This is a genomic window from Sphingomonas mangrovi, assembly GCF_047975845.1.
Classification (GTDB): Bacteria; Pseudomonadota; Alphaproteobacteria; order Sphingomonadales; family Sphingomonadaceae; genus Sphingomonas.
The window spans coordinates 1-54,236 of sequence record NZ_JBIUCZ010000024.1; the positions used below are offsets into that span (position 1 = coordinate 1).

Genomic DNA, 54,236 nt, shown 5'->3' on the forward strand with positions numbered 1-54,236 from the left:
GAACGGGTCGCGCGCGCCTACAACAACACCCCCAGAAAGTGCCTCGGCTTCCGTACCCCCGCCGAGGCGTTCCAACTGTTGCACTTCGAATGTGAATCCACATCCTGACGTTCGTCAGGATGACGGGTGGGGAAACCAACTCGCCGCCGTTACGCCAGTTCGGCGAGCGCCCTCGCGTCGAAGCCCCGCAAGCCGGCGGCGTCGCCTTCGCGGACCTTCGCCACCCAGTCGGGATCGCTGATGAGCGCGCGGCCGACGGCGATCAGGTCGAACTCGTCGCGTTCCATGCGCTCGACCAGCCGGTCGAGCCCGACGGTGGTCGAGCTTTCGCCGCCGAACGCGCCCAGGAACTCGCCCGACAGGCCGACCGAGCCGACGCTGATCGTCGCCGCGCCGGTGAGCTTCTTGGCCCAGCCGGCGAAGTTGAGCCCCTGCTCGCCGTCCAGCTCGGGGAACTCGGGTTCCCAGAATCGGCGCTGCGAGCAGTGGAGCACGTCGGCGCCGGCATCGACCAGCGGCTGCAGCCAGTCGGCCATCGCCTTCGGCGTCTCCGCGAGCCGTGCGGCATAGTCCTGCTGCTTCCACTGGCTGAGGCGCAGGATCACGGGGAAGTCGGGGCCGACCGCCGCACGCACCGCCTTCACCACCTCGCCGGCGAACCGCGAACGCTCGCGGATCGTCGCGCCGCCCCAGCGATCGGCGCGCTCGTTGGTGCCCGTCCAGAAGAACTGGTCGATCAGGTAGCCGTGCGCGCCGTGGATCTCGGCCGTGTCGAAGCCCAGCCGCTTGGCGTCGGCGGCGGCGCGGGCGAAGGCGGCGATGGTGTCGGCGATCGCTTCGTCGGTCATCGCGTCGCCACGCGGCTGGCCCGGCGCGACGAGGCCGGAGGGGCTTTCGACCGGTGCGTCCGGTTCCCAGCCGTCCGGACCCACCGTGGAGCCGGTGTGCCAGATTTGCGGTGCCATCTTGCCGCCGGCGGCGTGGACGGCGTCGATCACCTGCTGCCACCCGGTGAGCGCCTGCTGGCCGTGGAACAGCGGGATGCCGGCCATGTTGCGTGAGGCGGGGCGGTCGATCACCGTGCCTTCGGACAGGATCAGCCCCACCCCGCCTTCGGCGCGGCGGCGATAATAGGCGGCCTGGGGCTCGCCCGGGATGCCGGCGGGCGCGAAGCCGCGCGTCATCGGCGCCATGACGATGCGATTGGGCAGGTCGAGTGACTTGATGCGGAAGGGGCGGAAGAGGACGTCGGCGGATGCGGGCATTCGGCAGGGCTCCGTTGCGAAGGGAGCCGGGTAGGTATATCTGGGAAACCTGAGATCAATAAGGTACTCCAAAGTGCGCAGGTATATTCGAGGAAACCGCCGGTGATCGCGTGCGACCATTTCCATGCGGACTGCCCAAGCCGGCTGCTGTTCGACCAGATCGCCGACAAATGGTCGATGATGGTGCTCACCACGCTCGACGACGGGCCGCTGCGGTTCAACGCGGTCAAGCGGCGGCTGGAAGGGGTGACGCAGAAGGCGCTGACCCAGTGCCTGCGCCGGCTCGAACGCAACGGGCTGGTGTCGCGCCGGGTGATCCCAGCGTCGCCGGTGGCGGTGGAGTATGAGATCACGCCGCTGGGGCGCACGCTCCAGCCGCCGTTCCGCGCGCTCTATGCCTGGACGATGCGCAATCTGCCCGAGGTCGAGCGCGCCCGCGCCACCTTCGACGCACAGCGCGCCGCCTGAACCGTCCGGCGCGCGCCGCGAGGTAGCGCGCCAGTATCGCAGCGGCTGCATCGATGCTGCACCGAATGTCCATTTGTCCGCGCCCAGATTTCGCCTAGTCTGGCGCAGGGAACAGGGGGACATCATGCAATATCGTTGTGCGTCGGTACTGGCGCTGCTGTTGGCGTCGGCGCCGGCCTGGGCGGGGGACAAGCCGATCTACCAGCCGGCGCCCGACTGGGTGAAGCCGGCGCCGCCGCTCGACACGAGCAAGCTCGACGGCGAATCGCCCGTGCTGCTGCTCGTCGACCAGCAGCATCGGCTGCACGACGGCGAGCGCTGGGCCTACACCGACGGCGCGACGCGCATCGCCTCGGCGCAGATGCTCAACCAGGCGGGAACGGTGCAGCTGCCGTGGCAGCCCGACGACGGCGACCTGATCGTCCACAAGGTCGAGATCCTGCGCGGTGGCGAGCGGATCGACGCGCTGGCGAAGGGCGAGCGCTTCAGCGTGCTGCGGCGCGAGGAACAGCTCGAGCAGCTTCAGCTGACCGGCGTGCTGACCGCGACGATGACGGTCGAGGGTCTGCGCGTCGGCGACGTGCTGCGCGTCGCCTTCTCCACCACCAGCAAGGATACGGCGCTGGCCGGCAACGTGCAGACGGTGGTGCCGCTGGTGAGCGCACCGGTGCGCGTCGGCTTCGCGCGCACCCGGCTGCTGTGGGACGAGGGCACCGCGGTGCAGTGGCGGACACCGAAGGGCACCGCGGCCAAGCCGGTGCGCGCTGGCGGCTTCCAGGAGCTGGAGGTGGCGGTGCCGCTCGCCAAGGCCGAGGAACTGCCCGGCGACGTGCCGCTGCGGTTCCAGCGCACCGAGATGCTGGAGGCGACCAGCTTCGCCGACTGGCAGGCGGTGTCGCGGACGATGGCGCCGCTCTACCGCACCGAGGGCGCGATCCCGCCGGGCAGCCCGCTCGCCGCCGAGGTCGCGAAGATCAAGGCCGCCAACCGGGCGCCGCTCGACCGCACCGCCGCCGCGCTGCGGTTGGTGCAGGACGAGGTCCGCTACCTGTTCAACGGCATGGCCGGCGGCAACTACCACCCGCAGTCGCCCGCCGACACCTGGCAGCGACGCTACGGCGACTGCAAGGCGAAGACGCTGCTGCTGCTGGCGCTGCTCGACGCGCTCGACGTCGACGCGGAGCCGGTCCTCGCCAGCATCGGCATGGGCGATCTGGTCGCCGGCCGCCTGCCGAGCGCGGCGGCGTTCAACCATGTGCTGGTGCGCGCGACCGTCGACGGGCGCACGCTGTGGCTCGACGGAACCGATTCGGGCACGCGTCGGGACGACCTGGGCGATGCGCCGCCCTTCCGCACCGTGCTGCCGGTCCGCGCGGCCGGCGCGACGCTGATGCCGGTGCCGCTGGCGGCGCCGGCGCGGCCGCAGACGTCGGTGACGATCGAGCTGGACCAGAGCGCGGGCTACACGCTTCCCACCGTCTACAAGGCGACCTTCGCCCTGCGCGGCGCGATGGGCCAGGAACTCAACCTCGCCGCATCGCAGGCCGACCGCGAGCAGAAGGACCAGATGGCCGCCGGGATCATCGCGAACACGATCGGCAACGCGACGGTCGTCGATCGCAGCATCCGTTGGGATGCGGCGAGCGGGATCGCCACGGTCGAGGTGTCGGGGATCGCCGACAGCCCGTGGCAGAGCGACGACCGCAAGCTGCGGCTGCCGCTCGACCATGCGATCGGTCCGCTGAGCTTCGATCCCGATCGGTCCCGCACCGGCTGGCAGGGGCTGCCGGCGGCGACCAACGGCCCGGCCTACAACCGGATCGTCACGCGCGTTCGGTTGCCGGGGGGCGGCAGGGACGTCGCGCTGGACGGCGACCAGACGCTGCCGGGGCACTACGCCGGCCTCGCGGTCGATCGCCAGGTGACGCGGGAGGGCGACTGGATCGTCGTGCGCGAAGATCTGCGCGCCGATGGTGCCGAGATCGCCGCGGCCGACATCAACGACCAGCGCGGCCGCGTCGCGAAGGCCAAGACCCGCCTGCTGGCGGCGGTGGCGCCCGAGGTGCGGCCCGCCCCCTGGCAGGAGGTGACCGCGGCGGTGCGCGACAAGCGTCTGGCGCCGCTGGAGGCGGCGTTCGCGAAGAACGTCGCCGACCACGCCGACGATGCCGAGGCGTACGAGCGTCGCGCCCGCTTCCGCCAGTCGCTGTACGACTGGCGCGGCGCGCTGGCGGACGTCGACCGCGCGATCGCGCTGGGCTCGACCGCCGGGCGGCATCTGTGGCGCGCATGGCTGTACCGGCAGACCAACGAGGATGCCAAAGCGCACCTCGATCTGGTCGCGGCGGAGACACTGGAGCCCGGCAGCGTCCCGGTACAACTCGAACTCGCGCGGTACGAGGCGCTGCATGGCGAGGGGGCGGCCGCCGTCGCACGCCTCGACCGACAGGACGGGACGACCGGAGGGGCGCAACGCACCGAGCTTCAGATGACGCGGAGTTATGTGCTGGCAGAAGCGGGGCGCCGGGACGAAGCGATCGCGACGCTCGACGCGGCGATCGCGGCACGTCCGGGGCAGGTGCCGCTACTCAACGAGCGCTGCTGGGTGAAGGGCACGCGCAATGTTGCGCTGGAAGAGGCGTTGCGCGACTGCACCAAGGCGATCGAACTCGCCGATACTCCGTCGATGATCCTCGACAGCCGCGGTGTGGTCTACTTCCGGATGAACCGATTGGACGAAGCCCTCACCGATCTGGATGCGGCTTTGGAGCTTTCCCCCGGACGGCCCGCCTCGCTGTTCATGCGCGGCGTGGTGCGCAAGGCGAAGGGAGATGCTGCAGGGGCGCAGGCGGACTTCGCGGCGGCCAAGCTCCAGTCGCCTCGCATCGTCGAGGAATATGCGCGCTACGGGATCAAGCCCTGAGCGCACCCATCGCATCGATGCGCTGAAAACGAAAACGGGCGGCCCGGAAGCTCCGGACCGCCCGTTTTCCTTGATCGAGACGACGGGCTTACTTGCTGTCGTTCGCCGCGCCCGAGACGGCATCGCCGGCCGACGAGACGTCGCGGCCCGCGCCCTCGATCGTGTTGCAAGCGCTGACCATCAGCGCGCCGGCGACCACCATCAGACCCAGAACCTTACGCATGCGTTGTCTCCAAAGACATCATTGAACCTGTTCCGCATGAATGTCCGGCGCGGACTTTCGTTCCGCGCGCGTCTCGACCGCGAAAAATATCGGCCGGCCGAAGCGAACGGGAAGGTGCAGGAGATGCGAAAAAAAATGTGGGCCCGGACGCGTTACCGGGGGGGGGGGGAGGGTAGACGCGTCCGGGCCCGTGTTCTGGATAGCGAGAGCGGGGGGGCATAAGGTCGCTATCCGAAGAGCAGAACGGCGCACTGGCGGGGAGGTTCCGCGAAAAAGCGCACCCCATCAAATCTTTTTCGCCTCTGCGAAATCCTGGGGGATGCTCGCCGACTCGTGGGCGGCGCGACGGGCGCGATCAGCGGGCCGAGCGGCCGCTGATCGCGATTTCGTAGGCGCCCACCAGCGGATCGTGGTGGAGCGGTGCGCGCAGCTGGCGCGACAGGCCGAGCAGCACGCGCCCGTAGCGGGTGCCGACCAGCTCGCCGAGTTCGGCGCTTTCGACCAGCGCGGGCGAGCTGACGCGGACGGTCACCTGCTCGGCCTCGCCCGCAATCTTGGCGGAGATCCGCACCTGGGTCGACGGATTGACCGACATGGCGAGTTCGATCAACTCGGTCAGCAGGAAGGACACGGCGACGCCGACGTCCTGCGACACAAGCAGCGGCTCGACGTCGATGGTGATGCCGAGGCCCGAGGCATGTTCGGGCGCGGTGGCGCGGATGTTCGACGCCAGCTCGCCGATCACCGCGCGCAGTTCGAGCCCGCGGTTCTCCTCCATCTCGGCGTAGTGGTGGCGGTGGACCACCGCGAGCGCGTCGACGCGGCGCTGGATCGAGGCATAGGCGGCGCTGGCGTCGGCACTCGGCGCGCTGCGCGCGTGGAAGTTGATCAGGCTGGCGATGACCTGGAGGTTGTTCTTGACGCGGTGGTGGACCTCGCGCGTCAGCTTGGTCTGGCGGACCAGCCCCTCGGCAAGGTTCGTCTCGTGCTCGTGGACGGTGCGGGTGATCGCCTGGAAGGTGTCGCCGAGCTCGGCGATCTCCTGCGCCGGGGCGGAGCCCAGATCGATCCTGCCGATGCCTTCGCCCGGCGTGAATGCGGCGACGCTCGCGCGCAGCCGGCGCAGCGGACGGATCAGCAGCCGGTCGACCACGAACCAGCCGATGCCGGCGGCGCTTGCCCACATCAGCAGCGGCAGCAGCATCGCGACGAGCACCGGCGAGGTGATCGGGGCACTGCGCACCGACATGGCGAAGTTGAGGTTATCGACGCCGAGCGGCACCACCAAAGTCTCGTGCCGGTCGAGCGGACCGCGGCGCGGCAGCGCCTGGAGCAGAAGGGTGGCGCCGTCCTCCTGGTTCAGCTGCGCGGCATAGGGCGGGATGAAGCCGCTCGGTCGGGCGATGTCGGCGAGCACCGCGGTGGGAAAGAAGGCATCGGCACGGCTGCCGTTGGGGGCGGCGGGCAGGTGGACCACCAGCCCCTGTTCGGGAAGCAGCGTCACCTGGAGGCGGTCCGGTTCGGGCGGGGTCGGCAGCGTCACCGGCAGCGGCGCACCGCACAGGGTTGCGGCGTCGGAGCCCGCAATCTCGAAGCGAATGCCGGCGGCGGACTGCTGGGCGAAAATACCCTGGACACGCGCGCAGCTGGGCGAATCCTCGTCGTCGCCGTCGATCGCGAGCAGCGCGACGCGCAGCGCGTTGACGTCGCCGACCAGCTCGTTGGCGAGCGCCCGCGACGCCTCGACCCCGGCCACGCGCAGCCGGGCGCGGGTCTCCAGGTCGGCGGTACGGGTCGTCTGCAGCGTCGCGAAGAGCGCGATCAGCGCCAGCGGCAGCAGCGCGATGCTGAGGATCAGAAAGACGCGCGCGCCGGTCGGCAGACGCTGCAGCACCGCCGCAGGCGCGGTCGGCCTGCGGCGTTCGGGTTCATCCTCCGCCACGCAGCTGGCGCTATTGCAGCTTGCTGAGCAGGTCGAGCATCTCGTCGGGGATCTGTTCGCCGGCGGCGTCCTGATAGACCGCCCGCAGCGCGTCGCCCACGTTCTTCTGCTTGCCGTCCTGGGGCTTCTGTCTGTCTGTGGTCGCGGCGCGATCCTGCCGTTCCGCTTCGTTCGAACCCGTCACCAACTGCACACCCTAGCCCCCTAAGTGCGGCACCTCGCCGTGCACTACATGAACAAACCCGGCCACGCCAACCCATCGGATGCGAACAGGGGCGTCAACATCCGCGGCAGGCATGGCACCGGCGTATCACGTGAAACCAAATTCGCCTTCGTTGGTTCCACCCCCGACGCGAATTCGGGGGAGAGCGTCTCTTCCGCCGTCGTGAAAGTGAATTGCAAACGGTGGGGCGGCCCCCCAGAATGGCCGTTCCACCTTGGAGGAGACCTACCCGATCATGTCGCTTGGACAGCAACTGGCGCCGCACCTTCCTTTCCTGCGGCGCTACGGTCGCGCGCTCACGGGCAGCCAGTCGGAAGGCGATCGCTACGTGCGCGCCGCCCTGGAGGCGATCGTGGCGGCACCCGAAGAATTCCCCCGCGACGTGGATCCCCGCCTCGGTCTCTACCGCACCTTCCAGGCGATCTGGTCGTCGACCCAGTCGGAAGCGGACTTCGCCCGCGAGCAGGCGAGCGGCGACCAGGAAGCGATCGCGCGCGCCCGGCTCGCCCGCATCGCGCCGCTGTCGCGCCAGGCGCTGCTGCTGACCGCGATGGAAGGCTTCACCAACGAGGACACGGCCTATCTGATCGATTCCTCCGAGGAGGAGGTCGAGGCACTGGTGACCGAGGCGCTGCGCGAGATCGAGGCGCAGACCCGCTCGCGGGTGATGATCATCGAGGACGAGCCGCTGATCGCGATGGACCTGGAGACGATCGTCCGCGACCTGGGCCACGACGTGACCGGCGTCGCCGTCACCCGCGACGAGGCGGTGGCGCTGGCGATGGAGGATCGGCCGGGCCTGGTGCTCGCCGACATCCAGCTTGCCGACGACAGCTCGGGCATCGATGCGGTCAAGGACATCCTGGCCGAGTTCGACGTGCCGGTGATCTTTATCACCGCCTTCCCCGAGCGACTGCTGACCGGCGAGCGGCCGGAGCCGACCTTCCTCATCACCAAGCCGTTCCAGCGCTCGACGGTGAAGGCGGCGATCAGCCAGGCGCTGTTTTTCGATCAGTCGACGGTACCGAACGGCTGATACGGAGCCAAAACGATCTTCGGGGGTTAAGGCCATATGGTTGACGAGAAGCGCACGCACCTCAACACCGACCGCGCTCGCGCGGGGTCGACCCCCGGGATCACCCGCTACGTCCTCGGCATCTCGCTGCTGCTGATCGTCGTGGTGTACGCCATTATCCTCTGGGCCTGATCGGGCGGCCGGACGATCCGGCCGTCGTCCGCTGGCAATCGGCGGGTACATCCCTTATGTTGGCACCACCGGCGACGCTGCGACTGTGCGGCCGCCCACCGATCGGATTTTCATGACTGCACCGGAAGTTACGGGCGACGAGAACGACGTGGAAGAGACCGGCGCCGTCGAGCACGTCGCGCTGTCCGATCCCGAGTTCAAGAAGCAGCTGGCGCAGGTGATCCCGCACCTGCGCGCGTTCGGCCGCTCGCTCTCCGGCAGCCGCGATCTTGCCGACGATCTGGTGCAGGAAACGTTGCTAAAGGCCTGGGCGGCGCGTCAGCGATTCCAGGCCGGCACCAACATGCGCGCCTGGACCTTCATCATCCTGCGCAACCTCTATCTCTCGCAGATGCGCCGCGCGCGCTTCAAGGGCGAGTGGGACGATCTGGTCGCCGACCGCATCCTCGCGGCGCCGGCGAGCCAGGATCGCCACGTCGAGCTGTCCGACATGCAGCGCGCGCTGCTCCACCTGCCGCAGCCGCAGCGCGAGGCGCTGATCCTGGTGGGAGCGGGCGGCTTCGCCTATGAGGAAGCGGCCGAGATCTGCAACGTGGCGGTCGGCACGATCAAGAGCCGCGTCGCGCGCGGCCGCGTCGCGCTGGAGAACCTGCTGAGCAGCGGCGACCTGCCCGCGCGCGCCTCGCACCCCGGCAACGGCGACCAGACCGCGCTCGAAGCGATCATGGGCGAGGTCAACGAGCTCAGCCGCGACCGCTGAGGGCGGTGGCTTCCGACATTTTGTGACGTGGGGCACTCCGGCGACGGGGTGAAAGCGCCTTTCTTGGACGCCCGTCACCCCAGCGCAAGCTGGGGTCTCGTTCCGCGTACGGCGCGCTTGCGGCTGGAGATGCCAGCTTTCGCTGGCATGACGGTGGTGGCTGGCATGACGGTGGTGGCTGGCATGACGGGGTCGGTTGGCCTGGCCCGGCGGAAGCATATCCGGAAACGTCCGTCACCCCAGCGCAGGCTGGGGTCTCGTTCCGCATACGGCGCGCTAGCGGATGAAGATGCCAGCTTTCGCTGGCATGACGGATGGGGTGGGGTCGGTGTGCTCCGCTCCGCCTGCGGTCGCCTGTAGCGGGGCGCGTACGGCCCTCTGCAGCGGGCGATACCGGCCTTGGCTGGCAAAACGAACAGAACCGCCGCCTCAGTGGCGGCTGCCTACCCGATCCAGAGCGCGCAGATAGCCGCGGAATTCGTCGGGAAGTTGCGCTACGCCGTCGAAGCTCTCGCGCAGGGCGGCGCCGATGCCGTCGCGGTCGCGGGGGCGGCGCACGACGACGCCTCGCGATGCGATCGCGTCGGGCGGGGCGGCAAGGTGCCGGCGAGAAGACGAAGGTGCCATGCGCCGAACAACTCGACATTTCACGATTTGTTGCTTGACGCGGACGCTTTTGTCGTTGCGAACCCGTTCCTTGGCGACACGAGAGCTTCGATGGACCTGAACTCGGCGATCCGACGTGCCCGCGAGCACGCTCCTTTTCTTGCCCGATTGCTCGAGGTGGAGGCGCCGCTGGTCGAGCGCGACTGGCTCGACGATCCGCTGGGGCACGCAGAGGTCGACGATGGGGACATGCCGGTCGCACGGCGGCTGCGGATCGAGCGGCGGCGGGTGGCGCTGCTGGTGGCGCTCGGCGACCTGTCGGGCGCCTACGACCTGCGGCGGGTGACGGGGCTGCTCACCGCCTTTGCCGATCGCGCGATCGACGTCGCGATCCGCGCCGCGATCGAGGAGCGTACGCCGGGCGCGCCGGCACAGGGCTTCGTCGCGATCGCGCTCGGCAAGCAGGGCAGCCGCGAGCTCAACTATTCGTCGGACGTCGACCCGATCCTGCTGTTCGACCGCGCGACGCTGCCGCACCGCGAGCGCGAGACGCCCGACGAGGCGGCGATCAAGATCGCCCGGCGCGCGACCGAGCTGCTCCAGACGCGCGACGGCGACGGCTATGTGCTGCGCGTCGACCTGCGGCTGCGCCCAGCGCCCGAGGCGTCGCCGATCGCGCTGCCGGTGGGGGCGGCGATCAGCTACTACGAATCGCAGGCGCTGCCGTGGGAGCGCGCCGCCTTCATCCGTGCGCGCGCCGCCGCCGGCGACCTGTCGCTCGGCCGGCGCTTCCTGGTGGCGATCCGGCCGTTCGTGTGGCGCCGTGCGCTCGACTACGGTGCGATCGCCGAGATCCGCCAGATTTCCGGCCGGATCCGCGACCATTACGCGCAAGGCCAGGCGTTCGGCCCCGGCTACGACCTCAAGCGTGGGCGCGGCGGCATCCGCGAAGCAGAGTTCTTCGCGCAGGTCCACCAGCTGATCCACGGCGGCCGTGACCGGGCGCTGCGCGCGCCCGCCACGCTCGACGCGCTGGTCGCGCTGGCCGAGGCGGGGTGGATCGCGCCCGAGCAGGCGGCGACGCTGGGGCAAGGCTACACGCTGTTCCGCACCGTCGAGCATCGACTGCAGATGGTCGACGATCGCCAGACCCACAGCCTGCCGACCTCCGCCGAGGCGCTGGATAACGTCGCGCGGCTGCACGGGGTGGCGGACGGCGCGGCGCTGCTCGCGCTGCTGCGGCCGCAGGTGGAGGCGGTGGCGGCGGTCTACGACACGCTGGGCGCCAGCGACCGGCCGGCGGTGCCGGGGGACGGCCAGCTGCTCGAGGCGCGGCTCGGCGAGCTCGGCTTCGATCCGGCGGACCAGGCGGCGCGGCGCATCGCCGACTGGCGCAGCGGCCGCTATCCGGCGCTGCGCAGCCCGGCGGCGCGCACCGCGCTGGAGGCGGCGCTGCCCGAGATGCTGGCGAGTCTCGGCACCGCGGCCGATCCCTATCGCGCGCTGATCCGGCTCGACGCGATGCTCGGCCGGCTGCCGAGCGCGATCAACCTGTTCCGGCTGCTGGAGGCGCAGCCCGCGCTCGCCAAGCTGCTGAGCGCGATCCTGTGCCACGCGCCGACGCTGGCGGAGGCGCTGGCGCGGCGGGCGACGCTGCTCGACGGGCTGATCGACGCGAGTGCGCTGGAGGCGGTCGGCGCGGTGGCCGAACTCGCCGCGGAGATGGCGCCACGCGAGCCGGGTGCGCCGTACGAGGCGGTGCTCGACCATGTCCGCACGGTGGTGGGGGAAAAGCGGTTCGCGCTCGGCGCGCAGATCGTCGCCGGGACCAGCGATCCGCTGGCGGTGGCGGCGGGCTATGGCCGCGTCGCGGAGGCGGCGATCGAGACGCTGGTCGCCGCCACCGTCGCCCAATTCGCGGCGCAGCACGGGCGGGTGCCCGACAGCGAGCTGGTGCTGGTCGCGCTGGGGCGGCTGGGCGGCGGGCTGCTGACCCACGCCTCCGACCTCGACCTCGTCTATCTGTTCACCGGCGACTATCGCGCGGAATCGGACGGGCCCAAGCCGCTGGGTGCGGTGCTCTACTACAACCGGCTGGCGCAGCGGGTGAGCGCGGCGCTGTCGGTGCCGACCGCGTCAGGGCCGCTCTACGACATCGACACGCGGCTGCGGCCGTCGGGCGGGCAGGGGCCGCTGGTGGTCTCGCTCGACGGCTTCGCCCGCTACCAGCGCGAGAGCGCCTGGACCTGGGAGCATATGGCGCTGACGCGGGCGCGGCCGGTGTTCGGATCGCCGGCGGCGCGGGCGCAGGTGGCGGCGATCGTCCGCGCGGTGCTCGACGGCGACCGTCCGGAACGCGACGTCGCCGCCGAGGCACGCGCGATGCGCGCCGAAATGGCGCGGCACAAGCCGGCGCAGGGGCCGCTCGACGTCAAGCTCGCGCCCGGCGGCTTGGTCGACCTGGAGTTCGCGGTGCACGTCGTCCAGCTGGTCCATCGCACCGGCTTCCACCCCGGGCTGGCGGAGGCGGCGGCGGCGCTGGAGACGGCGGGGCTGCTGCCGCCGGGGATCGAGGCGGCGCATGCGCTGCTGACCCGTGCGCTGGTCACCGCCCGGCTGGTCGCGCCCGACGCGCAGCTGCCGCCGCCGGCATCGCGGGCGCTGGTCGCGCGCGCGCTCGGCCAGCCGGACTGGGAGCAGGCGGTTGCGTCGCTCGACGCCGCGCGGCAACGGGTGGCGGAGGCCTGGGCGACGGTAAGCGAGGACACGCGATGAACGAAGGCGATGCGATTCCGGCGGTGACGCTGACGGCGAGTGACGGGACGCGGTTCGATCTGGCGGCGGTGCGGCCGCTGCTGGTCTATTTCTACCCCAAGGCGGACACGGCCGGCTGCACGCGCGAGGCGATCGACTTCGGCGACCTCCAGCCGCAGTTCGAGGCGGCCGGGGTGACGGTGATCGGCGTGTCGAAGGACCCGCCGGCCAAGCTGGAGCGCTTCGCTGCCAAGCACGACCTCCGCGTGCGGCTGGCGAGCGACGATGGTGCTGCGTGCGAGGCGTTCGGCGTGTGGGGCGAAAAGACGCTCTACGGCCGCACATACATGGGCGTGGAGCGCGCGACCTTCCTGTTCGACGCCGAGGGGCGGCTGGTGCGGCAGTGGCGCAAGGTGAAGGTGCCGGGCCATGCCGAGGCGGTGCTCGCAGCCGCGCGCGACCTGCCGACGCCGGCGTGACCAGCATCGCGCAGGCCTGCCGCGCGGTGCTGGAGACCGCCGAGCCGCGCGCCAAGGTGAAGGCGGCGCGGGCGGCGGCGCGCGCCTGGAGACGCGGCGACCTGGCGTTCGCCTTCGACGTAGACATGCCCGACCGGCCTGGCCGACCCGACCGTCCCGAGCTGCTGCCGCCGAACCGCATGCCCAAGCGCGGCAAGGGCGGGTCCGAGCGCGGGCGGCTGGCGCTGCTCCACGCGCTCGCGCACATCGAGTTCGTCGCGATCGACCTGGCGTTCGATGCCGCCGGACGGTTCGGCGGCGAGTTCCCGCGCGGCTTCACTGACGACTGGATCGGGGTGGGTGCGGACGAGGCGATGCACTTCGCGCTGCTCGAACGGCGTCTCCGGCAGCTCGGCAGCGGCTATGGCGCGCTGCCCGCGCACGACGGGCTGTGGGATGCGGCGATCGAGACCGCGCACGACGCGCTCGCGCGGCTGGCGGTGGTGCCGATGGTGCTGGAAGCGCGCGGGCTGGACGTCACCCCGGCCACCGTCGAACGGGCGCGTGCGGCCGGGGACGAGGCCACCGCCCGCATCCTCCACCGCATCTACACCGATGAGATCCGGCATGTTTCCGCCGGCAGCCGATGGTTCGAAAGCCGTTGTAAAATCGAGCGAATCATCCCGGTGCCGCATTGGCAGATGCTCGTCCGGCGGCACTTCCGCGGGGCCGTTAAGCCACCGTTCAACGATTCAGCGCGCGCGAGTGCCGGTCTGACGCGGGATTACTACGCGCCGCTTGCGCAAAGCTGACCGGTAGGATCAACCACCACTCGTCAAGGCGCGGAGGGGCTGCAGCTGAGACATTGATGAGACGCGGCGGGCCGTGAACCGGCCGCGGAAAGCTTGGAACGCCGGACTCTAAATGATCATCAGCACCATCCTCCCGAACAACGCCGGTCTCGCCGAGCGGTTCCGTCGTTTCTTCGCAGCGCGCGACGTCATCGTGCATGACGGCCGGACCCGCCGCCGCATCCGCATCGCTGCACGCACCCAGGCGATCGCCACCGCGGTCGCCGCGCTGACGCTGGGCTTCTCCGGCTACGGCGTCGCCAACGCGGCCGTCGACACCGGGCTGGTCGCCCAGTCGGAGACCGCCGCCACCGTCGACAGCATGCGCCAGCAGGTCCGCACGATGCAGGCCAATGTCGCCGAGCTGCGCCAGGTCGCCGCCGCGCACGCCGCCCGCATCGACCAGCGTCAGGCGCTGATCGCCGCGGTGCTGACCGGCGAGGGCGATCCCGCCCGGCTCGCCGACGCCGCGCTCGCGCCGCTGCCCGAAGGCGGCAAGGCGCTCGCCAGCGTCACCGCGCCGCTGGAGCGCGTCGAGCAGCGTCAGGCACGCCTCGCCGCACAGGCGCAGCGCGTCGCCGCGGCACGGCTGGCCGAGACGGCGGGCGAAGTCCGCAAGCTGGGCCTGCGTCCCGAGAAGCTGGGCATGGGCGGTCCGTTCGAGCCGGTGAGCGCCAGCGAAGCCGCCACCGTCACCGCCGCCTCGACCGAGGCGGACAGCCAGTTCCGCAACCTGTTCATGACCTGGAAGAAGCTCGACACGCTCGAGCAGGCGGCGATCGCGATCCCGTCGCTCCAGCCGGTCGACAACATCAAGCTGTCGAGCAACTTCGGCGTCCGTTCCGACCCGTTCCGCGGCACCGCCGCGATGCACGCCGGCATCGACCTTCCCGGGCCGCTCGGCACGCCGGTCTACGCCACCGCCGACGGCATCGTCGGCCGCGCCCAGCGCGCCGGCGGCTACGGCAACCTGATCGAGCTCAACCACGGTAAGGGCATCCAGACCCGCTACGGCCACCTGTCGAAGATCCTGGTGAGCCAGAACACCCGCGTCCGTCGCGGCCAGCTGATCGGCCTGATGGGCTCGACCGGCCGCTCGACCGGCAGCCACCTCCACTACGAGGTGCGGATCAACGGCGCCGCGGTGAACCCGGTTCCCTATCTGCAGGCGGGCGACCAGCTGCTCGCGGCGCAGGATCGCGCCGCCCGCAACCGCCAGCTGGGCGTCGGTGGCCCGGCCGAATGATTTCCTGACCATCGGAACGGAGAGGAGAGGGGCCACGGCGACCGCATGGTTGCCGATGGCCCCCGCACCGCTTATCTCCGCCGCATGGCCAGCACCCTGTCTTCCGAAGTCGGCTTGACCCCCTCCGCCGCGGCGCGCGTCGCCGCGATCGCGGAACGCCAGGGCAAGCCCGCGATTCTGCGTCTCTCGGTCGAGGGCGGCGGCTGTTCGGGCTTCCAGTATCGCTTCGGACTGGCGGAGGCCGCCGAGGGCGACGACAGCGTCACCGAGACCGACGGCGTCCGGCTGGTGGTCGATTCGATGAGCCTTGATCTCGTCCGCGGCGCGCAGGTCGACTTCGTCGAATCGCTGGGCGGCGCAGCGTTCAAGGTCGAGAACCCCAATGCCGCGTCGGGCTGCGGCTGCGGCACCAGCTTCTCGATCTGACGGCCCAAGCGTGCGCATCGTCAGCTACAACGTCAACGGCATCAAGGCGCGGCTGCCGCGCCTGCTGGAGTATCTCGCCGAGGAGACGCCCGACGTCGTCTGCCTCCAGGAACTCAAGTCGAGCGACGAAACCTTCCCCGAGGCCGAGATCCGCGGGGCCGGCTATGGCGCGATCTGGCACGGACAGAAGGGGTTCAACGGCGTGGCGGTGCTCGCCAAAGGCGCCGACCCGATCGAGCGCCAGCGCGGCCTGGCTGGCGAGCCGGAGGACGAGCACAGCCGCTATCTGGAGGCGGAGGTCGACGGGGTGGTGATCGCATCGATCTACCTGCCCAACGGCAATCCGCAGCCCGGCCCCAAGTTCGACTACAAGCTGCGCTGGATCGAGCGGCTGTCCGCGCGGGCGCGCGCGCTGCTCGCCGAGGAGCGGGCGGTGGTGCTGGCGGGGGACTACAACGTCATCCCAAACGACGACGACGTCTTCTCGGTCCGCGCGATGGCGAGCGATGCGCTGGTGCAGCCGGAGTCGCGGCAGGGCTATCGCGCGCTGCTCGCGCAGGGCTGGACCGACGCGCTGCGCACCCGCTTTCCCAGGGGCGGGGTGTGGACCTTCTGGGACTATCAGGCGGGCGCGTGGCAGCGCGATGCGGGGTTCCGCATCGACCATCTGCTGCTGAGCCCGATCGCCGCCGATCGCCTGCAGGACGCCGGCGTCGACAAGGACTATCGCGGCCGCGAGAAGGCGAGCGACCACGCGCCGACCTGGGTGCGGCTGCGGTGAGCCGCCTCGCCTGCGTGGCGCTGGCCGCCGCGCTGCTGAGCCCCGCCGTCGCGCACGCGCGCGACTATTGCCCGACCCGTCCGGGGCTGGGCGAGAGCCCGTGCGTGCTGGACGCCGGCAAGGGCGCGGTCGAGACCGCGCTCGTCGACTGGGAGCACGACCGCAGCGCCGAGGCGCGCACCGACACGCTGCTGATCGCCGACACGCTGCTGCGCTACGGCGTCAGCGAGCGCGCCGAACTCCAGATCGCGTGGCAGCCCTATGGCCGCGAGGTCGCCCGCGACCGGCTGCTGGGTGAGACCGAGCGGCGCGACCGGGTCGGCGACCTGTCGATCGGCACCCGCGTCAACCTCGCCAACCCGGACGGGTCGGGCTTTTCCTGGGCGGTGCAGCCGTCGGTGACGCTGCCCGTCGGGCGGCAGCCGATCGGCGGGGGCAGCTCGGGCGCGAGCCTGATCGTGCCGGTCGCCTACGAACTCAGCGACGCGCTGAGCCTGGAACTCACGCCCGAAGTCGCCGCCGAGGCCGACGAGGACGGGCAGGGGCGCCATCTGGTCTACGGCAACATCGTCGGGCTCGAACTCGCGCTCGGCGAGACGCTCAAGACGACGCTGGAGGGGGAGGTGCGGCGCGACGACGATCCGGTCGAGCACGCCACCTATGCGCGGGCCGCGCTCGCGTTCGGCTGGATGGCGAACGACGATACGCAGCTCGACGTCGGCAGCGCCGTCGGCCTCAACCACGACACGCCCGACCTGCGGCTCTATGCCGGCGTCTCGCGGCGGTTTTAGGGTGTATCGACATTCATCGTTGAAGTCCTGAACTTCCCCCTTCATCCGTTCGCCTCGAGGTGCCGTCGAGCTTGTCGAGACGGCGTATCGAGAGGTCGGTCGTTGGGGCTCTCTCGATACGGGCTCTCGACAAGCTCGATCCCTACTCGAGACGAACGGGAAATGGGTGAATGTCGATCCGATCTAGGGGGCGGCGGCATCCGCGACCGGCGCCGAACCCGGGCGTTGCCGGCGCGAGGGGGCGCGACATAGCGTTTTCCTGAGGAAGGGATGCGATGACCGGGCTCACACCGACCGTCCTCGACGTCTACCAGCGGCACGGGGAAGCGTGGGCTGCGCTGCGGGCGGACGAACTGGTCGAGCGCGCATGGCTCGACCGGTTCTGCGCGCTGCTGCCGGAGGGCGGGACGGTGCTCGACATCGGCTGTGGCTCCGGGCTGCCGATCGGGCGCGAGATCGTCCGTCGCGGATACGACCTCCTCGGGGTGGACGGCACGCCGACGATGCTTGCGCTGTTCCGGCGCAACCTGCCGGGCACGCAGGCTCGGCGGATGGACATGCGCCGGCTCGCCCTGGGGCGGCGCTTCTGCGGACTGCTCGCCTGGGACAGCTTCTTTCACCTCTCGCCCGAAGATCAGCGGCCGATGTTCGCGCGGTTCCGGGCGCATGCGGCAGCGGGCGCCGCGCTGATGTTCACCAGCGGCAATGAAGAGGGCAGTGCGATCGGCGCGCTGGAGGGCGATCCGCTGTACCACGGCAGTCTCGATCCGGGCGAATATCGCGCCTTGCTCGATGCCGCCGGCTTCGACGTGGTGGCGCACGTCGTGGCCGATCCGAGCTGCGGCTACCGGACCGTCTGGCTGGCGCGACGGCGCAGCTGATCGGCGCAGGCGAGGCGTTTCGCCAGGCGCTCCGCACGCCCATATCGGGGTGGTCGTTCCCTCAGGAGGCTTGCCGCCCATGTCCTTGCTCGATCGTCTCCGTCTCACGATACCCTTGATCCAGGCGCCGATGGCCGGCGTTGCCACGCCGCGGCTGGCGGCTGCGGTGTCCGAAGCGGGCGGGCTGGGCTCGATCGGGGTGGGGGCGACCGACGCGGCCGGTGCGCGGGCGATGATCGAGGAACTGAGCGGCCGCACCGACCGCGCGTTCAACGTCAATCTGTTCGTCCACGACACCCCCGAGGCGGATGCGGCGCGCGAGGCGGCATGGCTCGAAGCGCTGGCGCCGCTGTTCGCCGACTATGGCGCGGAGCCCCCGCGTGTGCTGCGGACGATCTACCGCAGCTTCGCCGACGATCCGGACATGCTGGCGATGCTGCTGGAGCTGGCGCCGCCCGTCGTCAGCTTCCACTTCGGCCTGCCTTCGGCCGAGGTGCTGGCGGCGCTGCGCGGGCGCGGCATCTACCTGATGGCCACCGCCACCAGCCGCGAGGAAGCCCGGGCCATCAAAGCGGCGGGCCTCGACGCGATCGTCGCGCAGGGCATCGAGGCGGGCGGCCACCGCGGCATGTTCGACCCGATCGCGCCCGACGATGCGCTCGGCACGCTCGCCTTGACCCGGCTGCTGGTGCGCGACGCAGGACTGCCGATCGTCCCCGCCGGCGGCATCATGGACGGCGCCGGCATCGCGGCCGCGCTCGACCTCGGCGCCGCGGCGGCGCAACTCGGCACCGCGTTCGTAGCCTGCCCCGAGTCGGCCGCGGACGACGCCTATCGTGCCGCCCTGACCGGCCCCGGCGCGGAGCATACGACGCTTACCTCGTGGATCTCCGGCCGTCCGGCGCGCGCGCTCGCCAACCGCTTCACGGCGCTGGCCGATCGGCTGAATGGGCGCGTGCCGCCCGACTATCCGCGGGCTTATGACGCCGGAAAGGCGCTCCACGCCGCGGCGAAGGGGAATGGTGAGCATGGCTTCGGTGCGCAATGGGCCGGGCAGGGTGCGCCGCTGTCGCGGGCGATGCCTGCCGCCGAGCTGGTCCGCACGCTGCGGGAAGAACTCGACCGCTGCCGGGGCTGAGCGCGTCGACCCTTGCGCGGTAGCGCGCGGAAACCGCCATCTATCGGCGTAAAGTGCGAAGCTTCAGCGGTGCGTGGCGCCTACCGGTGTGACGCCGTTGGCTAAGTATCTGAAACCCCAAGGCCCAAGTGTTTGGCACGCATGATGCACTGGTTCGGATGTCAGCCAATCCGGCTGCGGATCAGGGAGAGTGTCATGACCGTTCGTATCGTTGCCGCCGCCGCTGCCGTCCTCGTCGGCGTCGCCGCCGTTGCCGCCCCCGCCTATGCCCAGCCGCGCAGCGGCCCCGCCGCGCCGCGGACCGTGCCGGCCCCCGCGCCCGCCGAGTCCGTCGACGCACCCAAGCCCCAGACGCAGAAGGCCACCCGCTACTGCTCGAACGAAACGCTTACCGGCTCGCACATCGCCAAGCGCGTGTGCCACACCCGCGACGAGTGGCTGGGCATGGGCGTCGACCCGCTCGACTATCTGCCGCGCTGAGCCCCCGCGCCGAGCCGGTACGCGCCGGGGGTAGGGCCCGCCCCCGGCAGCGGCGTCACAGGGTGCGCTTATAGACCTGATAGACCCGGTTGATCCGGCTCTGGATCGCGTCCGCGATCGCGATCATCCCCTGGTTGTCGTCGAGAATCCAGCCGATCTCGCCGCGCGAGGCGCCGAACTTGGTCACCGCATCGCGGCGGATATATTCGATCATCATGAAGGCGAGCTGGCTCGCCATGCGCGAGGCCTGCAGCCGCTTGACGACGCCCATCAGCGGCACGCGCATCGTGCGGACCTGCGGCTTGCGCAGCCAGAGCAGCAGCTTGGCCCAGCCGAACGGCAGCAGCGAGCCGTTGAGCGGCTTGATCGCCTCGTTGAGGTCGGGAAGCGTGATCATGAACGCGACCGGCTCACCATCCAGCTCGGCGATGCGGATCAGGTCCTCGAACACGATCGGCTTGAGCTTCTTGCCGACGTCGTCGATCTCCGGCTGGGTGAGCGGCACGAACCCCCAGTTGTCCGACCAGGCATCGTTGAGGATGCCCAGGATGATCGCCGCTTCCTCGGCGAACTTCGACTTGTCTACCCGGCGGATGCGGATGCGGTCGTTCTTCTCGCCCGACTGGATGATGCGGTTGACGATCGGCGGAAACGTCTGGGTGATGTCGAGCTCGTAGGTGACGAGCTGCTTGGCCGGCTGGTAGCCAGCGCCCTCGATCCAGCCCTGATAGTCGGCGCGGTGGTGGCCCATCATCACCGTCGGGCTGTGATCGTGGCCCTTCACCAGCAGCCCCGGCTCTTCCCAGATCGAGAGGCTGACCGGCCCGATCGCGCGAGTCATGCCCTTGCCGCGCAGCCAGGCCTCGGCCGCCGAAATCAGCGCGGTGCCCACCGCCGCGTCCTCCGCCTCGAACATGCCCCAGAAGCCGGTGCCGGGGCCGAAGCCCTGCTCGGCCGGCATGGTCAGGGCCAGCGTGTCGAGATGCGCGGAGATGCGCCCGACGACGCGGCCGTCGCGCTCCGCCAGCATCAGCTGGGCTTCGGCATGGCTGAACCAGCCGTTCTTCCTGGGATCGATCTGGCCCGCGAACTCGGTCTTGAGCGGCGGGACCCAGTGCGGATCGTCGGCATAGAGGCGGAACGGCAGGTCGATGAACGCCTTGCGGTCCGCCTTCGACTGGACGGGACGGATCGTCGGTTGGGGTGCCACTCTTGCCTCCGGAAAACGCGTCCCTCGCCTCTAGCCGCGGGCGGGGCGGAAGGCGAGGGGATCGATCGGCTGCGGCCATCACGGTGATTGATTCAAGTCATCAGCCGGCAAGCCTGGGGGCGCTACAAATGCCACGCTGTCGCCACTATCTCTGCGCAATGGAACACGTCATGGAACCCACGCTTGCCCTTTCGCGGGACTCCGCCGCCGGCGCGCGCGTCGCCGAGCCCAAGCTGCGGATCGTCGACGACAAGACGATGCTGCGCGCGGCCGCCGATCTGACGCGCGACCTGAACGCGCCGAACCGCGGCCTCTACTGGGCGGACCTGCTCGGCTCGGCGGTGCTCGGCTACGGCGCCCTGGTGGTGGCGGTGCTCGCCTCCTCGACGCTGGTGACGGTGCTTGCCGCCGTGGTGTCGGTGCTCGCGCTGTATCGCGCGCTGCTGTTCATCCACGAGGTCAGCCACATGAAGCACGCGGCGCTGCCGCACTTCCGGCTCGGCTGGAACATGGTCGCGGGCATCCCGATGCTGGTGCCCTCGTTCATGTACGAGGGCGTGCACAACCTGCACCACGCCAAGACGCGGTACGGCACCGCGGACGATCCCGAATATCTGCCGCTCGCGCTGATGAAGCCGTGGACGCTGCCGCTGTTCATCCTGGTGTCGCTGCTGGCGCCGGTCGGCCTGCTGATCCGCTTCGCGATCCTGTCGCCGCTGTCGTGGCTGTCGCCCAAGCTGCGCGACACGGTGATCGCGCGCTATTCGTCGCTGTCGATCAACCCCGCCTTTCGCCGCCGCATTCCGGCGGGCGAGCAGCGCGTGCTGTTCGACCGGCTCGACGCCGCGGCGAGCGTGTGGGCGATCGCGCTGGTGGCGATGGTCGCGACGGGCGTGATCCCGATGCGCGGCTTCCTCATCGGCCTGGGCATCGGCTCGGCGGTGGCGCTGCTCAACCAGGTCCGCACGCTGGTGGCGCACCTGTGGGAGAACGAGGGCGAGCAGATGACGGTGACCGCCCAGTATCTCGATTCGGTCAACGTGCCGCCGCCGGGGCTGCTGCCCGCGCTGTGGGCACCGGTGGGCCTGCGCTACCATGCGCTCCACCACCTGCTGCCGAGCCTGCCCTACCATTCGCTGGGCGAGGCGCACCGCCGGCTGAGCGCGGTGCTGGAGGAGGGCTCGCCGTATCACAAGGCGAGCTACCGCAGCGCACTGGGCCTGATGCACCGGATCGGCCGGAGCACGATGGTCCGGCGCTGAGGCGAGCGGCGCGAGAGACAAGAGGGCGGCTCCGGCGGGGCCGCCCTTTTTCGTTAAGGGCGGGCGGCGCCTTTCGGGGGAGATTCATTCCCTGATTCCAAGGCCGCCGCAGAAGACGATCTCGTAGGTGCTCAGCGGGGCTGCGCGCTCCACTTGCGGACTGCTAGACGAGGCGTCAGCCGCGTTCGTATGCGCGCTGTAGCAGGGGTTGTGCCCGTTCGAAGTCGCTTTGGGTGCGGAGCGAGACCTCTAGATCTCCGGTGCCGAAATGGCCGATCTTGCGAACGTCGCGGGTGAAGCCCGGCTCGAGCGTCACGTCGTCTGGATTGATCTTGAGAAATGCGGTGACGACCGCAGCCTGGGGATACACTTCGAGGCACACGAAATTTTTGATCCGCTTGAACGCGAGATAATATTTGAGCTCTTTCAGCTGGACGTCGTCTCCCAAGGACGTGAGGAAGCTGCTCACCGAGAAGAAGAGGTCACGCAGCGAGGCGGGGGCATTCGCCAGCCGATAGTCGATGCGTTGGGATTGGTACGGGTCACCCGCAGCCTTCGCCTTAGCGGGCGCCGGAACCTCCCCGCCGGGCGAAGAAAGCGGCCCGGCCCGGACGTTCTTCGTGGCATGCACCAGCTCGATCATCAGCAGGTCGTCGCCGAACCTGCGGTAGCGAAGCAGCTCGATGCTGCGGTTGATCTGTTTGACGGCATGTGCGTCGTACCGGGTGAAATCACCGGCGATGCAAAGCAGCCTCGGTGCGGACCAGTCGACGTTCGCCGCCGCCGCCTGACCTAGCCGTTCCAGCACCAGCCACTGGAAGTCCTTGCGGTGGTCCATCAGCCAGTCGAGATAGAACAGGCCCTGATTGATGACGTTCTCGTTCACCGCGCGCTTGTATTCGATGATGACGGGACAGCCGTCTTCATCTAGGCCGAGCGTGTCGATGCGGCCGCCGTGGACCGGGCCGGTCGAGTATTCGGACGCCAGAAAGCGGACGCCGAGTAGGGTCTCCAGATTAGCCTCGAACAGCTGCTGGAGCGACTTTTCGACCTGGACCGAGGCAGGCGCAAGTTCCGTGGCTCCGCCAGCGCCGACGGTGAATAGCTTTATGTCGCTCAACCCGATCTTCCCCTAACCCTGACGAGGCAGAAGGTAGAGGCTGGAGAGCGGCGAACGCAACTCCGCGCGCCCCGCTATTCTTCCGTCCGGATCAGCACCAATTCGCCGATCAGCAGGAACAGCAGGAACGGGGCCCAGGCGGCGAGGAAGGGGGGATAGGCGCCGAGGTTGCCCATCGCGAGCGCGAAATTGTCGGCGACGAAATAGGCGAAGCCCAGTGCCATGCCGATCACCGCGCGCACAAACAGCCGGCCGGAGCGCGCCACGCCGAAGCCGGCGACCGCGCCCAAGAGCGGCATCAGCACCGACGACAAGGGGCTCGACAGCTTGTGCCACAGCGCCCCGTCGAGTGCCTTGGTCGGGCGGCCGGCGGCGTCGAGGTCGGCGATCGCCTCGCGCAGGGCGCCGAACGACAGGCTGTCGGGGTCGACGGTCGCGAGGGTGAACTGGTCCGGGCGTACGCCCGAGGCGACGCGCAGCGTGCCGAGCCGCTGGACCTGGCCGGTGCCGACGGTGAAGCGCACCGCGCCGTCGACCCGCCACTGGCGCCCGTCGAACTGGCCCTGGGTGGCGGTGAGGATCGAGAGCAGCCGGCCGCCCTCGCGCTCGTAGACGGTGATTCCGCGCAGCACCGCGGCGTTGCCACGGCCCTGGATGCGATCGACGCGGATCAGGTTGGCGCCGTCGCGCACCCACACGTTGCCCCGCTCGCCGCTGTCGATCGGCAGCGTGCCGTAGTCGACCTTCTCCCACTGGGTGAGGGTGGCGGTGGCGCGCGAGACGATGCGGTCGTTGAACAGGAAGGAGATGGCGGCGACGCCCAGGCTCGCGACCAGCAGAGGTGCCAGCACCTGATGCGCCGACAGCCCCGACGCCTTCATCGAGATGACTTCGCTGTTCTGGTTGAGCTGCATCAGCGTCAGGATCGTGCCGAGCAGCACCGAGAAGGGCAGGAAGCGCGCGATGATCTGCGGCATGCGCAGCGACACGTAATGCCACACCTGCGCGTCGGTGTTGCCGGGGAAGGCGAGGATCTTGGCGCTTTCGCTCAGCAGGTCGAGTGCCTGGAGCACCAGCACCAGCGCCGCCAGGATGCCGAAGGTGCGCACGAGGAACAGCCGGACCATGTAGAGCGCGACGGTGCGCGACGGAAAGGGCGAGCTGGCGCTCATGGCTGCGCCTTCCGGCGGCGGCCGGGCAGGCGGCGGACCACCGCCTTGATCCCCTTGTCGAATGCCTTTTCCAGCGCGCCGATCGGCTGGCCGCCGGGGACGTGGGCGATCGTATAGTACATCCAGAACACCAGCCCGGCGAAGACGAGGAACGGCGCCCACAGCGCGATCAGCGGGTCGACGCGGCCGAGCGCGCCGAACGCCTCGGCGTATTCGTTCACCTTGTGATAGGTGACGATCATCACGATCGAGAGGAACACGCCGAGCGCCGAGGTCGAGCGCTTGGGCGGCACGCCGAGCGCGAGCGCGAGCATCGGCAGCAGGAACATCGTCGCCACCTCGACCAGCCGGAAGTGGAAGTTGGCGCGCGCGCCGACGCGGGTTTCCGGCGTCTGCGACGCGTCGTGGCCGGTGACCGCGAGCTCGGGCAGCGTACGCTCCAGATCGCGTCCGCCGCGCGGGCGGAAGTTGCCGAACTTGGGCAGATCGATCGGCAGGTCGTGCGAGCTGAAGCTCAGCACGCGCGGCGTGCGGAAGCCCGGCTGATCGTGCAGCAGCGTGCCGTTGGTCAGGCGGAAGATGATCGTGTTGGGATCGTCGGTGGCGAGGAACTGGCCGCGCTCGGCGGTGGCGGCGAGCCAGCCGCCGTTGGCGCGCGACACCCGCACGAAGATGCCGCGCAGGTCGGCGCCGCTCTCGCGGCTCTCCTCGATGCGCAGCGTCATGCGGTTGCCGAGGTTGGTGAACTCGCCCACCTTGATCGACGCGCCGAGCGCGCCCGAGCGCAGCTCGAAGCGCAGCCCCTCGTAGTTGTAGCGCGCCCACGGCTGGACGAAGCCGACGATCGACAGGTTCAGCAGCGCGAGCGCGATCGCGTAGAGATAGGGCGTGCGCAGCAGCCGGCCGTAGCTCATGCCGACCCCGCGCAGCACGTCGAGCTCCGAGGTGGTGGCGAGCTTGCGGAAGGCGAGCAGCACGCCCAGCATCAGCCCGATCGGGATGCCTAGGCCGAGATATTCGGGCAGCAGGTTGGCGAGCATCCGCCACACGACGCTGACCGGGCCGCCCTCGGACGCCACGAAGTCGAACAGCCGCAGCATGCGGTCGAGCACCAGCAGCATCGCCGCGATGATGAGCGTCGAGAACAGCGGCACCGCGATGAGCCGCGCCATGTAGCGATCGATCGACTTCATGCGGGGGGCGGCGTGCTTTCGAGGGCGGTTGCGGGAATCCCGCAGCTATAGCGAAGGGGGCGGGCTGTGCCAGCCCCCGGCCGGCTTTCGAGGTGAAGGGTTTCGTCTGCCCGTCATGCTGACGGACGTCAGCATCCATTCGCGCAACGGCCGCGATTCACGAACGGAGCGGCAATGGATCCTGACTTTTGTCAGGATGACGAGGTGTGTGTGGAGCGCGCTCCCTTCGCAACAGCGCCCGTACCCCGGCGGAGGCCGGGGCCCAGTTGCGGTGGTGTTCGTGAGGGTGGGTGAACCTCACCACGGCCTTCCCAACTGGGCCCCGGCCTTCGCCGGGGTACGGGGAAGCGGCCGCTAGGCGAGAACGCCCACCGCCTTGCCGGCCGCCTCGAACATGCCGAGCACCTTGCGGATCTGCTCCGGGGTGTGCTCCGCGCACAGCGAGCAGCGCAGCAGATAGGTGCCGGCGGGCGTCGCGGGCGGGCGGGCCATGTTGACGTAGAGGCCGCCGTCGAGCAGCGCCTGCCACATCGCCACAGCCTGCGTCTGATCCTCCAGGATCACCGCCAGGATCGCGGAATCGGGGCTTTCGGTGCCGAGGCGAAAGCCCATGTCCTTGAGGCCGGCGTGGAGCGTGCGGGCGCTTTCCCACAGCCGGGCGCGCTTTTCATGGGCGTGCTGCAGCTTGCGGATCGACGCCGCGGCGGTCGCGACCACGCTCGGCGGCAGCGAGGCGGTGAAGATGTACGGGCGGCAGGCGAGGCGGATCGCCTCGAACTTCGGGTGGTTCGACACGCAGAAGCCGCCGACGGTGCCGACCGACTTGGAGAAGGTGCCGACGATGAAGTCGACGTCGCCCTCGCAGCCCTGCGCCTCGTACACGCCGCGGCCGTTGGGGCCGTAGAAGCCCATCGAATGCGCCTCGTCGGACAGCACCATCGCGCCGTGCTTCTTGGCGACGGCGACCATCTCCTTGAGCGGCGCGACGTCGCCGAGCATCGAATAGACCCCCTCCAGCACGACGAGCTTGCCGGCGTCCGCAGGCAGGCGGCCGAGCCGCTTGTCGAGATCGGCGATGTCGTTGTGGCGGAAGCGGACGACCTCGGCATAGCCCTGCTTGCAGCCGTCGTAGATCGAAGCGTGGCTGTCGGCGTCGAGGATGACGTAGTCGCCCTTACCGGCGAGCGTCGAGATCATGCCGAGGTTGGCCATGTAGCCGGTCGAGAAGACGATCGCCCCCGACACGCCGTAGAAGTCGCGCAGCGCCTGCTCGACTTCCATATGGTCGCGGAAGGTGCCGTTGAGCATCCGGCTGCCGTTGGTGCCCGATCCGAACTGGTCGAGCGCGTCCTTGCCGGCCTGGATCACGTCCGGGTCAAACGTCATGCCCATATAGTTGTAGGTGCCGAGCAGGATCGTGTCGCGGCCGGCGATCACCGCCTCGGTCGGCGACTTCACCTGTTCCATGACGATCGCGAACGGATCGGTCACGCCGCTGTCGAGCAACGCCTGGCGCTCGGCGATGAGGCCGTCGAACTTGCTCATCAGGTCGCGCTCGTGCGCGGCCGCGGGCGGATCGGCGGGCAGCTGGTGCTGGCTGGCGGCGGCTTCGGTCATGCCGGGCGGTTCCGTTTACTGGTTCTTGAGCTTGACGACGGCGTCGGCGAGCTGGCCGACGGTCTCGATCTCGGCCTGCATGTTCATCGTGATGAGGATATCGAACTCGTCCTCGACGGCCGCGACGAAGTCCATCACGGTCAGGCTGTCCCATTCGAGGTCGCCGGCGAAGCTGGTGGTCTCGGTCAGTGCCACGCCCTTCTTGTTGAACGGCTCGATCAGGCGGGTGACGGTGTCGAAGATGGCGGCGCGATCGCTCACGTAGGGCGTCCTTTTGCAGAGTGTCGGTCGCTGGGCGGCGTGGCGCAGAAATCCGGCACGATTTTGGCGCTCTATAGCAGCCGGTTGGCGCGATACCATGCCGCGGTGGCGGCGAGGCCGTCGGCGGTCGCGATCCGCGGGCGCCACAGCGTTTCGGGCGGCTGCGCCTCGGCGGCGGCGGTCCAGTCCGGATGCGCCATATAGGCGGCGCGATCGGGGGTGAGCTTGGCCCTGGGGCCGCGCGCCAGCCGGTCGATCCGCGCACCGAGCCGCAGCAGCGCCGCGGGCACCGACAGCGGCAGCACGCGGCGGCCGACGGCGGTGCCGATCGCGCGGGCGAAGCCGGCGTGGGTCCAGGCGCCCGGCACACCGTCGTCGGGTTCGTAGACGGTGCGGCCGGTGTCGTGTCCGGCGAGCGCCAGCAGCAGGCGGGCGAGGTCGTCGACGTGGATCAGCGACAGGCGCCCCGCCGGCGGCATCGGCACCACGCCCAAGCGCGCGGCGCGGAACAGCTCGAGCATCTCCAGGTCGCCGGGGCCGTAGACCGCGGGCGGGCGCACCATCGTCCAGGCGAGCGGCGAGGCGCGCACCGCGTCCTCTGCCCCCGCCTTGGAGCGGCCGTAGCGTGACAGGCCGGGCTCGCGCGCGGCGAGCGAGGAGACGTGGACGAAGCGCTGGACGCCGGCCGCCTCGGCCGCGGCGAGCATGGCGCGGGTGCCGTCGACGTTGCCGCGGGTGAAGCCCTCCGGCGTGGGCGCGTTGACGACGCCGGCGATGTGGATCACCGCATCGGCACCGGCGACCAGCTCGGCAAGCGCATCGGGGGTGTCGAGCGCGCCCGCGATCCAGGTGACGCCCGCCTGCGCCGCTTGCGGCCGGCGAGTGAGCGCGCGGACGCTGTGCCCTGCCTCCCGCGCGAGCGCGAGGGTGCGGCCGCCGACGAAGCCGGTGGCGCCGGTGATCGCGAGCACGCTCATGCGACGACCATGTGGTTGCGGTGGACCAGCGCGGCGCGCGGCGCGTGACCGAGGATGGCGTCGAGCTCGTCGCTGCGGCGGCCGACGATGCGCGCCGCCTCGTCGAAGTCATATTCGCTCAAGCCGCGCGCGACCGGCTGGCCGGCGGGATCGAGGATCGTCACCAGGTCGCCGCGCGCGAAGCTGCCCTCGATTCGCGTCGCGCCGGCGGGAAGCAGACTGCGGCCGTCGTGCAGCGCGGCGGCCGCGCCCGCGTCGATGTGGATCGTGCCGCACGCGACCAGCCGCCCCTGCAGCCACGCCTTGCGCGCGGGCTGGGCGGGGCGGGCGACGAACACGGTGCCGCGGCCGGTCTCGGCAAAGCGCGACAGCGGCCGGTCGACCCGGCCCGAGACGACCGCGAGATGCGCGCCGGCGGCGGTGGCGATCTTCGCCGCCTGCACCTTCGACACCATGCCGCCCGATCCCATTCCGGAGGCGGAGCGGCTGTCGGCCATCGCCTCGACCGTCGCGTCGATTCGCTCGACGCGTTCGACGAAGCGCGCGGCCGGATCGTGGGTGGGGTTGCGATCGTAGAGCCCGTCGATGTCGGACAGCAGCACCACGCCATCGGCGCCCGCCGCCTGGCTGACGCGCGCGGCGAGCCGGTCGTTGTCGCCGAAGCGGATTTCTTCGGTGGCGACGCTGTCGTTCTCGTTGACCACCGGCACCACGCCCAGGCTGAGCAAGCGGCCCAGGGTCGCGGAGACGTTGAGGTAGCGGCGGCGCTGCTCCAGGTCGTCGAGCGTCACCAGCAGCTGCGCGGCCGGGATGCCGCAGCCGGCGAGCAGCTCGGCCCAGGCGCCCGACAGCGCGATCTGGCCCGTCGCGGCGGCGGCCTGCGCATCCTCCAGGCTGGCGCGGCCGCCCTTGGGCAGCCCCAGCCGGCGCGCGCCGAGCGCGATCGCGCCCGAGGAGACCACGATCACCTGCTGCCCGGCGACGCGACGCTCGGCGATGTCGGCGATCAGCCCGCCCAGCCAGTCGCGGCGGATCGCCCCCGCCGGATCGACCAGCAGCGCCGACCCGACCTTGACCACCAGGCGCGGGCAGGCGGCGGGGGCGAACAGGCTCATCGGTCGAGGTGCAGCCGATCGACCAGCACCACCAGCGGCAGGTGATGGTGGCCGGTATGCGCGGCGAAGCCCTCACCGCTCAGCGTGACGCGCGTGCCGATCGCGCGGCGCAGCCGCTGGAGCACGCGCGGGTCGCTCGCGCCGATCTGCACGGCGGTGAAGCGCTCGGCCGGATCGGCGAAGTCGCCGCCGTCGTCGATGCACACCGGCGCGGGCAGGGTGACGACGAAGGTGGGTTCGGGCGCGTCGCCCTGCGCCACGTCTTCGTAGCCGGGAGGGCCGGGGAAGACCCGTTCCGACAGCACGCCGCTGACCTGGACGGGCGTCGCATCGTCGGCGACGCTGATGCAGCCCTGCGCCGCCGCCTTGCCGAGCAACTGCGCCTGTGCCGCCGGCGGCATCGCCGCAAGCAGGACGGCCGCGAGCAGGACGGCGGTGGCGACCGCCAGGGTGCGGGCGGCGACGCGCGTCAGATCGGCGACCATTCGATCGGATCCTCGCCCTCGTCTTCCTCGGCGACGCGCTCGTTCTCGGGATCGATCGCCTCGAGCAGCTGGTCGAGCACCCAGTCGACGCCGGTGCCGCTCGCGCCGGACATCGGTATGACGGGGGCGCCGCTCGCGTCCTCCAGCTCGGCCGACAGTGCCGCGATCAGCTCGTCGTCGAGCGTGTCGATCTTGTTGAGCACGACGATCACGCGCTTGTCGGTCAGCCCGGCGCCGTAGTTCTCCAGCTCGTCGCGGACGATGCGATAGCTTTCCGACACGTCGGCGTCGTTGGCGTCGACCAGGTGGAGCAGCACGCGGCAGCGCTCGATATGGCCGAGGAAGCGGTCGCCGATGCCGGCGCCTTCGGCGGCACCCTCGATCAGCCCGGGGATGTCGGCGACGACGAACTCGCGGCCCTTGTGGCTGACCACGCCCAGCTGCGGGCGGACGGTGGTGAAGGCATAGGCGCCGACCTTCGCCTGGGCGTTGGTGACGGCGTTGATGAAGGTCGACTTGCCGGCGTTGGGCAGCCCGACCAGCCCCGCGTCGGCGAGCAGCTTCAGCCGCAGCCACACCCAGGCTTCCTCGTGCGGCCAGCCGGTGCCGTGCTGGCGCGGGGCGCGGTTGGTCGAGGTCTTGTAGCTGGCGTTGCCGCGGCCGCCGTCGCCGCCGCGCAGGAACACCTCGCGCTGGCCCGCGCGGGTGAAGTCGATCAGCACCGTCTCCCGGTCCTCGGACAGCACCTGGGTGCCGACCGGCACCTGGATGACGAGGTCCTCGCCGCCCGCGCCGGTGCGGTTCGATCCCGATCCGCCCTTGCCGCGCGGCGCCCGGAAATGCTGGGTGTAGCGGAAGTCGATCAGCGTGTTGAGCCCGGCGACCGCCTCGAACACGATGTCGGCGCCCTTGCCGCCGTTGCCGCCGTCGGGGCCGCCGTATTCGATGAACTTTTCGCGCCGGAAGCTGACGGCACCCGGGCCGCCCGCGCCCGAGCGGACATAGATCTTGGCTTGGTCGAGGAAATGCATGGCGCCGCTTTACGGGCGTGCGGGGGTTTAATCCACCGTCGCGTGCACGGCCCGTCCGGAGAGCAGGCTGCGCGTCGCGAGCGCACGGGCTCGGTCGCGCGGCACGCCCAGCGCCCTGGCCATCGCCGCGCCGAGCAGCGCGTCGCCGAGCGCGGTGAGCACCAGGTGCAGCGTCTCCTCGGCGAGCGCCACGTCGGCGACCCCGGCCTGGGCGAGGTCGTCGACCAGTCGGTGGATCGCGTCGAGCACCGGGTCGAGCAGATCGTGGTTGCCCGACAGGATCATCCAGCTGGCGAGCGCGCCCGCGCCCTCGCGGTCGAACGCGTCGAAGGTCAGGTCGACCACCTCGCGCGGATCGCGTCCCTGCGCCCGCGCGCGCAGCGCCGCCTCGCCGATCGCGGCGGTGATGGTCGCCGCCATCCGCTCGCCCAGCGCCTTCTGCAGCCCCGCCGCCGAGCCGAAGTGGTGGAGGAGGTTGGCGTGGGTGCGGCCGATCCGCGCCGCGACGGCGGTCAGGGTCACGCTCTGCGGCCCGCGCTCGACCAGCAGCGCGCGGGCGGCGTCGAGCGCGGCGTTGCGCGACTCTTCCGAGGACAGGCGGCGCGGGGTCGGGGCGGAATCGGGCATCGGGCGGCGGTTGGCCGAAAACGCCGGCGGATGCAAAGCGCGGCCGGGCTGGCGCACCGCTCGCCGATGCGGCAAGTCGTCGCGATGCGCACCATCTCCGACGACGTCGCCGTCCGGCTCTACCATCTCGACGACGAGGGCGGCGTCGCCACGACGCTGCTCTACGGTACCCTCGCCGAGGCGCTGGCGCATGCGGCCGCGGAACCGGAGGATGTGCAGGCCGGGCTGTACTTGCAGACCAGCAACGACGTGGTGTCTTACATAGACTATTGCGAAGGATAGTGTCGGCACGCACAAAGTTCTGCTTGGAGCGGGCGGAATCCGCTTCAGGGAGAATCCGGATCCGTGACTTGCGTGTTCGTCACCATCGATGTGGAATTGATGTGGCAACACCATGCCGCGGGCCTCTCGGCCGCGGAGATCGCCGCACGGTCGTTCGAACCCGCAGGAGTCGGGATCGGCTGGCAGCTCGAACGGCTGGCGGCGCACGATCTCAAGGCGTGTTTCTTCGTCGATCCGATGCCGGCGCTGGTCTATGGTCTCGACCCGATCCGGCGCGTGGTCGACCGGATCCTGACGGCGGGACAGGAGGTGCAGCTGCACCTGCATGCGAACTGGACGGGTGCGGTCGCGGACGATCGGCAGGCGCATGGTCCCTTCGAATTGACCGGGCTCGGGCGCGACGAACAGCAGACGCTGATCGCCCGGGCACGCGAGCTGCTGGTGGCGACGGGCGCGCCCGATCCGGTGGCGTTCCGCGCCGGCAGCTATGCCGCCGACGACGCGACGCTCGACGCGCTGCACGCGCTCGGCCTCGTCTACGACAGCAGCCACAACGGTTCCGCGCATCCCTGGCCCAGCGCGATCGGACTGCCGCTGCGCACGATCGCGCCGCAGCGCCACCGCGGGATCGTCGAGGTGCCGGTGACGGTGATCGAGGAGCGGCCGGGGCGGCTGCGTCATTTCCAGATCTGCGCGCTGTCGAAGGCCGAGATGCGCGCCGCGCTCGACCATGCGGTGCAGGCGGGGCACGTCGCGGTGACGATCGTCGGCCACGGCTTCGAGCTGGCGACCCGCACCGGCGTGCTTGCGAACCGCGTTCACGTCGCCCGGTTCGAGGCGCTGTGCGCGATGCTCGCCGAGCGGCGGGCGGTGCTGCCGACCGGGCACTTCCGCGATCGCCCCGCGCTGGCGCTCGGGCAGGCCGACGCGCCGCTTGCGTCGACAGGACTCCGCACGCGGCGCCGCCAGGTCGAGCAGCTCTGGTCGAACGTCGTCGAGGAGCGCGCGTGATCGCCTTCGCCGAAGCCGTCGCGAACGGCTCGGCAGCTCGCCGCGCCTGAGCCATGCACCTGATCGCCGAGGCCATTCTGCTGTCCGTCCGCGCGTATGGCGAGCATGGCGCGGTGGTGCGGGCGCTGACCGAGCGATCGGGGGTGCAGCCGGGCTATGTCCGCGGCGGGCGGTCGCGGGCGCTGCGGCCGGTGCTGCAGCCGGCAAACCTGGTGCGCGGCGAGTGGCGCGCGCGGACCGACGAGCAGCTCGCCGGGCTGACGGTGGAGCTGGTCCACAGCCGCGCGCCGCTGTTCGCCGAGCCGCTCGCCGCCGCGGCGATCGAATGGGCGTGTGCGCTGACCGCGACCGCGCTGCCGGACGGGCTGCCCTATCCGCGGCTGCACGGGGCGCTGTCGGCGGTGCTCGACGCGGTCGAGGCGGCGCCGGCGGCGCGCGGCTGGGCGACGGCGCTGGCGCGCTACGAACTGCTGCTGCTCGCCGAGCTCGGCTTCGGGCTCGATCTGGAGCGATGTGTCGCAACGGGGGACAGCGCCGACCTGGCCTTCGTCAGCCCGCGAAGCGGCGGCGCGGTCAGCCGGGCGGCCGCGGTCGGCTACGAAGCGCGGCTGCTGCCGCTGCCCCGGTTCCTGCGCGAAGGCGGGGCGGCGGACTGGGAATCGCTGTTCGACGCGCTGCGGCTGACCGGCCATTTCCTGGAGCGCGACGTGCTGGTCGGGCGGGGGGCGGAGGCGCTCGCGGCGCGGCAGCGGCTGGTCGAACGGCTCAAAAGGGCGGTTGCGTGATCGGGACGGCTGGGCCAAGCCGCACGCGCCAAAGCGAAGGGAGTGGAATGTCGCTGATCGCCTTGTTGCCCGGAGACGGGATCGGACCCGAAGTCGTTGCCCAGGCCCGCCGCGTGCTCGAAGCGCTGCCGCTGGACCTGACGTTCGAAGAAGCGCCCGTCGGCGGCGCCGCCTATCTGGAGAAGGGACACCCGCTGCCGCCGGCGACGCTGGCGCTCGCCAAGCGGGCCGATGCGGTGCTGTTCGGCGCGGTCGGCGATCCGCGCTTCGACGCGGTCGAGCGCGCCTTCCGCCCCGAGCAGGCGATTCTGGGGCTGCGCCGCGAGCTGGGGCTGTTCGCCAATTTGCGCCCGGCCAAGCTGTTTCCGGGGCTGGAGGACGCCTCCGCGCTGAAGCCGGAGATCGCGGGCGCGATCGACATGGTGATCGTGCGCGAGCTGAACGGCGACGTCTATTTCGGCGACAAGGGCCGGCGCACGACGCTGGAGGGTCTGCGCGAAGGCTATGACCTGATGCACTACAACGAGCGCGAGGTGGAGCGGATCGCCCGCGTCGGCTTCGAGACCGCACGCGTGCGCAAGAAGCGGCTGTGCTCGGTCGACAAGGCGAACGTGCTGGAGACCAGCCAGCTGTGGCGCGACGTGATCAAGAGCGTCGCCACCGAATATCCCGACGTGCACCTGACCCACATGTACGTCGACAATGCGGCGATGCAGCTGGTGCGCGATCCGGGCCAGTTCGACGTGATCGTCACCGGCAACCTCTTTGGCGACATCCTGTCCGACCAGGCGAGCATGTGCGCCGGATCGATCGGCATGCTGCCGTCCGCCGCGCTCGCCACGGGCAAGAAGGGGCTGTACGAGCCGATCCACGGCTCCGCGCCCGACATCGCCGGCCAGGGCAAGGCCAACCCCTGCGCGACGATCCTGTCGGCGGCGATGCTGCTGCGCTATTCGCTGGACGACAAGGCTTCGGCGAAGCGCATCGAGCAGGCGGTCGAGGGCGCGCTGGTCGCCGGGGTGCGCACCCCCGACCTGGGCGGCACCGCCACCACCGTCGAAATGGCCGACGCGATCCTGGACCGGCTCGCGTGAACGCACCTCTCGCGCTCGCCGTCGTCGTCCCCGTCTTCAACGAGCGCGCCAACGTCGCGCTGCTCGTCGAGAAGCTGGCGGCGGCGCTCGACGGGCGGGCGTGGGAGGTGATCTTCGTCGACGACGACAGCCCCGACGGCACCGCCGAGGCGGCGCGCGCGCTGGGGGCGGTCGACCGGCGGGTGCGGGTGATCCAGCGGATCGGCCGGCGCGGCCTGTCGACCGCGTGTATCGAGGGGATGTGCGCCACCGCCGCGCCGGTGGTGGCGGTGATCGACGGCGACCTGCAGCACGACGAGCGGCTGCTGCCGCAGATGCTGGACGCGCTGGCGGAGGACCCGGCGCTCGACCTGGTGATCGGCTCGCGCTTCGTCGCGGGCGGCGGCACCGGCGAGTGGGATGCGGACCGCGTCGCCAAGTCGGCGTTCGCCACCCGGCTGTCGCGCCGGCTGCTCAAGGCCGATCTGTCGGACCCGATGAGCGGCTTCTTCGCGATCCGCACGCCGGTGCTGCGCGGGCTGGTGCCGATGCTGTCGGGGATCGGCTTCAAGATCCTGCTCGACATCGTCACCGCGAGCCCGCGGCCGCTGCGCTTCGCCGAGCTGCCCTATGTGTTTCGCACGCGCGTGGCCGGGGAGAGCAAGCTCGACCATGTCGTCGCGCTCGAATATCTCATCGCGCTGTACGACCGGATGTTCGGCCGGATCGTGCCGGTACGCTTCGTGCTGTTTTCGGCGATCGGCACGGCGGGTGCGGCGGTGCACCTGGGGGTGCTGGCGCTGCTGCTCGAACTGGTGCCGATCGGCTTCATCGCCGCCACCATCCTCGCCACGCTGGCGGCGATGACGTTCAACTTCTTCCTCAACAACGCGCTCACCTATCGTGACCGGCGGCTGAAGGGGGCGCGGGCGCTGCTCGACGGCTGGTTGTCCTTCTGCCTGGTCTGCTCGGTCGGCGCGGTCGCCAACGTCGGCGTGGCGGCGTTCCTCTACGACGTGCGCGGCGGCGCCTGGGCGATGCCGGCGCTGGCCGGTGTGCTGGTCGGCGCGGTGTGGAACTTCGCGCTGTCGGGTCGCTTCACCTGGGGCCGCTACGGGCGCAAGCTGGTGGCGTAGGGGAACACCCGATACCGTTTCCACAAGCTCAATGGCACCTCAGGACGAACGGAGGTGCCTGCGCCGCGCTAGCGCCAGCTGTGGAACCACATCCAGCGGTTGAACGCGCCCGGGCCGCTCAGCGGCGCGGCGCTCAGGATCGGCCAGAAGTGCAGGAAGCAGAACAGCGCCGCGAACAGCACGACCTCGTCGAAGTGGCGGCGCCGGCTCTGCGGCCAGGCATGGAAGGCGGCGGGGATCGCGACGCACAGGAAGATGCCCGACAGGTGGTAATAGTAGAAGAAGCCGAGCGACTTGGGCACCGCCGCCCAGATGCCGAGCGACGCCACCCATAGCAGCCCCGCGCCGCCGGCCGCGACCGCGCGGCGGCGCCACCCGGCCCACAGGCATGCGGCGACCGCGGCGAGCCCGCCGTACCAGATCGCGGGATTGCCGATCAGCAGCACGCCGCGCTGCACGCCCTGGTCTTGCTCGTAGAAATACCAGATCGGCCGGACGAGCAGCGGCCAGCTCCACCAGTCCGACTGATAGGGGTGCGACGGCAGCAGCTGGGTCTGGCGCGCGTACATCAACTGCTGGAACGGGATCAGGCCCTTCAGCGTCAGCGGATCGAGGCGGTAGAAGAAGGCGGGCAGGAAGCTCGCGAAATAGGTGGCGATGCTCGCCAGCCCGAGCAGCAGCACCGCCGGGATCGCGGCCACCCCGACGAAATGCCGCTGCGGATCGCGCCACTTCGCCCACAGGATCAGCAGACAGGCGAAGGCGACGTAGGGCGCGGCGATCCACTTGGTGCCGACCGCCAGCCCGAACAGCACCGCCGACAGCAGCAGCCGCGGCAGCACGCGCCCCCGCGGCGCCCGCATCGCCCATAGCAGCGCGGCGATGGCGCAGGTGACGAAGGCGCCGAGGAACCCCTCCAGCATCGCCACCCGCGCCTGGATGTAGACGGTCTGGTTGAGCAGCACGAGCACCGCGCCGAACAGGGCGGTGCGGGGGCGGCCGAACAGCAGCATCAGGATCGCGAACACGCCCAGCACCGTCGCGGTGCCGGAGAGCGTCGACAGCGCGCGCCAGCCGATCGGATTGTCGCCGAACAGGCGGATGCCCAGGCCGATCAGCTCTTTCGCGACCAGCGGATGCTCGGTGTTGGCGGGCTCGGCGAGCGCCCACAGCGTGCGCGCCGCGGGAACGTAATGGACTTCGTCGAAGGTCAGCTTCGACGGCGTTCCCAGACGGTAGCAGAACAGCAGCTGCGCCACCGCGCCGACCAGCAGCGCCAGCGTCCCGGGGCGATCGCGCAGCCGCGACAGCATCAGCCGCGGTCGCCTGCGCAGTAGCGTGCCGAACAGGCGCGCGGCGGGACGCAGTCCAGGCGGCGAAGGATCATGCGCTCAGCGCGGCGAGCAGCTGGCCGAGCGCGGCCTCGCACCCCTGGCCGATGCGAAGCGGCGCTTCGGCACACAGCGCCGCGCCGCCTTCGACCTCGATCAGCCCGCGGTCGAGCAGCACGTGCAGCCAGCGGGCGGTTGCGCTCCACGAGCGCTCCAGCCGCTCGGCGATCTCGGCGCCGGTCAGCACCGTGCCCTCCAGCTCGGCGGTGTAGAGCAGCAGCAGCGCCTCGGTCGGCGGTGCGCCGATCAGGTCGGCGCCGAACGCCGCCTTGCCGCCCTGGATGGCGGCGCACAGCCGGCGCGCGGTACGCAGGTTGCGGGCGAGCGTGCCGTCGACGATCGGCTCGCCCAGCGCGCGGCTGGTCACCAGCAGGCGCGAGCCGCCGATGCCGTCGGCGAACTTGGTGACGGTGGTGTTGACCCACAGCAGCGATCCGTCGCTGCGGACGTAGCGCTTGGTGATCGCGAAGGGGACGTCCTCCTCCTCCAGCCGCGTCTGGAGCGTGCGGTTGAGCGCGTGGTCGTCGGCGCAGGTGAAGTCCCGCCCGCGACGGCCGATCACCTCGCCGCGCTCGCGCCCGAGCATCTCGAGGAAGCTGCCGTCGATCGAGAGGATGCGATAGTCGGTGCCCGAGAGGCAGTGCGCGACGGCACCGCCGCCGGGCTGCGTCGCGGCGTCAGTGCGCACGCGTGCTCCGAAGCGGCGGGACGTAGGGGGTGTCGTCCGACAGCGCGTCGAGCGCCTCGGCGATGCGGACCGCGACGTAATGCGCCTCCGTCTCGTCGGCGATCGCCATCGCCTGTTCCAGGAGTTCGCGGATCAGCAGGGTTCGGGAGGAAGGATCGGCCACCGCCGTCCATTTCCACAAAGCCGCGGCGAGGGCAATCGCGGGCTGGCCGAGCGGTGGCCGGTGCTTGCGCGGCCGCGTCCGAGGGGGCAAAGCGGCGGGCATGAAGCGCACCACCGGACGAGACCGTACGATCACCCGCAACTGGCGCCCGGCCACCCAGGCCGTGCGCGGCGGCACCGCCCGCTCCGAATATGGCGAGACGTCCGAGGCGCTCTTCCTCACCTCGGGCTATTGCTACGACCGCGCGGGCGACGCCGCGGCGCGCTTCGCCGGCGAGCAGGAGGGGATGACCTACACCCGCCTGCAGAACCCGACCGGCGAGATGCTGGAGGAGCGGATCGCGCTGCTGGAAGGCGCCGAGGCGTGCCGGACGATGGCGTCGGGCATGGCGGCGATGACCGCGGCGCTGCTGTGCCAGCTGGAGCAGGGCGACCATGTCGTCGCCGGCCGCGCGCTGTTCGGATCGTGCCGCTGGCTGACCGACACGCTGCTGCCCAAGTTCGGCATCGAGACGACCGTCGTCGACGCGCGCGACGCGCAGCAGTTCGCCGACGCGGCGCGGCCGAACACCAAGGTCTTCTTCTTCGAGACGCCGTCCAACCCGACGATGGACATCGTCGACCTGAAGGCGGTGTGCGACCTCGCGCGCGAACGCGGCATCGTCTCGGTCGTCGACAACGCCTTCGCGACGCCGGCGCTGCAGCGGCCGATGGAGTTCGGCGCCGATGTCGTCGCCTATTCCGCGACCAAGATGATGGACGGGCAGGGGCGCGTGCTCGCCGGCGCCGTCACCGGAACCAGCGCCTTCGTCAACGACGTGCTGCTGCCCTTCACCCGCAACACCGGGCCGACGCTGTCGGCGTTCAACGCCTGGGTGGTGCTGAAGGGTCTGGAGACGCTCGATCTGCGCATCCGCCGCCAAAGCGAGAATGCGCTCGCGGTCGGGCGCTTCCTGGAGAAGCGCGTGCCGCGGATCAACCATCCCGGCCTCGAAAGCCATCCGCAGCACGCGCTGGCGATGGCGCAGATGGACGCCGCCGGCCCGATCTTCTCGTTCGACGTCGCCGAGGGCCGCACCCAGGCGCACGCGCTGCTCGACGCGCTGACGCTGATCGACATCTCCAACAACATCGGCGATTCGCGCTCGCTGATGACGCATCCGGCCTCCACCACCCATGCCGGCGTCGCCGAGGACAAACGGCTGGAGATGGGGATCGGCGAGAGCCTGCTGCGGCTCAACGTCGGGCTGGAGGATCCGCAGGACCTGATCGAGGATCTCGACCAGGCGCTCACCGCGGCGGGGTTGTGAAGGCGTTCTTCCCCCATGTCGCCGAGACGCGCGGGATCACCGTGCGCGTCTCGGTCAGCTACCTGTCCGAGCAGTCGGAGCCGGCGCAGGGCCGCTGGTTCTGGGCCTATCACATCCGCATCGAGAACGGCACGGATCGCCACGCGCAGCTGCTCACCCGCCACTGGATCATCACCGACGGCCGCGGCGAGCGCCATTCGGTCGAGGGCGAGGGCGTCGTCGGCGAGCAGCCGTTGATCCCGCCGGGCGGCAGCTACGACTATGTCTCGGGCTGTCCGCTCCCGACGTCGACCGGATCGATGCAGGGCAGCTACCACATGCTCGACACCGAGGGCGCGGCGTTCGACGTGGCGATCCCCAAGTTCGCGCTGACGGCGCCGGCGGTGGGCGCGTGAAGCGGACGCACCTGCCGTTGAACGGGCTGCGCGTGCTCGACGCCGCCGCGCGCCACCTGTCGTTCACCCGCGCCGCCGACGAGCTGGCGGTGACCCCGGCCGCGGTCGGCCAGCAGGTCCGCGCGCTGGAGGACACGCTGGGCGTGGTGCTGTTCCGCCGTACCACCAAGGGGCTGGAGCTGACGCCGGAAGGCGAGGCGGGTCTGAGTGCGCTGCGCGACGGCTTCCTCCAGTTCGAGGAGGCGGTGCGGGCGATGCAGGCCGGCCAGTCGTCCAAGTCGCTGACCATCGCCGCGCCGCGCGACCTCACCCAGAAGTGGCTGATGCCCCGGCTCGCCGAGATCGCACGGACCGAGCAGGACCTGCGCTTCGTGCTGGTCGCCGCCGACGAGACGGTCGAGTTCACCGAGGCCAATCTCGACCTGGCGATCCGCTGGGGCGAGGGGCCGGGCACGCACGAGGGCGAGGCGCTCGAATCGGACGGGCTGGTGACGGTGGCCGCGCCCGGCGGCGGCGCCGACACCGCGATCGGCTGGCCCGGCTGCCCGGGTGAGGATGCGCAGGCGCTGGTGCAGGTGGCGGATGCCGGGCTGGCGATCGACGCCGCCGCCGCCGGGCTCGGCCGCGCGACGGTGCCGGAGCTGCTCGCCCGCGGCGACTTGGCCAGCGGGCGGGTGGTCGCGACCGGCACTGCCGAGGCCGGGCGACAGGGCTATTGGCTGGTCGCGCCGCTGCCGCAGTGGCGGCAGAAGAAGGTCAAGGCGCTCGTCGAGGCGCTCGGCGCGTGACCGCCGCGCCGGCCGCCGTGCCGGTGCTGGAGACGCCGCGGCTGCGGCTGCGCGGGCTCGAGCCCGGCGATGCCGAGGCGCTGCACCCGACGCTGTCCGATCCGGCGAGCATGACCTGGTGGTCGCACGCGCCGTTCGCGACACTGGCCGAGACTCAGGCGCACCTCGATCGCGAGACGCCCGGCTGGCGCGCCTGGTATTTCGCGCCGCGCGAAGGTGGTCCGGCGCTCGGCTTCGTCGCGGTGGGAGAGAAGCGCAATGGGCCGTGCGAGCTCGGCTATCTGCTGGCGCGTGATCGCCACGGCGCGGGGCTGGCATTTGAGGCGGTGGCACGGGTGCTCGACCATCTGTTCGGCAGCGAAAGACGCCGCCGCGTGTTCGCCGACACCGATCCCGACAACAACGCCTCGCGGCGGCTGCTCGAACGGCTGGGCTTCACGCTGGAGGGGCGGCTGCGCGGCGAATGGGAGACGCACATCGGCGTGCGCGACAGCCTCATCTACGGACTGTTGCGCGAGGAATGGGTGGCGCGGGTGCCCGCGTCCTGACGGCGACGTCGCAGGCGTTGCGGCGGGAGCCGCGGGCGCTGCGGGTCTGGATGCTGACTTCCGTCAGCATGACGGAGATGAGGCATGACGGGGGAGGAGGAGCGCGCCGTCCCTTCCCACCCACCTCGTCATCCTGACGAAAGTCAGGATCCATTGCCGCAACGCCCGGAAGCGGCTCGCCTACGCCGCCTACAGCTTCTCGAAGTCGATCTCGCCATGCCGGTCGAGCCAGTTGTCGGCCGGCGGCATCGGGTATTTCAGTCCCGTCGCGCAGTTGAACAGCACCGTGCGCTCCTCGGGGTCGACCAGCCCGTCGGCGAGCGCCTGGGTGTAGGCGGCGAGCGTCGCGCCGCCCTCCGGGCAGAGCAGGAGACCGTCGCGGCGGGCGGCGTCGTCGACTGCCTTCAGGATCGCCGGATCGCCGACCGCGAGTGCGCGGCCGCCCGATTCGCGCACCGCGCGCAGGATCAGGAAGTCGCCGACCGCGCGCGGCACGCGGATGCCCGCGGCGACGGTGGCGGCGTCCTCCCAGCGCTCGGCATGCTCCGCGCCCGCCTCGAACGCGCGGACGATCGGCGCGCAGCCCGACGCCTGCACCGCGTACATCCGCGGGCGCTTCGATCCGATCCAGCCGAGTCGCTCCAACTCGTCGAACGCCTTCCACATGCCGATCAGCCCGGTGCCGCCGCCGGTGGGATAGAAGATCGCATCGGGCAGCTCCCAGCCGAACTGCGCGGCGAGTTCGAGCCCCATCGTCTTCTTGCCCTCGATCCGGTACGGCTCCTTGAGCGTCGAGAAGTCGAACCAGCGGCCTTCGGCGGCGCCGCGCGCGACGATCGCACCGCAGTCGTCGATCTGGCCGTTGACCCGCCACACGCGCGCGCCCTGCGCGGCGATCTCGCGGACGTTCACCTCCGGCGTCTCCTCCGGGCAGAGCACCACCGTCTCGATGCCGCAGCGCGCGGCATAGGCGGCGAGCGCGGCGCCAGCGTTGCCGTTGGTCGGCATCGCGATGCGGGTGACGCCCAGCTCGCGCGCCATCGCCACCGCCATCACCAGCCCGCGCGCCTTGAACGAGCCGGTCGGCAGCCGCCCCTCGTCCTTGACGATCGCGCCCGGCCCGCCCGAACGCGGGATCGGCACCAGCGGCGTCTCGATCTCGCCCAGCGAGACGATGCTAGCGGTGTGGCGCACCGGCAGCAGCTCGCGCCAGCGCCACAGGTCGGTCGGCCGCGCCGCGATCGAGTCGCGCGACACCGCCTGCCCGAGTGCGTCGAGGTCGTAGCGCACGAGCAGCGGCCGCCCGGCGCGCGACAGCCCGTGGAGCCGGTCCGCCTCGTAGCGCTCGCCCGTCAGCGAGCATTCAAGATGGCGGACGAAGGTCGGCCGCTCGGCGTGGAGATTCGCGTTCATGCCGCCCTGCTTAGAGGCTGTGGGCGGTCCCGCCTATGGCGCCGCGCGCGCCGACGTGCCCCCGCTCAGGCGGCGAGCGGGGGCACGTCGTCGAACTCGGGCAGCGCCGGGGCGCCGAAACGCTGCCGCGCATAGTGCACCGTCGGCACCTCTGCGGCGCGCGCGCGCGAATAGGCGAGGGGGCGCTCGCCGGTCGGCACGAAGCCGAGCTTGCGCAGCACCCGGCCCGAGGCGGGGTTGTCGGCGAAGTGACGCGCGAACACCGCCGGCCGGTGCAGCGCGTCGGCCATGCCGAGCACGGCACGCGCCGCCTCGGTCGCATAGCCGCGCCCCTGCGCGTCGGGCGTGATCCAGTAGCCGAGCTCGTGCGGGCCGTCGTCGCGGGCGTAGAGGCCGGCGCCGCCGATCAGGCGGACGCGGCCCTGGTCATGCGCGAAGACCAGCAGCGACGGAGCATGCGCGGAGTGCGGCGTCTGCAGGAACGCCTCGGCATCGCCCAGCGCATAGGGCCAGGGCAGGCGGCTGGTGTTGCGGACCACCGATTCGTGGCCCAGCGCGCGGACGAGCTCGGGGGCGTCCTCGGCCCAGCCGGGCCGCAGCGTCAGGCGTTCGGTACGGGCGAACATGGGTGCTCTCCTCTTGCGCGGGCGCCTACGCCGTCATGATGACAGCGCCGCGACCGTTCGGGCCAGAGGGAGCAAGAAAAAAGGGAGCCGGGGCGGACCCGTCTCCCTTGTTGGCTGGTCCCGCTTGGTGCGGGACCCGGGTCACCCTGGTGGGCAACCCGGCTGGTTGCCCTGTTACTCTGCGGCGAGCGCCGGCATGTCGACCGAGCAGAATTTGCGGCCGAGCTTGCCCTCGCGGAACGACACGCGGCCGTCGACGAGCGCGAACAGGGTGTGATCCTTGCCCATGCCGACGTTGACGCCCGGGTAGAACTTCGTCCCACGCTGGCGCACGATAATGTTGCCGGCGACCACTTCCTGGCCACCGAACTTCTTCACGCCGAGGCGACGGCCTGCCGAATCGCGACCGTTGCGCGAAGAGCCGCCTGCTTTCTTATGTGCCATGGTTCAAACTCCTCGTGTTCGCGCTCAGGCGGCTGCGCTGTCGTCAGCGCGGCTGTCGCCGATCGCGGTGATCTTCAGGATGGTGTGCTGCTGGCGGTGGCCGTTCTTGCGGCGATAGTTGTGACGGCGACGCTTCTTGAAAACGATCACCTTCTCACCCTTCGCCTGAGCGACGATTTCCGCCGAGACCGTGAGGCCCTCGACCGACTTCAGCTCGCTGCCCTCGCCGGCGAGCAGAACGTCGCCCAGGGTCACGCTGCTGCCGGCGTCGCCGTCCAGCTTCTCCACGACGATCTTGTCTCCGGCGGCGACGCGATACTGCTTGCCGCCCGTGCGCACGACTGCGAACATGGCCCTTATCACTTCCCAAATGCATGTGCCCGCGCAGGGAGACCCGACGCAGGAGAGAGGGCGAGCTAAGCGGACTCGGGCGGCGTGTCAACCGCTGATCGCCCGCAAGAGGCCGGGCAGGGTGGGCGGCGGAGTAGGCGGCACCGGCGGCGAGGGACCTGCTGCGGCGGGAGGGCGCCGGCGAATCGATCGGGAACGGAGGCGCTTGGCGTGGCAGCGGGCGGGGGCACCGCGTAGCCTGTCTCCATCGGCTTTCCCGGGGGATGCATGGGCGCAGGCGATCTGGTGGCGGCGGTTCTCGTACGGTGGCGGCTGGTGGTGGCGCTGGCGCTGGGCGTGGTGCTGGCGGTCGCCGGCTGGACGCTCGCGCAGCCGCGGCTGTACCGCGCCTCGGCCTCGGTGTTGTTCAACGTGGCGCAGGGCGATCCGGCGAATCTGGCCGGGGACGCGCCGCAGACCGGCGGCGGGCTGCTCGCGACTCAGGGGGACGTGCTGCGCAGCGCGCTGGTCGCGCGGCAGGTGGCGGTCCGGCTCGGCCTTGCCGAAGGGTCGGACGCCGCGGCGCGCGACCGGGCGGCGGCGATGCTGCGCGGCAAGGTCGCCGTCGCCAATGCCAAGGCCAGCAACGTCATGATCGTCAGCGGCGAGGACGGCGATCCCGTGCGCGCGGCCGCAATCGCCAACGCCTTTGCCGAGACCTATCTGGCGCAGGTGCCGCAGCTGCGCGCCGCCGCCGCGCGCGGCTATTCGGGATGGCTGGCGGAGCGCACCCGCGATGTGCGGGCGCGGCTGGAGGGCGCGCAGCAGGCGCTCGAGGGCTATCAGCGCCGGCATGGCCTGGTCGGCTCGGGGCGCTTCGATCTGGATGCGGAGGCGCTGCGTACGCTCAACGCCGAGCTCGCCCAGGCCGAAGGCGCGGCGGCCGAGGCGCAGTCGCGCGCCGGCTCGTCGCAGGTCCCCGAGGTCACCGCGAGCCTGGCGGTGCAGCAGCTGCGCACCAGCGTTGCCGCCCAGGCCGGCCGAGTCGCCGAGCTGTCGCGCACGCTGGGGCCGAGTCACCCCGACATGCAGGCGGCGACCGCACAGCTCGCCGCGCTGCGCGGGCAGTTGTCGGCGGCGATCGGCAGCGCCGCTCAGTCGATGCAGGCGGCCAGCACCGCGTCCCAGCGGCGCGAGGCGAGCGTGCGCGCGCGGCTGGCGGCGCGCGAGCGGGCGATGATCGCGGGCGCGGCGGACCAGAACCGGCTTGCGGTGCTCCAGCGCGACGTGGATGCCGCGCAGCAGAGCTACGATCAGGTGCGCAAGGAGTTGGGCGAGCAGTTCCTGCGCAGCCAGGCGGGCCAGGCCAACGCCAGCCTGCTCGACCGCGCCACGCCGCCCGCCCTGCCGTACAAGCCCGACCTGCCGCTGATGCTGGTGCTGGGCACGATGCTGGGGATCGCGGTCGGGCTGGCGACGGTGATCGGCCTGGAACTGCGCGCCCCGCGCGTGCGCACCGACCGCGGCGTCGAGCTCGCGACCGGCGCGCCGGTGTTCGCACTAGGGTAAGGGGTGCTGCGCCGCGTCCGCAGCTACTGCACGCGCCCTTTCCCGCAGCGCGGAACGCTGCGGCATAATGCGGCCCCACGCGGCATCATGCGGGACAAAGTGATCGTACGTGCGCATCGGAGTTGACGGTCGCTTGAGCGCTTGCTGGCCGGCCCGCCGCCGTGGATCGCGGCACGAGGCGGGACGGACCGATCGTGGACATCGGAGTTGGCGGTTACTCGGTCGCTCGCTTGCGGGGCTGTCGTCGCCGATCGCGGCATGATGGGGTGCGAGGCGGGACGGACCGGTCGTGCACTCGCATCGGAATTGGCGGTTACTTGGTCGCGTACCCGCCGGGCTGCAGTCGTCGATCGCGGCATGGTGCTGCACGAGGCGGGACGAGCCGGTCGTGCTGTGCATCGCGTTTGGCGGCCGCTTGGCCGCCTGATCGCTTGCTCGCCAAGGTACCCCCGGCGATCACGCCACGCCACGCCACGCCACGCCACGCCACGCCACGCCACGCCACGCCACGCCACGCCACGCCACGCCACGACTTCCTGCTCTGCATGTGCTGAAGGGTCGTGCTGCCGCCTCTTACGGGGGAAGCGCGCCGTTCTCGGGCTCCCGCGACGTGTCCTCACCGCGGACGCCGCGCCCTGCGAATCCGGCTCGCCGAGTATCGACGGATATCCTAGACGCACGCCATGACCGACGATGCCCATGCGGGACCGGACCACCGGCTCGAGCGCCTGATGTTCTTTTCCGACGCGGTGTTCGCGATCGCGATCACGCTGCTGGTGATCGAGATCCACGTTCCCGAGCTCCCGCTGGGTGCCAGCGACGCGGCCTGGTGGCAGGCGATGCTGCATCTGGAGCCGCAGCTTGCCGGCTTCGCGATCAGCTTCCTGGTGGTGGGGGCGTTCTGGGCGTCGCACCACACGATGTTCGCGTTGCTGACGCACTTCGACCAGCGGCTGGTCTGGGCGAATCTGTGGATGCTGCTGGCGATCGCCGTCGTGCCGTTCACGACCGGGTTGATCTCGTCCGGGGCGACGTCGCCGGTACCGTATCTCGTCTATGCCGCGGCCTTGCTGCTGGCGGCGCTGGCGAAGCTGCGGCTCACCGCATTGGCGATGCGGCCGGAGCTGCTCGCGGACGGCGTGTCGCACGAGCGCATGGAGGCCGAGCGCCGCCGCGGCTGGATCATGCCGATCGCCACCTCGGCCACGCTGCTGCTGGCGCTGGTCGCGCCCGGCTGGAACATGCTGGCGATGCTGATCGTGCCGCTCGCCCGCCGCGTGCCGCCCTTCACGCTGCCGGCGGCATCGCCCGCCACGGTGTAGCCGAGCCGGTCGCTTAGCGTCGGCAGCGGCCGTCTCGATCCGACAGGACACGGAAAGTCGGCGGCGTAGACGCCGCCGGCCGTCGTCGATCCGCCGGGATGCGGAAGGTTGCCGGCGAGGCGCCGGTCGTGGCGATCCGAAAGGACACCGAAAGTCGCCGCCGCAAGCGCCGCTGGGAGGGTCTCGCAACGTCGCGCCGTCCTTGCTGCTGCGGCATCGCGATCGCCCGACGTTCGTCGCAAAAGCGCCTCGTTGCCGTCGGCGGTACCGCAGGAACGATCGTGTTGCCCGAGGGCACGTCAGCGGATCGCGGCCGTGAGATCGGGCTCGCCGGGATCGGGTAAAAGCTGGTGGCCCGGCTGGAAGCGGGCGTTCCTGTAAAACATGGGATAATCGCGGGAGCGATCTGCCCTGAGGCCGTGCTTCATCAGGCCGGCAGACTGGTGGCCGTCCCCCGACAGAATGGACAGACGGGCTCACGACTGGCGCCGGGCCCAGGCATCGCACGGAGAACGACCATGGGCGAGTATATCGGTCTCGACGTATCGTTGAAAGAGACGGCCGTTTCGATACGGCGTTCGGGCAAGCGGATTTGGCGCGGCAAATGTGCATCGGATCCTGCATCGCTGGCCGAGCTGATCCGGAAGCGAGCGCCCGAGGCGGAGCGGGTCGTGTTCGAAACCGGTCCGCTGTCGGTGTGGTTCTATCACGAGCTGACCGCATTGGGTGTGCCGGCGATCTGCATCGACGCACGGCATGCAAAGGCGGCGCTCGACATGGCGGCCAACAAGACGGATGCCAACGACGCCGACGGTCTGGCGCATCTCGCCGAGGTCGGCTTCTTCCGGGAAGTGCGCGTCAAAGGCTATGACAGCATGCTGATGCGTACGCTGGTGGCAGGTCGCAGCAAGTTGGTTCGGGTCGCGACCGGCCTGTCCAACCAGATTCGCGGGCTGATGAAGACATTCGGCCTAGTCGTACCCGCCGGTCATGGTGGGGTGTTCGAGAAGCATGTCCGCCGGCTGCTCGATGGGGAAGAGGCGCTGGCTCGCATCGTCCTCCCGATACTGGAAGCGTGGCGGGCCACGCGCGTCCATGCCGCCGAACTCGGGCGCCAGCTTACCGTGGCTGCCCGACATAGCCAGCCATGCCAGTTGCTGATGTCGATCCCCGGTGTCGGCGTGGTGACCGCGACCGCCTTCACCACCGCCATCGAAGACCCGGCGAACTTCGCAAAGTCACGATCCGTCGGCGCATGGATCGGACTGACGACCCGGCGATACCAGTCCGGCGAGGTCGACTATGACGGACACATATCCAGGCGCGGAGACGCAAACCTGCGCGCGTTGCTCTACGAAGCCGCGACGACGATCCTGACACGCGTTCACGCCGACAGCGATCTGCGAACGTGGGGACTGAAGCTTCGCGAAAGGCTCGGCTTCAGGCGAGCCGCCGTTGCCGTCGCGCGAAAACTGGCCGTTATCATGCACGCCATGCTGCGATCCGGCGAACTGTTCAACCGGACGGCTGCCGCATGATCCCGTAACGAGCTTGGACGCGCTGCTCGCAGCGCCCCGAGGCGTCCCTGCCGGGACGTGAGCCGGACCATTCCGAGGAACAGGCATTGCACCACCCTGACCAGCGCAGGGCATGTGCGCCCAAAACATTGGAAGCTCCGCTCCGTGGACACCCATTATGCGGCGACACCTATCGACCGCGAAGACGACCGTGCCCCGGCAGACGACCCATCCAACCAGCCAAAAAGGGACTTGCCCTATGTGCGATTAGACGACCTGTTCCCAATATGCGGCGGCGGACCCGGCCCTCCCTTGTACGACGGTGTTGTCGAACGGCGACGGTCGCGTTGTCTGAGCATGTTGCGGCTACCGGGCAGCCAAAGGATCGCTCTTGCGAACGATTCCCGGGCGATGCGCGGGCGTGCGGCGACAGGCCACCACAGAGGGATGGAGCCTCAAGTGCGCAGGCAAACCCACGTCCGTCCACACCTGCACGTGCTTCGCGGACCGGAAGTGCTGCTCGCGCCCTCGCACGTCACCGCAGCCGGGTTTCCCGTGGCTCCTGCCGAGTCTTGGGGAGGGGCCTCGGCTTCCCTGAGGGAGGATCAGTGGAGAGGGGCGGCGGCCAGCCCCGTGGCTGTATGGCTCTCCCGGCTTTCCGGCGATCTCCGCCGCCCGCGCGAACTCAGCTGCGCGCGCGCTTGTTGAAGCGCAGGATCGCGAACAGCACCACCGGCCAGAACCAGGTTGCGAGCGCGTCGCCCGCCGTGTCGGCCCATCGCCAGCTGCCGGCGTACAGCCGGTCCAGCACCTCGTTCGCCACTTCGGCGAGGATGCAGATCGCCAGCGGCACGGGCGAGCGTAGCGAGCGGCGCAGGACCAGCGCGCTCAGGCACCAGATCGCCAGCCCGACCTGGACATGGATGAACTTGTCCGGAGCGACCTGCACCTGTTCGACGCGCACCGCGAATTGGTGATAGAGGCTCTCGAACGACACGCGAGCGCCTGTGCCGGACAAGAGGCGGCTTGCATAGCCGGCGATCGTCGTCCCGGCGCATTTCGCCAGACGATTTTTCGCGGCATCTGCGCTAGCCAGGACCGATGCAGCGCCGTCCCTCCTCCGCGCATCTCGCCAGCGGCTCTCTTGTCGCCGGTTTCGCGATGCTGCTGGTCGTTCTCGCCACCGGCGGGCTGTCGTCGAGCTTCATCGATCCGGACGAGTCCGCGCACTATGTGAACACCCTGTTCCTCGGCGACTGGGTGCGGGCGGGGCTGCCGTCGCCGATGGTGTTCGCGCGCGACTATTACGCGCACTTCCCCAAACTCTCGATCGGGCACTGGCCGCCGGGCTGGTATGCGATGCTGACGCCGCTGTTCGTCGTCGCCCGGCCTTCGCCCATCGCCGCCCTCGTGCTCAGCGCCTTCGTCGCCGGGCTTCCGGCAGGGCTGATCCTGTGGGCGGCGGTGCGGATCGGCCGGTGGCGGATCGGGGTGGCGGCCGCGGTGGCCTATCTTCTGCTCCCGCTGGTCGTCGGCGGCGCCCGGCACTTCCTGCTCGACCAGCCGGTCACGCTCGTCGTCGGCCTCGCGGCAATCGCATGGGTCCGCGCGACCGAGCGGCCCGGCTGGCGGCGCTTCCTGCTGTTCGCCGCGCTTGCCGCCTTCGCGCCGCTGGTGAAGGGCAATGGCGCCCTCATCGCGCTCGTCCCCGCGATCGACATCGTGCTGGGGCGCCGGTGGGCCCTGCTGCGGCACCCTTCCTTGTGGGTGTCGGCGCTGCTGGCGATGGCGGTCGTCGGGCCGTGGTACTGGGTGTCGTTCCAGATCTCGGCAGGCGGGTTCAACTATGCGCCGGGGCTCGACTATGCCGTGCTGGCGTTGCGCGCCAACCTGAACGCAATCGTCGGGAATATCGGCTGGGCGGGAGCGCTCCTCGCGCTCGTCGGGGTCGGCAGCGCCTGGACGGCCCGGCACGATGCCCCGGCGACGGCGCGCATCGCGGCGCTGGCGGTCGCGATCCTGCTGGCCACGCTCCTCTTCCAGTCGGCGATTCCGGTCGCGATCGAGGAGCGCTACGTGGCGCCGCTGCTCCCCTGGGCGGTGGTGCTCGCGATGATCGGCGTCGGGGCGATCGCGGGCCGGGGCGGGGTGCTTCCTCGCGTCCTCGCCGCCGTCCTGGCGCTGGCGGCGCTGCTGCCCGCCGCGACGAATCTGGCGCGGCTGCCTGTCCGCACGGACCTCGACGCGCCGGCGATCGCAGCGCGGATCGGCGCGCGTCCGGGCATCTGGCTCGTCGACGGGCGCGCGGGCGGCGAAGGCGCGGTGATCGCCGCCGCCGCCCATGCGGATCGCGGCCGCAAGCGCATCTGGATCGCGCGCGCCTCGCAATGGCTGTCGACGAGCGACTTCATGGGCCGGAACTACCGCGTCACCGCAGCCACGCCCGCCGCGGCGCGCGCGGTGCTGGACCGCCTGGGCGTGGCGGGGGTGGTGTCGGTCGCCGAGCGCGGGCGCCTCGCCTACGATCACAGCGTGGTGCTGCGCGCGGCGTTGGCCGACCCGGCGTTCGCATCGCAGGAACGGCGCTTCCGCCGCGGCGCCGGATCGACGCTGCTCTCGACGCGCATCGCGTCCGTCCGGCCGAACGCCGAGTTGCTGAGCACGGGGTCGGGATCGGCCAACGTCGCGACGCTGGGGGCGGCGCTCGACTGAGACCGGGACGGCCGGGGCTCCCCCGGTCTCGGGCTTTCGCGCCGGAACGCTTGCCGCGGCAGCCCGTTGTCTGCGTCCCGCATCCGGCGGCTGGCAGCGAAGGAAACGATGTGCGCATGACCGAAACGCCCCCGGTGCTCGATGCGTCGGCCTTCGATCCGCCGCCCGATTCGGAAGGTTTCTACACCGACTCGCTGCGGCTGCTGGGCGAAGCGGGCGTGCCCTATCTGCTGTCGGGCACCTATGCGCTGAGCTGCCACACCGGCATCATCCGCCCGACCAAGGACATGGACGTGTTCTGCAAGGCGGGCGACGCGCCGCGGCTGCTCGCCTGGTTCAAGCAGCACGGCTACCACATCGAGGTCGAGGACGACCGCTGGATCGGCAAGGTCTGGCAGGGCGAGCATTTCTTCGACGTGATCTACAACCTGTCCTCCGCCAGCATCCCGGTGACGGAAGACTGGTTCCGCGACACCTATGAGGTCGAGATCTACGGCAGCGTCGTGCCGGTGACGCCGCCGACCGAGTTCATCCTGTCGAAGCTCTTCATCCAGGACCGCTATCGCTACGACGGCGCCGACGTCGCGCACGTCATCCTGAAGAAGCATGCCGAGATCGACTGGAAGCGGCTGCTGGCGACGATGGAGCTGCAGTGGGAAGTGCTGCTGATCCACCTGCTCAACTTCCGCTTCATCTATCCGACCGAACGCGACTGCGTGCCGCGCTGGCTGTTCGACGAGCTGATCGAGCGGGCGAAGCTGCAGGCCGACCTGCCGCCCGCCAACGTCAAGGTCTGTCGCGGCCGGCTGCTCAGCCCGCGCGACTATGTGGTCGACATCTGTGATTGGGGCTTCGCCGACGTGGTCGGCAAGGGACTTGAGGAGCAGCATGAACGAAAAGCCTGACCGCATCGTCCTCGCCGCGACCGGCGATCTGCACGTCAACGACGGCGACAGCGGACGCTATCGCGACCTGTTCGCCGAGATTTCCGAAAAGGCCGACGTGCTGGCGCTGACCGGCGACCTCACCAACTTCGGCAAGACCCCCGAGGCCGAGGCGTTGGCCGAGGACCTGCGCGCCTGCACGATCCCGGTGGTCGCGGTGCTCGGCAACCATGACTTCGAATGCGGCCAGCCGGAGGAGGTGGTGCGCATCCTCCACGACGCGGGCGTGACGCTGCTCGACGAGCAGGCGGCGGAGATCGCGGGCGTCGGCTTTGCCGGGGTCAAGGGCTTCGTCGGCGGTTTCGACCGCGGCGAGCTGGGCGCGTTCGGCGAGCCGGCGATCAAGGCGATCGTCGACGAATCGATCAACGAGGCACGCAAGCTGGAGAATGCGCTGCGGACGCTGCGCACCGACCGCATCGTCGCGCTGCTCCACTATGCGCCGGTCGCCGCGACCGTGGAGGGCGAGCCGAAGGAGATCTGGCCGTTCCTCGGCTCCTCGCGCCTCGCCGACGCGGTCGACCGGTTCGACAACGTGCGGATGGTGCTCCACGGCCACGCCCATCGCGGCGCGTACGAGGGGCGCACGCGGCGCGGCATCCCCGTCTACAACGTCGCGCAGTTCGTGCTGACCGAGGCGACCGGCAAGCCCTACGTGCTGTTCGACGTCTGATCGGCGATCAGCCGATCGTCGGCCGGGTGCGGCCGAGCCCCATGCGCGCGAGCTCGCGCTGGCGGTCGACCAGCTGGTGCTTGAGCGCACCGCCGACGTGGAGCAGCAGCAGCGCGAGCAGCACCCAGCCGCCGAGCGCGTGGACGCGCTCGATCCGCTCGTGCACCGCGCGCTGTTCGGGAACACCGTCGGGCGTGCTGCCGAGCTGCTGGACCGGCGCGATCATCGGCAGCGGGAACAGGCCCCAGACCAGCGTCGGCCCGCGCTTGCGCGGCGGCTGGCCACCGCCCTTGCCTTCGCCCGCCGGACCGCCGCGGACGCGGGTGTCGGGCTTCAGCGTGGGGGCAGGCGGCGGCCCCGCCGGGTTCTCGGCCGCCCAGGCGGCGCCGGGCGAGCCCGCGGGCGGGTTGGCCGAGATCATCGCCCAGCCGGAGAAGGGCAGCAGCAGCATCGCCGCGTAGAGCAGGAAGTGGATGACGCGGGCGAGCCCCTTCTCCCACCCCGCCATCGGCAGGTACGGCGGCGGGCGGTGGGTCAGCCGCCAGCCGACGCACACCAGCGACAGCGCCAGGATGGTGATCCCCGACGAGACGTGGAACACGAAGAAGCCGCGCGGCAGCAGCGGCCTGAGCAGCCCCGAGGTGAGATTGTAGAGGATCAGCGCCGCGATCAGCCAGTGCAGCAGGATCGCGACGTTGGTGTAGCGCAGCCGGGGCCGCGCGGCGCTGTCGAGCGTGGCGATGGACATGCGGCGGCCTCCTGCAAACCTGGGTTAAGGTGTCGCGCGCCGCCCGCCGGGTCAAGCCGGCGCGAACGCCGCATAGACGCCGTCGACCAGCCGCGGCGCGCACGCGCTGCCGTCGAGCGCCAGTGCCAGCGCGACGTCTGCCTCGAACCCGTCGCCGATCAGTTCCTGCCCCGACACGCATGCGCGCACGATGTCGGGGAGGTCGTCGCCGGCGCCGCGATAGGCGTCGCGCGCCACCCGCGCCTCGGCGTCCATCGCGCCGTCGAGCCGGTCGAGGATCGCGCCGGCGCCGAGCAGGTCCTCGATCGCCGGGCGCAGCGTGCCGTCGGGCCAGCGCTCACCGGCCGGCACCACGCCGATGTCGCCGCCGCCCGCCAGGGCCAGCGCCGCCCGCGCGACCGCGCCAGCGTTGCGCAGGCAGCCCGCGAGGGTGGGCGTGCCCTGCGCCGCCACCGACAGCCGCGAGCCGTTGGGCGACGGCAGCATCAGCCGCGTGCCCGCGGCCAGCGCGGTGAGCGTGCGCGGCGACAGGCTCGGCCGGTCGCCCACCGCCCGACGCGGCGCGGCGAGCGTCGCACCGGCGGCATCGGCGGCGGCCTGCGCCGCGGCGCGATCGCCCGACGGGAAGGGCAGCACCTGCGCGCCTTGCGCAGTGGTGATGTCGACCGAGGTCGAGAAGGACAGCACGTCGACGATCACCAGCACCGCCACCCGCGCCCGCAGCCGCTCGACGCCGTGCAGTCCCCATTCGCTTCGGATCATGTCGTTCCCCCTGGCGCGGGGCATAGCAGTGGTGGGGGGAGAGGGGCAGGCGGGCGGTGGACGAGGAAGGGGGGGCGAGGTGGAAGGTGGAAGGTGGAAGGTGGAAGGTGGTCG

The 54,236-nt window shown here is 70.7% G+C and carries 58 protein-coding genes and 1 pseudogene; 33 read left to right on the forward strand and 26 right to left on the reverse strand.

The window, feature by feature from the left end; translation table 11 throughout:
* Positions 1 to 108: pseudogene (locus ACBY01_RS17205) on the forward strand (IS30 family transposase); the annotation flags it as partial.
* Positions 109 to 149: 41 nt separating this feature from the next.
* Here the strand turns inward: ACBY01_RS17205 and ACBY01_RS11965 are convergent.
* Positions 150 to 1,265 carry an NADH:flavin oxidoreductase gene (locus ACBY01_RS11965; protein ID WP_416461096.1) on the reverse strand — a complete coding sequence of 372 codons (1,116 nt, stop codon included), beginning with the start codon at positions 1,263 to 1,265 and terminating at the stop codon, positions 150 to 152.
* Positions 1,266 to 1,367: 102 nt separating this feature from the next.
* On the opposite strand from ACBY01_RS11965, the gene ACBY01_RS11970 reads away from it, so the two are divergent.
* Both ACBY01_RS11970 and ACBY01_RS11975 read left to right on the forward strand, forming a co-directional pair.
* A complete protein-coding gene (locus ACBY01_RS11970; protein ID WP_416461097.1) occupies positions 1,368 to 1,733 on the forward strand; it encodes a winged helix-turn-helix transcriptional regulator in 366 nt (121 codons plus the stop codon).
* A 124-nt stretch (positions 1,734 to 1,857) separates the two neighbouring features.
* Complete coding sequence (locus ACBY01_RS11975) at positions 1,858 to 4,656, forward strand: DUF3857 domain-containing protein (RefSeq protein WP_416461098.1); 2,799 nt, start codon at positions 1,858 to 1,860, stop codon at positions 4,654 to 4,656.
* An 88-nt stretch (positions 4,657 to 4,744) separates the two neighbouring features.
* Here ACBY01_RS11975 and ACBY01_RS11980 read toward each other — a convergent pair whose 3' ends face one another.
* The 3 genes from ACBY01_RS11980 to ACBY01_RS11990 form a co-directional block, all read right to left on the reverse strand.
* On the reverse strand, positions 4,745 to 4,879 hold the full coding sequence (locus ACBY01_RS11980; protein ID WP_416461099.1) for an entericidin A/B family lipoprotein: 135 nt from the start codon (positions 4,877 to 4,879) through the stop codon (positions 4,745 to 4,747).
* Between the two features lie 355 nt (positions 4,880 to 5,234).
* Positions 5,235 to 6,821: a sensor histidine kinase gene (locus ACBY01_RS11985; RefSeq protein WP_416461100.1), complete on the reverse strand. Its 1,587-nt coding sequence runs from the start codon at positions 6,819 to 6,821 to the stop codon at positions 5,235 to 5,237.
* A gap of 10 nt (positions 6,822 to 6,831) precedes the next feature.
* The gene (locus tag ACBY01_RS11990) at positions 6,832 to 7,005 is read right to left on the reverse strand and encodes a NepR family anti-sigma factor (RefSeq protein ID WP_416461101.1); all 174 of its coding nucleotides are present in this window, start codon (positions 7,003 to 7,005) and stop codon (positions 6,832 to 6,834) included.
* A gap of 274 nt (positions 7,006 to 7,279) precedes the next feature.
* Here ACBY01_RS11990 and ACBY01_RS11995 point away from each other — a divergent pair, with 274 nt between their 5' ends.
* The 3 genes from ACBY01_RS11995 (at position 7,280) to ACBY01_RS12005 (ending at position 9,011) form a co-directional block, all read left to right on the forward strand.
* A complete protein-coding gene (locus ACBY01_RS11995) occupies positions 7,280 to 8,080 on the forward strand; it encodes a response regulator (protein WP_416461102.1) in 801 nt (266 codons plus the stop codon).
* Between the two features lie 36 nt (positions 8,081 to 8,116).
* Complete coding sequence (locus tag ACBY01_RS12000) at positions 8,117 to 8,251, forward strand: hypothetical protein (RefSeq protein WP_416461103.1); 135 nt, start codon at positions 8,117 to 8,119, stop codon at positions 8,249 to 8,251.
* A 112-nt stretch (positions 8,252 to 8,363) separates the two neighbouring features.
* The gene (locus ACBY01_RS12005; RefSeq protein WP_416461104.1) at positions 8,364 to 9,011 is read left to right on the forward strand and encodes a sigma-70 family RNA polymerase sigma factor; all 648 of its coding nucleotides are present in this window, start codon (positions 8,364 to 8,366) and stop codon (positions 9,009 to 9,011) included.
* A gap of 429 nt (positions 9,012 to 9,440) precedes the next feature.
* On the opposite strand, the gene ACBY01_RS12010 is transcribed toward ACBY01_RS12005, so the two are convergent.
* On the reverse strand, positions 9,441 to 9,767 hold the full coding sequence (locus tag ACBY01_RS12010) for a hypothetical protein (RefSeq protein ID WP_416461159.1): 327 nt from the start codon (positions 9,765 to 9,767) through the stop codon (positions 9,441 to 9,443).
* On the opposite strand from ACBY01_RS12010, the gene ACBY01_RS12015 reads away from it, so the two are divergent.
* The 10 genes from ACBY01_RS12015 (at position 9,729) to ACBY01_RS12060 (ending at position 19,423) form a co-directional block, all read left to right on the forward strand.
* A complete protein-coding gene (locus ACBY01_RS12015; RefSeq protein WP_416461105.1) occupies positions 9,729 to 12,392 on the forward strand; it encodes a bifunctional [glutamine synthetase] adenylyltransferase/[glutamine synthetase]-adenylyl-L-tyrosine phosphorylase in 2,664 nt (887 codons plus the stop codon). The genes ACBY01_RS12010 and ACBY01_RS12015 overlap by 39 nt on opposite strands.
* On the forward strand, positions 12,389 to 12,850 hold the full coding sequence (locus ACBY01_RS12020; RefSeq protein ID WP_416461107.1) for a peroxiredoxin: 462 nt from the start codon (positions 12,389 to 12,391) through the stop codon (positions 12,848 to 12,850). The genes ACBY01_RS12015 and ACBY01_RS12020 overlap by 4 nt, the downstream gene beginning before the upstream one ends.
* Positions 12,847 to 13,641: a ferritin-like domain-containing protein gene (locus tag ACBY01_RS12025; RefSeq protein ID WP_416461108.1), complete on the forward strand. Its 795-nt coding sequence runs from the start codon at positions 12,847 to 12,849 to the stop codon at positions 13,639 to 13,641. The genes ACBY01_RS12020 and ACBY01_RS12025 overlap by 4 nt, the downstream gene beginning before the upstream one ends.
* A gap of 112 nt (positions 13,642 to 13,753) precedes the next feature.
* Complete coding sequence (locus tag ACBY01_RS12030; RefSeq protein ID WP_416461110.1) at positions 13,754 to 14,926, forward strand: M23 family metallopeptidase; 1,173 nt, start codon at positions 13,754 to 13,756, stop codon at positions 14,924 to 14,926.
* 84 nt (positions 14,927 to 15,010) lie between these two features.
* The gene (gene erpA / locus ACBY01_RS12035) at positions 15,011 to 15,352 is read left to right on the forward strand and encodes an iron-sulfur cluster insertion protein ErpA (protein WP_416461111.1); all 342 of its coding nucleotides are present in this window, start codon (positions 15,011 to 15,013) and stop codon (positions 15,350 to 15,352) included.
* Positions 15,353 to 15,362: 10 nt separating this feature from the next.
* Positions 15,363 to 16,133 carry an exodeoxyribonuclease III gene (gene xth / locus ACBY01_RS12040; RefSeq protein WP_416461112.1) on the forward strand — a complete coding sequence of 257 codons (771 nt, stop codon included), beginning with the start codon at positions 15,363 to 15,365 and terminating at the stop codon, positions 16,131 to 16,133.
* Complete coding sequence (locus tag ACBY01_RS12045; RefSeq protein WP_416461114.1) at positions 16,130 to 16,924, forward strand: transporter; 795 nt, start codon at positions 16,130 to 16,132, stop codon at positions 16,922 to 16,924. Before xth ends, ACBY01_RS12045 begins: the two co-directional genes overlap by 4 nt.
* Before the next feature lie 275 nt (positions 16,925 to 17,199).
* Positions 17,200 to 17,805 carry a class I SAM-dependent DNA methyltransferase gene (locus ACBY01_RS12050; protein WP_416461115.1) on the forward strand — a complete coding sequence of 202 codons (606 nt, stop codon included), beginning with the start codon at positions 17,200 to 17,202 and terminating at the stop codon, positions 17,803 to 17,805.
* A 79-nt stretch (positions 17,806 to 17,884) separates the two neighbouring features.
* Positions 17,885 to 18,943, forward strand: coding sequence for an NAD(P)H-dependent flavin oxidoreductase (locus tag ACBY01_RS12055; protein WP_416461116.1), 1,059 nt, complete (start codon positions 17,885 to 17,887; stop codon positions 18,941 to 18,943).
* Positions 18,944 to 19,138: 195 nt separating this feature from the next.
* Positions 19,139 to 19,423: a hypothetical protein gene (locus ACBY01_RS12060; RefSeq protein WP_416461117.1), complete on the forward strand. Its 285-nt coding sequence runs from the start codon at positions 19,139 to 19,141 to the stop codon at positions 19,421 to 19,423.
* Between the two features lie 55 nt (positions 19,424 to 19,478).
* Here ACBY01_RS12060 and ACBY01_RS12065 read toward each other — a convergent pair whose 3' ends face one another.
* Positions 19,479 to 20,633 carry a GNAT family protein gene (locus ACBY01_RS12065; RefSeq protein WP_416461118.1) on the reverse strand — a complete coding sequence of 385 codons (1,155 nt, stop codon included), beginning with the start codon at positions 20,631 to 20,633 and terminating at the stop codon, positions 19,479 to 19,481.
* Between the two features lie 170 nt (positions 20,634 to 20,803).
* Between ACBY01_RS12065 and ACBY01_RS12070 the strand changes: the two genes are divergently transcribed.
* Positions 20,804 to 21,895 carry a fatty acid desaturase family protein gene (locus ACBY01_RS12070; RefSeq protein WP_416461119.1) on the forward strand — a complete coding sequence of 364 codons (1,092 nt, stop codon included), beginning with the start codon at positions 20,804 to 20,806 and terminating at the stop codon, positions 21,893 to 21,895.
* Positions 21,896 to 22,070: 175 nt separating this feature from the next.
* Here ACBY01_RS12070 and ACBY01_RS12075 read toward each other — a convergent pair whose 3' ends face one another.
* From ACBY01_RS12075 to ACBY01_RS12120, 10 genes are all read right to left on the reverse strand, one after another.
* Positions 22,071 to 23,015 carry a DUF5655 domain-containing protein gene (locus tag ACBY01_RS12075; RefSeq protein ID WP_416461120.1) on the reverse strand — a complete coding sequence of 315 codons (945 nt, stop codon included), beginning with the start codon at positions 23,013 to 23,015 and terminating at the stop codon, positions 22,071 to 22,073.
* Positions 23,016 to 23,089: 74 nt separating this feature from the next.
* A complete protein-coding gene (gene lptG / locus ACBY01_RS12080; RefSeq protein WP_416461121.1) occupies positions 23,090 to 24,187 on the reverse strand; it encodes an LPS export ABC transporter permease LptG in 1,098 nt (365 codons plus the stop codon).
* Positions 24,184 to 25,380: an LPS export ABC transporter permease LptF gene (lptF, locus tag ACBY01_RS12085; RefSeq protein WP_416461122.1), complete on the reverse strand. Its 1,197-nt coding sequence runs from the start codon at positions 25,378 to 25,380 to the stop codon at positions 24,184 to 24,186. The genes lptG and lptF overlap by 4 nt, the downstream gene beginning before the upstream one ends.
* Before the next feature lie 354 nt (positions 25,381 to 25,734).
* The gene (spt, locus tag ACBY01_RS12090; protein ID WP_416461123.1) at positions 25,735 to 26,997 is read right to left on the reverse strand and encodes a serine palmitoyltransferase; all 1,263 of its coding nucleotides are present in this window, start codon (positions 26,995 to 26,997) and stop codon (positions 25,735 to 25,737) included.
* Positions 26,998 to 27,012: 15 nt separating this feature from the next.
* Positions 27,013 to 27,258: an acyl carrier protein gene (locus tag ACBY01_RS12095; protein WP_416461124.1), complete on the reverse strand. Its 246-nt coding sequence runs from the start codon at positions 27,256 to 27,258 to the stop codon at positions 27,013 to 27,015.
* Between the two features lie 71 nt (positions 27,259 to 27,329).
* Complete coding sequence (locus ACBY01_RS12100) at positions 27,330 to 28,235, reverse strand: SDR family oxidoreductase (protein ID WP_416461125.1); 906 nt, start codon at positions 28,233 to 28,235, stop codon at positions 27,330 to 27,332.
* The gene (gene proB, locus ACBY01_RS12105; protein WP_416461126.1) at positions 28,232 to 29,350 is read right to left on the reverse strand and encodes a glutamate 5-kinase; all 1,119 of its coding nucleotides are present in this window, start codon (positions 29,348 to 29,350) and stop codon (positions 28,232 to 28,234) included. The genes ACBY01_RS12100 and proB overlap by 4 nt, the downstream gene beginning before the upstream one ends.
* Positions 29,347 to 29,835 (reverse strand): DUF4431 domain-containing protein, encoded by a 489-nt coding sequence (locus ACBY01_RS12110; RefSeq protein ID WP_416461128.1) that lies wholly within the window; start codon positions 29,833 to 29,835, stop codon positions 29,347 to 29,349. Before ACBY01_RS12110 ends, proB begins: the two co-directional genes overlap by 4 nt.
* Positions 29,820 to 30,866: a GTPase ObgE gene (obgE, locus tag ACBY01_RS12115; protein ID WP_416461129.1), complete on the reverse strand. Its 1,047-nt coding sequence runs from the start codon at positions 30,864 to 30,866 to the stop codon at positions 29,820 to 29,822. Before obgE ends, ACBY01_RS12110 begins: the two co-directional genes overlap by 16 nt.
* 27 nt (positions 30,867 to 30,893) lie before the next feature.
* Positions 30,894 to 31,493 (reverse strand): TetR/AcrR family transcriptional regulator, encoded by a 600-nt coding sequence (locus ACBY01_RS12120; protein WP_416461130.1) that lies wholly within the window; start codon positions 31,491 to 31,493, stop codon positions 30,894 to 30,896.
* A gap of 30 nt (positions 31,494 to 31,523) precedes the next feature.
* Here ACBY01_RS12120 and ACBY01_RS12125 point away from each other — a divergent pair, with 30 nt between their 5' ends.
* From ACBY01_RS12125 to ACBY01_RS12145, 5 genes are all read left to right on the forward strand, one after another.
* The gene (locus ACBY01_RS12125; RefSeq protein ID WP_416461131.1) at positions 31,524 to 31,775 is read left to right on the forward strand and encodes a hypothetical protein; all 252 of its coding nucleotides are present in this window, start codon (positions 31,524 to 31,526) and stop codon (positions 31,773 to 31,775) included.
* A gap of 99 nt (positions 31,776 to 31,874) precedes the next feature.
* Entirely contained in the window at positions 31,875 to 32,786 is a 912-nt protein-coding gene (locus ACBY01_RS12130) for a polysaccharide deacetylase family protein (RefSeq protein ID WP_416461132.1), read from the forward strand.
* Positions 32,787 to 32,839: 53 nt separating this feature from the next.
* Positions 32,840 to 33,571: a DNA repair protein RecO gene (recO, locus tag ACBY01_RS12135; RefSeq protein WP_416461133.1), complete on the forward strand. Its 732-nt coding sequence runs from the start codon at positions 32,840 to 32,842 to the stop codon at positions 33,569 to 33,571.
* A 47-nt stretch (positions 33,572 to 33,618) separates the two neighbouring features.
* Positions 33,619 to 34,665: a 3-isopropylmalate dehydrogenase gene (gene leuB, locus ACBY01_RS12140; protein WP_416461134.1), complete on the forward strand. Its 1,047-nt coding sequence runs from the start codon at positions 33,619 to 33,621 to the stop codon at positions 34,663 to 34,665.
* Positions 34,662 to 35,780, forward strand: a complete 1,119-nt coding sequence (locus ACBY01_RS12145) for a glycosyltransferase family 2 protein (protein ID WP_416461135.1) — start codon at positions 34,662 to 34,664, stop codon at positions 35,778 to 35,780. The genes leuB and ACBY01_RS12145 overlap by 4 nt, the downstream gene beginning before the upstream one ends.
* A 68-nt stretch (positions 35,781 to 35,848) precedes the next feature.
* Here the strand turns inward: ACBY01_RS12145 and ACBY01_RS12150 are convergent, their stop codons facing one another.
* From ACBY01_RS12150 to ACBY01_RS12160, 3 genes are all read right to left on the reverse strand, one after another.
* Complete coding sequence (locus ACBY01_RS12150; RefSeq protein WP_416461136.1) at positions 35,849 to 37,093, reverse strand: phospholipid carrier-dependent glycosyltransferase; 1,245 nt, start codon at positions 37,091 to 37,093, stop codon at positions 35,849 to 35,851.
* A gap of 70 nt (positions 37,094 to 37,163) precedes the next feature.
* Positions 37,164 to 37,859 (reverse strand): PAS domain S-box protein, encoded by a 696-nt coding sequence (locus ACBY01_RS12155; protein ID WP_416461137.1) that lies wholly within the window; start codon positions 37,857 to 37,859, stop codon positions 37,164 to 37,166.
* Positions 37,849 to 38,022: a hypothetical protein gene (locus ACBY01_RS12160; protein WP_416461138.1), complete on the reverse strand. Its 174-nt coding sequence runs from the start codon at positions 38,020 to 38,022 to the stop codon at positions 37,849 to 37,851. The genes ACBY01_RS12155 and ACBY01_RS12160 overlap by 11 nt, the downstream gene beginning before the upstream one ends.
* A gap of 100 nt (positions 38,023 to 38,122) precedes the next feature.
* Between ACBY01_RS12160 and ACBY01_RS12165 the strand changes: the two genes are divergently transcribed.
* From ACBY01_RS12165 to ACBY01_RS12180, 4 genes are read left to right on the forward strand one after another with little or no spacing between them, the layout of a single operon-like run.
* Entirely contained in the window at positions 38,123 to 39,331 is a 1,209-nt protein-coding gene (locus ACBY01_RS12165) for a trans-sulfuration enzyme family protein (protein WP_416461140.1), read from the forward strand.
* Entirely contained in the window at positions 39,328 to 39,726 is a 399-nt protein-coding gene (gene apaG, locus ACBY01_RS12170; RefSeq protein WP_416461141.1) for a Co2+/Mg2+ efflux protein ApaG, read from the forward strand. The genes ACBY01_RS12165 and apaG overlap by 4 nt, the downstream gene beginning before the upstream one ends.
* Positions 39,723 to 40,514 carry a LysR family transcriptional regulator gene (locus ACBY01_RS12175; protein WP_416461143.1) on the forward strand — a complete coding sequence of 264 codons (792 nt, stop codon included), beginning with the start codon at positions 39,723 to 39,725 and terminating at the stop codon, positions 40,512 to 40,514. Before apaG ends, ACBY01_RS12175 begins: the two co-directional genes overlap by 4 nt.
* Positions 40,511 to 41,062, forward strand: coding sequence for a GNAT family N-acetyltransferase (locus ACBY01_RS12180; RefSeq protein ID WP_416461144.1), 552 nt, complete (start codon positions 40,511 to 40,513; stop codon positions 41,060 to 41,062). Before ACBY01_RS12175 ends, ACBY01_RS12180 begins: the two co-directional genes overlap by 4 nt.
* 189 nt (positions 41,063 to 41,251) lie before the next feature.
* On the opposite strand, the gene ACBY01_RS12185 is transcribed toward ACBY01_RS12180, so the two are convergent.
* From ACBY01_RS12185 to rplU, 4 genes are all read right to left on the reverse strand, one after another.
* Positions 41,252 to 42,475, reverse strand: a complete 1,224-nt coding sequence (locus ACBY01_RS12185) for a threonine synthase (protein ID WP_416461145.1) — start codon at positions 42,473 to 42,475, stop codon at positions 41,252 to 41,254.
* A 65-nt stretch (positions 42,476 to 42,540) separates the two neighbouring features.
* Positions 42,541 to 43,101, reverse strand: coding sequence for a GNAT family N-acetyltransferase (locus ACBY01_RS12190; RefSeq protein WP_416461146.1), 561 nt, complete (start codon positions 43,099 to 43,101; stop codon positions 42,541 to 42,543).
* Positions 43,102 to 43,275: 174 nt separating this feature from the next.
* Positions 43,276 to 43,545: a 50S ribosomal protein L27 gene (gene rpmA / locus ACBY01_RS12195; protein ID WP_416461147.1), complete on the reverse strand. Its 270-nt coding sequence runs from the start codon at positions 43,543 to 43,545 to the stop codon at positions 43,276 to 43,278.
* A 24-nt stretch (positions 43,546 to 43,569) separates the two neighbouring features.
* Positions 43,570 to 43,896: a 50S ribosomal protein L21 gene (rplU, locus tag ACBY01_RS12200; RefSeq protein WP_416461148.1), complete on the reverse strand. Its 327-nt coding sequence runs from the start codon at positions 43,894 to 43,896 to the stop codon at positions 43,570 to 43,572.
* Positions 43,897 to 44,163: 267 nt separating this feature from the next.
* Here rplU and ACBY01_RS12205 point away from each other — a divergent pair, with 267 nt between their 5' ends.
* The 4 genes from ACBY01_RS12205 to ACBY01_RS12220 all read left to right on the forward strand — a co-directional run bounded on the left by ACBY01_RS12205 (position 44,164) and on the right by ACBY01_RS12220 (position 48,304).
* Positions 44,164 to 45,444, forward strand: coding sequence for a GumC family protein (locus tag ACBY01_RS12205; protein WP_416461149.1), 1,281 nt, complete (start codon positions 44,164 to 44,166; stop codon positions 45,442 to 45,444).
* A gap of 683 nt (positions 45,445 to 46,127) precedes the next feature.
* Entirely contained in the window at positions 46,128 to 46,766 is a 639-nt protein-coding gene (locus ACBY01_RS12210) for a TMEM175 family protein (RefSeq protein WP_416461150.1), read from the forward strand.
* A 98-nt stretch (positions 46,767 to 46,864) separates the two neighbouring features.
* The gene (locus ACBY01_RS12215) at positions 46,865 to 47,110 is read left to right on the forward strand and encodes a hypothetical protein (protein ID WP_416461151.1); all 246 of its coding nucleotides are present in this window, start codon (positions 46,865 to 46,867) and stop codon (positions 47,108 to 47,110) included.
* A 174-nt stretch (positions 47,111 to 47,284) separates the two neighbouring features.
* Positions 47,285 to 48,304 carry an IS110 family RNA-guided transposase gene (locus tag ACBY01_RS12220; RefSeq protein ID WP_416461152.1) on the forward strand — a complete coding sequence of 340 codons (1,020 nt, stop codon included), beginning with the start codon at positions 47,285 to 47,287 and terminating at the stop codon, positions 48,302 to 48,304.
* Between the two features lie 664 nt (positions 48,305 to 48,968).
* Here the strand turns inward: ACBY01_RS12220 and ACBY01_RS12225 are convergent.
* On the reverse strand, positions 48,969 to 49,280 hold the full coding sequence (locus ACBY01_RS12225; protein WP_416461153.1) for a hypothetical protein: 312 nt from the start codon (positions 49,278 to 49,280) through the stop codon (positions 48,969 to 48,971).
* Between the two features lie 104 nt (positions 49,281 to 49,384).
* Here ACBY01_RS12225 and ACBY01_RS12230 point away from each other — a divergent pair, with 104 nt between their 5' ends.
* The 3 genes from ACBY01_RS12230 to ACBY01_RS12240 all read left to right on the forward strand — a co-directional run bounded on the left by ACBY01_RS12230 (position 49,385) and on the right by ACBY01_RS12240 (position 52,612).
* Complete coding sequence (locus ACBY01_RS12230) at positions 49,385 to 50,995, forward strand: ArnT family glycosyltransferase (RefSeq protein WP_416461154.1); 1,611 nt, start codon at positions 49,385 to 49,387, stop codon at positions 50,993 to 50,995.
* 116 nt (positions 50,996 to 51,111) lie between these two features.
* A complete protein-coding gene (locus ACBY01_RS12235; RefSeq protein WP_416461155.1) occupies positions 51,112 to 51,900 on the forward strand; it encodes a nucleotidyltransferase family protein in 789 nt (262 codons plus the stop codon).
* Positions 51,884 to 52,612, forward strand: coding sequence for a metallophosphoesterase family protein (locus ACBY01_RS12240; protein ID WP_416461156.1), 729 nt, complete (start codon positions 51,884 to 51,886; stop codon positions 52,610 to 52,612). The genes ACBY01_RS12235 and ACBY01_RS12240 overlap by 17 nt, the downstream gene beginning before the upstream one ends.
* Before the next feature lie 7 nt (positions 52,613 to 52,619).
* Here the strand turns inward: ACBY01_RS12240 and ACBY01_RS12245 are convergent, their stop codons facing one another.
* The gene (locus tag ACBY01_RS12245; protein WP_416461157.1) at positions 52,620 to 53,360 is read right to left on the reverse strand and encodes a cytochrome b; all 741 of its coding nucleotides are present in this window, start codon (positions 53,358 to 53,360) and stop codon (positions 52,620 to 52,622) included.
* 51 nt (positions 53,361 to 53,411) lie between these two features.
* Positions 53,412 to 54,122: a 2-phosphosulfolactate phosphatase gene (locus ACBY01_RS12250; protein WP_416461158.1), complete on the reverse strand. Its 711-nt coding sequence runs from the start codon at positions 54,120 to 54,122 to the stop codon at positions 53,412 to 53,414.
* Positions 54,123 to 54,236: the final 114 nt, after the last annotated feature.

What these genes read in the sequence shown, in the direction of transcription:
- ACBY01_RS12030 (WP_416461110.1), top strand. Translation starts at nt 13,754, where the DNA reads ATGATCATCAGCACCATCCTCCCGAACAACGCCGGTCTCGCCGAGCGG.
- ACBY01_RS12205 (WP_416461149.1), top strand. Translation starts at nt 44,164, where the DNA reads ATGGGCGCAGGCGATCTGGTGGCGGCGGTTCTCGTACGGTGGCGGCTG.
- ACBY01_RS11965 (WP_416461096.1), bottom strand. Translation starts at nt 1,265, where the DNA reads ATGCCCGCATCCGCCGACGTCCTCTTCCGCCCCTTCCGCATCAAGTCA.
- ACBY01_RS12190 (WP_416461146.1), bottom strand. Translation starts at nt 43,101, where the DNA reads ATGTTCGCCCGTACCGAACGCCTGACGCTGCGGCCCGGCTGGGCCGAG.
- leuB (WP_416461134.1), top strand. Translation starts at nt 33,619, where the DNA reads ATGTCGCTGATCGCCTTGTTGCCCGGAGACGGGATCGGACCCGAAGTC.
- spt (WP_416461123.1), bottom strand. Translation starts at nt 26,997, where the DNA reads ATGACCGAAGCCGCCGCCAGCCAGCACCAGCTGCCCGCCGATCCGCCC.
- ACBY01_RS11975 (WP_416461098.1), top strand. Translation starts at nt 1,858, where the DNA reads ATGCAATATCGTTGTGCGTCGGTACTGGCGCTGCTGTTGGCGTCGGCG.
- ACBY01_RS12240 (WP_416461156.1), top strand. Translation starts at nt 51,884, where the DNA reads ATGAACGAAAAGCCTGACCGCATCGTCCTCGCCGCGACCGGCGATCTG.
- ACBY01_RS12150 (WP_416461136.1), bottom strand. Translation starts at nt 37,093, where the DNA reads ATGCTGTCGCGGCTGCGCGATCGCCCCGGGACGCTGGCGCTGCTGGTC.
- ACBY01_RS11980 (WP_416461099.1), bottom strand. Translation starts at nt 4,879, where the DNA reads ATGCGTAAGGTTCTGGGTCTGATGGTGGTCGCCGGCGCGCTGATGGTC.
- ACBY01_RS12120 (WP_416461130.1), bottom strand. Translation starts at nt 31,493, where the DNA reads ATGCCCGATTCCGCCCCGACCCCGCGCCGCCTGTCCTCGGAAGAGTCG.
- ACBY01_RS12210 (WP_416461150.1), top strand. Translation starts at nt 46,128, where the DNA reads ATGACCGACGATGCCCATGCGGGACCGGACCACCGGCTCGAGCGCCTG.
- ACBY01_RS12165 (WP_416461140.1), top strand. Translation starts at nt 38,123, where the DNA reads ATGAAGCGCACCACCGGACGAGACCGTACGATCACCCGCAACTGGCGC.
- ACBY01_RS12110 (WP_416461128.1), bottom strand. Translation starts at nt 29,835, where the DNA reads ATGGTCGCCGATCTGACGCGCGTCGCCGCCCGCACCCTGGCGGTCGCC.
- lptG (WP_416461121.1), bottom strand. Translation starts at nt 24,187, where the DNA reads ATGAGCGCCAGCTCGCCCTTTCCGTCGCGCACCGTCGCGCTCTACATG.
- ACBY01_RS12070 (WP_416461119.1), top strand. Translation starts at nt 20,804, where the DNA reads ATGGAACCCACGCTTGCCCTTTCGCGGGACTCCGCCGCCGGCGCGCGC.
- ACBY01_RS12220 (WP_416461152.1), top strand. Translation starts at nt 47,285, where the DNA reads ATGGGCGAGTATATCGGTCTCGACGTATCGTTGAAAGAGACGGCCGTT.
- ACBY01_RS12250 (WP_416461158.1), bottom strand. Translation starts at nt 54,122, where the DNA reads ATGATCCGAAGCGAATGGGGACTGCACGGCGTCGAGCGGCTGCGGGCG.
- ACBY01_RS12230 (WP_416461154.1), top strand. Translation starts at nt 49,385, where the DNA reads ATGCAGCGCCGTCCCTCCTCCGCGCATCTCGCCAGCGGCTCTCTTGTC.
- ACBY01_RS12005 (WP_416461104.1), top strand. Translation starts at nt 8,364, where the DNA reads ATGACTGCACCGGAAGTTACGGGCGACGAGAACGACGTGGAAGAGACC.
- recO (WP_416461133.1), top strand. Translation starts at nt 32,840, where the DNA reads ATGCACCTGATCGCCGAGGCCATTCTGCTGTCCGTCCGCGCGTATGGC.
- ACBY01_RS12050 (WP_416461115.1), top strand. Translation starts at nt 17,200, where the DNA reads ATGACCGGGCTCACACCGACCGTCCTCGACGTCTACCAGCGGCACGGG.
- ACBY01_RS12125 (WP_416461131.1), top strand. Translation starts at nt 31,524, where the DNA reads ATGCAAAGCGCGGCCGGGCTGGCGCACCGCTCGCCGATGCGGCAAGTC.
- ACBY01_RS12215 (WP_416461151.1), top strand. Translation starts at nt 46,865, where the DNA reads ATGCGGAAGGTTGCCGGCGAGGCGCCGGTCGTGGCGATCCGAAAGGAC.
- ACBY01_RS12185 (WP_416461145.1), bottom strand. Translation starts at nt 42,475, where the DNA reads ATGAACGCGAATCTCCACGCCGAGCGGCCGACCTTCGTCCGCCATCTT.
- ACBY01_RS12060 (WP_416461117.1), top strand. Translation starts at nt 19,139, where the DNA reads ATGACCGTTCGTATCGTTGCCGCCGCCGCTGCCGTCCTCGTCGGCGTC.
- ACBY01_RS12020 (WP_416461107.1), top strand. Translation starts at nt 12,389, where the DNA reads ATGAACGAAGGCGATGCGATTCCGGCGGTGACGCTGACGGCGAGTGAC.
- rplU (WP_416461148.1), bottom strand. Translation starts at nt 43,896, where the DNA reads ATGTTCGCAGTCGTGCGCACGGGCGGCAAGCAGTATCGCGTCGCCGCC.
- ACBY01_RS12100 (WP_416461125.1), bottom strand. Translation starts at nt 28,235, where the DNA reads ATGAGCGTGCTCGCGATCACCGGCGCCACCGGCTTCGTCGGCGGCCGC.
- ACBY01_RS12235 (WP_416461155.1), top strand. Translation starts at nt 51,112, where the DNA reads ATGACCGAAACGCCCCCGGTGCTCGATGCGTCGGCCTTCGATCCGCCG.
- obgE (WP_416461129.1), bottom strand. Translation starts at nt 30,866, where the DNA reads ATGCATTTCCTCGACCAAGCCAAGATCTATGTCCGCTCGGGCGCGGGC.
- ACBY01_RS12055 (WP_416461116.1), top strand. Translation starts at nt 17,885, where the DNA reads ATGTCCTTGCTCGATCGTCTCCGTCTCACGATACCCTTGATCCAGGCG.
- erpA (WP_416461111.1), top strand. Translation starts at nt 15,011, where the DNA reads ATGGCCAGCACCCTGTCTTCCGAAGTCGGCTTGACCCCCTCCGCCGCG.
- lptF (WP_416461122.1), bottom strand. Translation starts at nt 25,380, where the DNA reads ATGAAGTCGATCGATCGCTACATGGCGCGGCTCATCGCGGTGCCGCTG.
- rpmA (WP_416461147.1), bottom strand. Translation starts at nt 43,545, where the DNA reads ATGGCACATAAGAAAGCAGGCGGCTCTTCGCGCAACGGTCGCGATTCG.
- ACBY01_RS12130 (WP_416461132.1), top strand. Translation starts at nt 31,875, where the DNA reads ATGTGGCAACACCATGCCGCGGGCCTCTCGGCCGCGGAGATCGCCGCA.
- ACBY01_RS12015 (WP_416461105.1), top strand. Translation starts at nt 9,729, where the DNA reads ATGGACCTGAACTCGGCGATCCGACGTGCCCGCGAGCACGCTCCTTTT.
- ACBY01_RS12245 (WP_416461157.1), bottom strand. Translation starts at nt 53,360, where the DNA reads ATGTCCATCGCCACGCTCGACAGCGCCGCGCGGCCCCGGCTGCGCTAC.
- ACBY01_RS12000 (WP_416461103.1), top strand. Translation starts at nt 8,117, where the DNA reads ATGGTTGACGAGAAGCGCACGCACCTCAACACCGACCGCGCTCGCGCG.
- proB (WP_416461126.1), bottom strand. Translation starts at nt 29,350, where the DNA reads ATGAGCCTGTTCGCCCCCGCCGCCTGCCCGCGCCTGGTGGTCAAGGTC.
- ACBY01_RS11995 (WP_416461102.1), top strand. Translation starts at nt 7,280, where the DNA reads ATGTCGCTTGGACAGCAACTGGCGCCGCACCTTCCTTTCCTGCGGCGC.